This is a genomic window from Flavicella sediminum (assembly GCF_006381105.1).
GTDB lineage: Bacteria > Bacteroidota > Bacteroidia > Flavobacteriales > Flavobacteriaceae > Flavicella > Flavicella sediminum.
On the sequence record NZ_VDET01000002.1, the window covers coordinates 1,112,917 to 1,170,587 of the forward strand.

Below are 57,671 nucleotides of genomic sequence, written 5' to 3' on the forward strand. Positions count from 1 at the left end.
ATTTTTAGGCTTTCTTTGATAGGCCGTTTTCTGACTGAAAAGTTCTTTTTTAATCTCTGAAAGTTCATGAAACGTTTCAAATTCTGGTACGGTTTCTATATCAAGAAACAGTACATTTTCTTTAGCTACTGACAAGTTCATATCCAATTTTTCTTTTAAATATAAGCATATTTAGGAAAAGTATTCAAACAAAAAAACCGCTTAAATTTCTTTAAACGGTTTTTCTTGATAGTTCATTTATTTATTCAACAACATCTGAAGAGCTTTGGTGCGCTTCGTAATATTCTTGTAATAAATTCATGGTACCTGTTGTTAAATCTTTTGTTTCTAACAACAATCCAAAATACAAAGTTGTATTCTTTGGACTTGATTCTTCGGTACGAGTTCTTTCTATTTGCTTTTGAATTTTTTCAGATAAGATATCAAAGATTTCTTTGTCATTTAAAACATCACCTATTTTGTCAAATGATTTTGATTCGAAAGCCATTCTAGTGTTTTCAAACAAAGCTTCTAAAACTTCTTCAACTTGCTTCAATTCTTTGATCTGACTGATCTTTAGTTTTTTGTGATTGTTGTTTACATGCTTGTTTGTAGCACGAACAATAAACTCTAAAGACTGTGTCATGTCCTGTAAGTAACTTAAAATATTGATATAGAAATTACTTGCCACCACACTTGAATCATCTAAATTTTTGATAAAGTAGAAAATATTATCTCTCAATTCATCTACCTCTTCAGATAATTTTTCAATACTTTTTTTATTCTTTTTCAACAATGCAAGGTCTTGTTTTGCCAAACCTTTAATTGCATTGCTATAAATTTTATTTCCTCTTTTTACTACAGAAGCAATATTCGCAGCACTTTCTTGAATAACACCTTGTACAGAAGTGCTCTCAGCTAAATTCAATTGATCTTCCGCTTTTACCTGTCTCGCTTTTTTATTGTGAGCCATATAGTTTCTTAAAATCAAACCAAAAGCAATTACCAATAATAACGGGAACATCAGCTCTAAGTTTAAGTTTAATAAATACGCTACAAAAGCTGCTGCTGTAAAGGCACTAAACGCAGTGAAAAACCATCCACCAATTACATTTAACACTCCGGCTACACGATAAACAGCACTATCAGAACCCCAAGCTCTATCTGCCAAAGAAGTACCCATAGCCACCATAAATGTAACATAGGTTGTAGATAATGGTAATTTATAAGATGTTGCAATAGAAATTAATACTGCAGCAACCATCAAGTTTACCGCTGCTCTTACTGTATCAAAAGCCGGTAATTCATGTACTTTTTCTTTAGACAAAACAACTACTGGACGTTCAAATTGTTTGTCTATTTTCTTTTGTGCAGCATCTGGCAATACATATGAAGCTACTTGCCCAACACCAATTGCAAATCTTACAAATCCTCTTGACAAGAAATTTGGTTGAAAACGCTCTTTAGTCGCACCTTGACTAGATAAATCTAAAGATGTTTTTACCACATTTTTAGCTTTGCTAGAGAACCATAAAGTCAATACCATGATCAATCCGGCACCTAACAACAACCAGTTGTTTGTAGGAACTTTCTTTGCTAAAATTTCCATAGAAAACTCATTTGGCAAAGCCCCAGAAGCAATAAAAGCTTCATAAGAATTGTAAGCTGCCATAGGCACACCGATAAAGTTTACCAAGTCATTTCCAGAGAAGGCCAAAGCCAAAGCAAAAGTACCAACAACAATAATAATTTTATAAATATTAATTTTTGCAGCAGTAATCAAAACATATGATAAAACTGACCAAAATATAGAACTTACCACTACAATCCCTAAAACTTGTGTTTCTAAAAAGTCTTTCATAGTACCTCCTCCAAGAATATCAAAAGATTCTTTTGCATAGGAAGTTCCTTTCAATCCTTTCATAAAAATAAAATAAGTAATTGCTGTCAAAGCAAAACCTCCAAACAAAGCACCTACCCAGTTTGCTTTCTTTTCAAAATCATAAGAAAGTAAAACTCGAGACACCCATTGAACGAGCGCTCCAACAGAAAACGCAACGACGACCGAGAGAAGAATACCTAAAATAATTTCAGTTGCTTTGTCGGTATTGATATAATTCACAACATCAGAAATACTTCCATTGTCAGCTCCAATTTTTATCAAAGCCATGGCAACAGCAGCACCTAACAATTCAAAAACAATAGAAACTGTTGTTGAAGTTGGCATTCCCAAAGTATTAAAAAAGTCTAATAGTAATATATCTGTAATCATTACCGCCATAAAGATGATCATGATTTCATTGAAATAGAACTCACCAGGATTAAAGATTCCTTTTCTAGCAACTTCCATCATTCCACTTGAAAAAATGGCTCCAATAGCAACCCCAAGACTGGCAACAATCATAATTGTTTTAAATGATATTGCTTTAGATCCAATGGCAGAATTCAAAAAATTCACCGCATCATTACTAACACCCACAACTAAATCTGCAACAGCTAGAATAGCCAAAGCAATGATCATTAATAAGTATATATTATCCATAATTAAAATTTAAATTTCTGTTTTAAAGTTTTACAAACACTCCAATTTAAGAGCCTGCAAATATCATTATAATCGCGCCTTGCAATGTTACGAAAACATTACCATTTATAAATGTATCTCTACTTGAAATCTAACACCCACTGTATTTGCTTCTCCAACGACATTGATATAACTCAAGTCTGACTGAACTTTTAACTTATGACCTGCAATATATCTAGAAACACCAAGCGTATATTCATTTCTATCTTCTGTTTTAGCAGGCCCTAATAAGGAAATATTTGTATACCTCCCTGCAATTTCCCAATTAGATTTCATAAGATATCCCGCCGACAAGTTCAAACCGCTACCTACTCTAACATTGGTTTCATCTTTTGCATTTCTATCAGCATATTCACCCATAAAAGAAAAACCTTTGTATTTAAACATGGCATCCACAAACAAGGTATTTACATCTGTCGCTATTGTTTGCAAAACATCAGCATCATCATCAGCATCTAAACCTAAAAAATAACTTCCTTGGTTTCCTTTTTCTCTAACAGCATCATCAATAAAGTTATACCCTGCGCTTAGCATTAATTTTGGTGTTTTTTCTCTTTTCAAATCACCTCCACTATAATCACCTTTGCTTTCAAACAAACCGAAAGGCAACAATTCTAATCTTCCGGTATACTGGTGCCCTCCATTGTTATCAATCGTTACATTTCTTGCTTCTCCTTGAGAAATAGCAAATTTTTCACGAACCACAAATTTATCTGTTAAGTTAAAATGATGTCTTAACTGAAAACCAAACTCACGATCAATGGTAAATTCTTTATTCAACCTAGAGCGGTCTACTAATTGTAAATTTGCTGAAGAAATGACACGTTCAATATTTCCTGGTAATTTGGTTTGCCCGTACCATAATTCAAAATTCCCTGAAAAATTCCACATCACAACCGCATCTAAAACCAAACGATCTGAACCTTTGGTTGCAGAACTAGAACCACTTAAATCGTTATTAGAAAGTCCTAATTCTAATTTATATTTTAATTTAGGTGAATAAGCAAATCCATCAAATTTTAAACGAAACCTTCTCAATAAAGCGCTAGATTCAAAGTCTTTAAGACTTTTATTTTCATCTAAGCTAAAAGTACTTAACAGTTGCATTCTTGCCCCCATTTTTATAGCCCATGAATCGTCAGCTCCTGTGTAATTTAAAATTCCTTCTCCGAATTTTCTTTTTTGAATTGAATTTTCTACTGTTTGAGCAGACGCAAAAGCTGCACATAGGAATAGTACAACTATAACTAGTTTTTTCATGATGATAGTATTATTAATTTTTGTCGCTGCAAAGAACCAACCCTAATGTTACCCTAATGTTAACTCAAGGTTATTAGAAAGACAAAAAAAGGGTTGCTTGAAACAAGCAACCCTATGAAAATCATGTTAATAAAGTCGACAAAAACTAATAAACTACATGAAAATCCCAGTGTTTTATAAACACACACAAATATGCAAAGCTTTAGTTACTTCAGTGTAACGCTAACATTAAGGAATTATTAAGTTCCCGTTTACATTAAACTTTCCAAAGCAAAAAAAACTGCCCAGTCAACGACCAGGCAGTTTTTAAAATTGTAATCTTTAGAGTTCTTAAAGCTCAGCAGATTTCCAAGACCATCCTGAAACATCAACTGTTGCAGCAGCATCATAAGCAGCTGAAGTATCAGCATCAGCTCCATCAATTTGAACATTAGACAAAGCACCATTATCTTTCATATCAATGTTTTTAGCATATCCTGACAAAGACAAACCTGTAATAGTTGCTCCAGATTCTTTTTTGAATTGCAAAGCAGTTCCATCAACAGTAGACACAGCTGTTAAGTTGATAAACTTAGGATTGTTATTTGCTTTATCTCCTTCTAAAGCTGTAGAGAAACCAGAAACAGTGTGAGAAATATAAGAGTTTTCAACAGTACCATTCCATCCTTCAGTCCAGTCGATAGAATCATCTTCGTTGTTTTCTAAGTAAATATTTTTTACAGAAACCGTTCCTCCAAAGAATTCTACACCATCATCCGCTCCGTTAATTACTGCAATGTTTTCTACTTTAGTGGCAGAACCTACTGCGTAAAAAGAAATTCCGTTGTATTGAGACTCTGTATTAATTTGAGCTCCCGTTCCTCTAAGTACTAAATTCTTAATAGAACCTGAGTTATCTGTATCGTTAGAACCACCGTAGATAAATCCACCTACTTCAGCCTCAGCACCGACTCCTGCACTTGTTGTAGCATATCCACAAATTGTCAAACCTCCCCAGTCTCCACCGTTAGCGGCAACAGAAGACATAACAACTGGCTCAGAAGTTGTTCCTTGAACATCAATTTGAGCTCCTTGTAAAATTGCGATATACACATCTGCACCACCCGCTACTGCAGTAATTTTAGTTCCTGCAGGAATTGTTAATTTAGCACCAGACTTAACAATATAAGAAGATGTTAATAAGTAAGATTTAGAAGCATCTAAAGTAACATCAGCAGTTACATTTCCTGTTAACAATACTTCAGAAGTTAATTCTGCATCAATCCAAGACCAAGTTGTAGGATCTACAGTTGGAGCAGCAGCATAAGAAGCAGTATCATCCGCATCTACACCTTCAATTTGTACGTTAGACAAAGCTCCAGCATCTTTCATATCAATATTTTTATCATAACCTGCCAAAGACAGACCAGTGATGGTAGCTCCAGATTCTTTTTTGAATTGTAAAGCAGTTCCTCCTACTGTAGACACAGCAGTTAAGTTGATTATTTTAGGATTGTTATTTACTTTATCTCCTTCAACTACCGTAGAAAAACCAGCTTTTGTATGTTTTACATAGGCATTTTCAACAGTACCATTCCAACCTTCAGTCCAGTCGATAGCATCGTCTTCATTGTTTTCTAAGTAAACATTTTTAGCAGAAACAGATCCTCCAAAAAATTCAACACCATCATCAGCTCCATTAATTACAGCGATATTTTCTACTTCAGTTCCAGAACCAACAGCGTAAAAAGAAATACCATTGTATTGAGATTCTGTATTAATTTGAGCTCCCGTTCCAACAATTACCAAGTTTTTAATAGAACCTGAACTATCCGTATCATTAGATCCTCCGTATTTAAAACCACCTACTTCCGCTTCTGCATTGATTCCAGCAGATGTCGTTGCTTCTCCACAAAGTGTTAAACCTCCCCAGTCACCTGCCTCTCCATTTGCAGAAGACATAATTACAGGATTTGCAACAGAACCTTGAATATCAATTTCACCCCCTTTTAATACCGCTAAATAAACATCTGCACCACTTGCATCTGCTGTAATTTGCGTTCCTGCAGGAATTGTTAACTTCAATCCTTCTGGTACAATAAATGAACCTGTTAATTTATAATTTACTCTAGAATCTAAGGTATAGCTTTCTTCTAGCAAACCATTTAAAAATCCATCTTCAATATCTCCTCCTTCTGTTCCAGATGTTAACGGATCAGAAGTACAACTTCCTAAAACTAACGATGCCAACATTGAAAAAGCTGCCACTGATTTTAAAACTATTTTTTTCATCTTTTAACTTATTTAATTTTTGTTTTTTGTGTTTCTTAATTATGATGCAAATATGAAACACAAAAGGAAAAGTAAACTTACCTTAAGGTTAAGTGTATGTTATAAAACACAAGGAAAATGTGCGATATGTTAGCTAAATGTTACGAATAAAAAAGCCCCAAACCTTTCGGTTTGGGGCTTCTTATGTTTTATAAAATCCTTAGAAGGTATAGTTCAAACTCAAAGAAATCTGACTTCCTTTTTTATAAGAACTTACGGTTTCCGTTGTTTCAATTCCTGTACTTAAAGGTTGTACTTTTTGAGATTGTTCAATGGCTGGGTTCAATAAATTTTTACCCGACAGTTTTAAAACTAACTTTTCAGAAAGCTCTTTACTTACGACCATATCCAATGTCCAAAATCCATTTTCAATAATTTCATCATTGTACTGTGTCAAACTATTCGCCTGATCTTCCGGAGCTCCTAAAAAGGCCACTTTATCTGAAGAATAGTTAACAGCTGCTGTTGCATTAAATTCATTTTCTTCTTTTGTATTGAAACTTATAGCCGTATTCAAAATAAAATCCGATGCCCCTTGTAAATCACTTTCTGTTTTTCCTTTGTACTGATAATCGCTTAACAAATCTTGTTTAAACCACATTTTCGTCGCATTGAAATTTACATTCAATTTGTTAGAATCTGTATCTACCAAATCTACTCTACCTTCAAATTCCAATCCAAAAATATCAGCTTTTTCACCTGTATTTGCATAGGTAAAGTTCCCTGATGATCCTCTTGCCTGGGCTAAATTTATAGGATTTTTTATTTGTTTGTAAAAAGTGGTGAACGAAACTAAATCACCAGACTCTGGAAACATTTCCCATTTCAAATCTAAATTAAAGTTATCTGATTTTTGCAAATCTGGATTTCCTTTTGTTACACGACCAGTTGGAGAAACATATTCAAAAGGTGCTAATTCTTTAAACTCAGGCAAAGTTGTTGTTAAACTAGCCGCTAAACGTAAAAAGTTGGTTTCATTCAAGGCATATTTTACATTAACACTTGGCAAAATATTGTTGTAAGTATTTTCAATTGCCCCTGTTCTTCCTACATAGTTGGCAACATCCCATTCAACATTTATTTTATCCATCTCATATCGAACACCTACATTTCCTGAAAAAGCTCCAAAAGCAAAATCGAAATTAGTATATGCCCCCAATACATCTAAATTGGCAATGTAAATATCTGGCACTCTATTTCTTAAAATTAAATTTCCGTTGTTAAAATTGTATTGTGTAAAAGCACTAGACAAATCATCTATAGAAGCAACTTGAAAATCTTTTGCTTTTACCCCAACAAATAAAGAGCTAAATGTTCTTTCTTTGTGACGAAAATTTAAACCTCCACGTAATTTAAATGCTCCGTCTTCATCTAATTTAGAAAAAGTAATTTGATCTTCAACATAACCGTTGTATTCAAAATCCTCTACTTTTTGTCCTGATTTACGTTGTTGAAAATCTCCAACATGCGCAAACTGAACTGTGTTCCCGTCTTTAAAATCGATTGGTGTAACATCATCAGGCATACTGGTTGTTTCCATGTTTACCTCATTTCTAATTCTATTTGGTTCTTCAGACAAAACAAAATTAACTCCGGCTGCCCATTTCAATTTATTCGTCTCTGTTAAATTGTAATCACCCATTAACTGGTTGACCCACATCATGGTTTGCTTTACATTTTGATCGCGAACAAAGGCACCGTATTCTGATGGATCTTGATCAAAAACATAACCTTCACCATTCCTACCTGCTTCGTACAAATTATCTGAAGTTTTATTTACAAACAACGAGTTGTATTTAATTTTAGCATTATCATTCAAGCGGTAGCTTGCATTCAACAAACCTGTTGTATTAATATTTACACCGTATCTTTCAACATCAGTAAAAGAATTATTTTCAATATTTGATCTAAAACTTTTAAACAATCCTTTTCTATGCTCAAAAGATTTAGAGTGTGATAAAGTTGCAAAAACTTTTAAGTCTTTTTCAAAAAGCTCAAATTTCTTTCCTCCTGTTAATGAAACACCATAATTTGCAAAAGCATTGATTGTTCCTGGATTCCATGACTGTCCTGTAATGGCTTCTTTTAAACTTTGCGTTTTTGAGTGAAATCCTAAAGTTACATCTGCATAACTCTGACTTACTCTAAATTTATCAGACACTTTTACCACATTGGTATTAAAACCAGTACTTAAACCTGCAGTAATTTTATCTTTAGAATATTCTTTTGAAGAAATATCCACATTACCTGAAGCTTGATCGGCATAATTTGAAGTACTATAGGTTTTACTAATTCCAACATTTTGAATAATATTTGTTGAAAACAAGTTCAGATTAATATTCTTATTCGCAACGTCATCCGAAGGAATTGGAAGTCCATTCATAGTTGTTGACAGGTATCTATCTCCTAAACCACGAATAAATACTGCTGATGAACTTTCACTTTTTGTCACCCCAGCAATTTTTGTTGTGGCACCTGCTGCATTAGAAACTCCTACTTTAGCCAAACGCTGTGCACCAATACTTTCTTTTATAACAACTGCGTTTTTTTGCTGCCCTAACAAAGCCTTTTCCGTTACCCTAGACACCGTTGCTTTGACAACTACTTCATCCAAACCTACACCTTCATCGGCACCCAAAGCTTGATTTACCGTTATATTTTGCCCAGCAACAACTTCAACCGGAACTTCAACCGTTTGATAACCTACAAAACTAAAAACAACCACCCAACTACCTTCTTCTAAATTCAATGTATAATTTCCATCAAAATCAGTCGTAACACCAATAGTGGTTCCTTTTACAAATACATTTGCAAAGGGAAGAGATTCGTTATTCATTTCTTTATCTGTAACCAAACCTTGTACTGTTCCTCTCTCTTGTGCAGAAACAAAATTTACTACAGCAAATACTAAAACAATTAATAATTTTCTCATTATATTTATATCTTATTTTAAGCTGCAAAAGTCTATAGATATCGTGAGGATTTGTTTACGCTTAGATTAATGTTACATGAATTTAATGTTAAGAAAACCTCTTTAGGTTAAATGATTGTTAAGTGATGAGTTTGCCAACTAATTATCTCTATTTTTGCTCAAAAGGTTAGAAATACCATGGAAAAACACGAAATTAAAATTCTATTAGTAGACGATGAACCAGACATTTTAGAAATTGTTGGTTACAATCTGAAAAACGAAGGTTATACGATTTACACTGCTAATAACGGAATTAAAGCCATTGAAAAAGCAGCGAAACATAAACCTCATCTTATTTTACTAGACATTATGATGCCCGAAATGGATGGTATTGAGGCTTGTGAAAAAATAAGAAACACCGAAGGTCTTGAAAATACCGTTATCGCTTTTTTAACTGCCAGAGGAGAAGACTACTCACAAGTAGCTGGATTTGATGCAGGAGCCGATGATTATATTACCAAGCCTGTAAAACCAAAAATCCTTGTTAGCAAGGTAAAATCTTTATTAAGAAGAATAAAAAAAGACGATGAATCTTCAGACACTACGACTTTAGGGAATATTGTAATTGATAGAGAAGCGTATCTTATTGTTAAGGATGGAGAGAAAATTGTTTTGCCTCGTAAAGAGTTTGAACTGTTTTCACTTTTAGCTTCTAAACCTGATAAAGTTTTTAAAAGAGAAGTTATTTTAGACAGAGTTTGGGGAAATGAAGTTGTCGTTGGAGGAAGAACTATTGACGTTCATATTCGAAAACTACGTGAAAAATTTGGAGATGATAATTTTAAAACCGTAAAAGGAGTTGGGTACAAATTCGTCATCAATGAGAATTAAAAAAACCTATGTTTTTGCTTTCACCACCTCACTTATATTTAGTTTATTTGTGTCAGGTGGTTTTTTGTCTCTTTTGTATTTTAAATACAATATTGTAGATATTGAAACAGGAGTTGAAGTGTGTTTGGCAACATTTATCTTATTTTTTATACTGCTGCAATTACAAGTTAAAAGCTTTATTTACAACAGGGTTCGAAAAATATATGAAGACATTTCTTTGCTAGATGTCAATAATCTTGACAAAAATTTAATGACGACGGATATTGATGCCATATCAAAAGAAGTCCAAAAATTTGCGGAAGACAAGCAATTAGAAATTGAATCGTTAAATGAGCGCGAAAACTATAGGCGTGAATTTCTTGGCAATGTTTCTCACGAATTAAAAACCCCTTTGTTTACCGTGCAAGGTTACTTGTTAACTTTAATTGAAGGTGCGGCAGAAGACAAAGCAATTAGAGATCGCTACTTAGAAAGAGCAAATATTGGAGTAGAAAGACTGACTTCTATTGTCAAAGATTTAGACATGATTTCTAAATTAGAAACCAATGATTTAAATATAAAAATAGAACCCTTTAATATCCTAGAAGTAGTACAAAACGTTTTCGACCTTTTTGAAATGAAAGTCAAAAAGAAAAACATGACCTTGCGTTTTGACAAACTTTATGAATTTCCTGAATTTGTGATGGGAGATCCTGCCAAAATAGAACAGGTGCTTATCAATTTAATTGTAAATTCTATTAAATACGGAAAATTGGGTGGCACCATCATGGTGAGTATCGAATCTTTAGAGAAAAATAAAGTCACCATAAAAGTTACCGATAACGGAGAAGGAATTAAAAAAGAAAATATCGGACGTATTTTTGAGCGCTTTTACAGAGTGGACAAAAGTAGATCAAGAGACCAGGGAGGTTCTGGTTTGGGACTTGCCATCGTAAAACATATTATTGAGGCACACAAACAAACCATCTCTTTAGAAAGCGAGTATGGAAAAGGTTCTGTCTTTTCTTTTACCTTAAAAAGAGCTTCTTAAAAAGCCTTATGTAAAGAGCTGTAACAAGTCCTTTTCAAGAATTGAACAAGTCCTATTAGAAAAACCTAAAAATGAGTTTACTCTGGCTAAACAAGCTAGAGTAAATTCCTTTTGACAACAATAATCGGCTATTTGTAGCTCCTGCATTCTTTTTGCCAAATACACTTGCTCTGTTTGTCCTGGGGTTGGAATAAAAAAGGCCTTCTTTTCTAATTTTTGCAAATCCATAATAGAACTATAACCAGACCTGCAAATTACCAATTCACTTTGATGCATCAATTTTTCTAGATTTTCTGACAATAAGAAGTTATAAACTTTCATATTCTTCGGAGCATTTATTTTATTTCCTGAAGAAACCACTCCACGAACAAAGGCTATTTTTCCTTCAAAACGTTCTAATTCTGAAAGCAATTTGTTTTCTAATAAAGTACGTTGTGGCTCTGGCCCAGAAAGCAGCACCAATAAGTCATAAGCAATAGGAACCTCAAGTTTATTCAATCTTGAAAGTGGGCCAATGTATTTAACAGAAATTTTTACATCTTTAGAGCTTTGAGAAAGCCGCCCCCCTAAATTCATTTTCCCAGAAGTATCAGGAACCCAACATTCATCAAACTGAGCAATTATTCTTTGATGAACAAAGGACGTTATCTTTGTAGTTAGCCCAGACAATACGGACAATTGATGTGTTATATAAACGCTTGGAATTTTTGAATGACAAACACCAAATCGGTTGTCAGAAATAATTCCTACAAACTCAGAAGGATTTATATTTGCTTCAATAAATTTTCTTTCTTTTGCCACTGCTTTTCTGATGAAAAAAAAAGAAAATAGTAATTTAAATTTTAAGGCGTAGGCTTTTTTAGCATATACAATTCCATAAGAAGGCAATTCTATATAGTCTAGTGTTGGAAATTCTTTCCTAAAAAAAACCAGTGCATCGCCATCACTAGCAATCACTGGTTCTAAATTATTCGCTATTAAAAATTTCACGATGGGAATACATCTAGAAACATGTCCCAAACCCCAATTTAAAGGAGCTACCAGAACTTTATTTCTTACGGTTTCCCTCATAAAATTATCTCAAATCAAATCCGATATCTGTTCTAAAGTTCATGTCCTCAAACTTTACTTTGGCAATATTGGCATAGGATTTTTTTAAGGCTTCCTCCATATTATCGCCAAGAGAAGTAAAAGCCATTACTCTACCTCCATTGGTAACAACATTTCCATCTTTATGCGTAGTTCCTGCATGAAATACAGTAGAACCTTCTACATTTTCTAAACCTGTTATTACTTTTCCCTTTTCATAAGCCTCAGGATAACCACCTGCAACAACCATAACGGTAGTCGCGGTTTGCTCTGTTAACTCAAATGATTTTTCATTCAGTGTTTGGTTTGCAACGCCTTCAAATAAATCTAACAAATCAGACTTAATTCTAGGAATTACAACCTCCGTTTCAGGATCTCCCATTCGTACATTGTATTCAATTACAAATGGATTTCCATCAATATTCATTAAACCAATAAAGATAAATCCACGGTAATCAATACCATCTTTTTGCAATCCTTCTACAGTAGGAATTACCACTCTTTCTTCTACTTTGGCTAAGAAATCTTCATCAGCAAATGGTACTGGAGAAATAGCTCCCATTCCCCCTGTATTTAATCCTTTGTCTCCTTCTCCAATTCTTTTATAATCTTTCGCCGAAGGCAATACTTTGTAATTTTTACCATCTGTTAATACAAAAACAGACAATTCAATACCATCTAAAAATTCTTCAATCACAACTTTTGATGAAGCTTCTCCGAATTTTTTGTTAGAAAGCATATCTTCTAGTTCCGCTTTTGCTTCTTCTAGTGATTCTAAAATTAACACACCTTTACCAGCAGCTAATCCATCTGCTTTTAAAACATAGGGCGCTTTTAAGGTTTCTAAAAAAGCTTTTCCTTCTGCTAAGGTTTCTACGGTAAAAGCATCATAAGCAGCTGTTGGCACGCCATGGCTTTTCATAAATTTTTTAGAAAACTCTTTACTTCCTTCTAATTCTGCTCCATCCTTTTTAGGACCTACAACAGGAATATTTTTTAATTCGGCATCTTGCAAAAAGAAATCGTGTACTCCAGCAACTAAAGGTGCTTCAGGTCCTACTATTACCATTGTAATATTGTTTTCAAGAACCGCTGCTTTTACCGCTGCAAAATCTACAGGATCAATCGCTAAGTTTGTTGCAATTTCTGAAGTTCCAGCATTTCCTGGTGCAATAAATAATTTTGTCAATTTATCACTTTGAGACAATTTTAATGCAAATGCATGCTCTCTACCTCCAGAGCCTAAAATAAGAATATTCATGGTATTTAATTTGTTTCCCTAATGGGGTTTATTTTCCTTTTCCTTTTACAACGACAATAACTGTATAAAGGATAATTTTTATATCCGTCCACAAAGATAAGTTATCTATATAAACTAAATCATATCTAGCGCGTAATTTCATTTGCTCTAGGGTATCGGCATAGCCATACCTTATTTGCCCTAGCGATGTAATTCCGGGTCTTAACACCTGTAATTCTTTATACCTTGGAATATGTCCGATGATCAAATCTAAAAAATATTGACGTTCCGGTCGTGGACCTACAACACTCATTTCTCCTTTTAACACATTGAAAAATTGTGGAAATTCGTCAATTCTATATTTTCTTAAAAATTTTCCGAACTTGGTAATTCTTAGGGTTTCTTCATTCGACAGCAAAGGATCATTGACCGGAGCCACGCCTTTCATGCTTCTAAATTTATAAATCATGAACAGACGTCCATTTTTACCTACACGTTCTTGCCTGTAAAACGGTTTCTCTCCAGTTGTAAGAAAAATAATCAATGCAATAAAGGGCGTTACCCACACCAAAATTAATAGCATGACTAGTAAAGAAAAAACAATATCAAATAACCTCTTTATCATCTTTATTCATTCGCAATTTTAGCCTGAAATTTTTGGGCAAGTTTCTGCATTTTTACATTTAAAATCTCCATTTCTTGTGCTTCTTTTGCTACATATACAAGCATCATATTGTAATTTGCAGTGATACCGTCTAAAAACAAATATTTATTCAGCCGATAAGACTCTCTCATCAAGCGTTTAATTTTACTTCTATAAACGGCTTTGTTTACCTTTCTTTTAGGCACAGAAACACCCGCTAAAATCTTTGGATTTTCGCTTATTTCTTTTTTTACAAATATCAAACGAAAAGGATAAGAAGAAACGGCTTCTCCTTGTTCAAATATTTCTTCGATACTTTTTTTACTCTTTAGCTTTTCTTGCTTTCCGTAGGTAAACTTCATTGCTGCAAAAGTAAAAATAATAGTTGGATTTCTGTTTTACTTATGCAACAACGTTTATCTAAAAAATATATTTCATTGAAGCGGTGAAATTTCTTCCAGGAGCACTTATTCCTGAAGCAAATTCTTTATAATGTTCGTCGAAGATATTGTCGACTTTTATTTGAAGGTCTATGTTTCTATTCAATTCATAGTACAAAGAATAATTTAAAGTCTGCCAACGCGGGGTACCCGCATATTTTTCATCATCCGTACTTGCTGATTCATCAATTACAGGAGTTTGTTCAACATTATCAATTCCTTCACTTAAATTGTAATCCTCAATATTTTTTGTTGCATTGAAAATATAATTCAATCCGGTTCTTAATTTATTCACTTTATAAACAAAAGACAAACTACCAAATAGCGGAGGAATAGATGATAAAGGTTCATGAGAGTCATAGGTTTTTCCTTTTGTAAAAGTTAAATCACCGCTTGTTTCCCAGTGTTCATTAATTTCACCATGAAAACTAAAGGTTCCTCCTTTTACAAAAGCATTCCCTCTATTCACATTGGCAAAAACACTTACCTCTTCGCCTTCAAAAGTAATTGTTGTTGCTCCTTCTTTTTGTTGATCGATATCAAAGGGTGCTCTAATTATATAATTGTAAAGTAGCGTGTAGTACACATTAAAACCTACGCTAAACAAGCGGTGGTTAAAATATTGTTTGATTCCAAATTCAGAATTATAGGCATATTCCGGTTTTAAATTTACATTTGGAACAGTAACTGCCCCGCTTTTTTCTCTAATTTTTCCAATATCATCAATATTAGGCGATCTAAAACCTGAAGAAAGTACCATGCTTATTTTAGTGGCTTTTTTAGGTTTATAAATATGACCTATTGTAGCGGTAACTGCGGAATTTTTTAAGGCCAAATTGACATCTGGCAAAGTAACATCTGTTTCAGGACTTACACCCCAAAAAGCATTTAATTGGGTATTTGTAAAACGAAGTCCCGTGTTTAAAGTATGTTTTTCGTCCAAATCTTGTCGGTAGCCCACGTACATAGCTTGGGTAAAATAATCACTTCCGCCATCAGGATACCTAGTTAGAACATCAAAATAATCTGCTACTCCGGTAATGCTATTTGTTTCTGTATTGACACTTAATTGCTCTCCTTTAGAAGTAGAATTGACTTTGTTGTAAACAACTTCAAAACCATACGAAAGTGTTTTATTTTTCTTTTCTGTTAAAGCGACAGAAAAATCGGCATTGATGCTAAATACATTTACATTTTCAAAGCGGGAAGTCCGATCTAGAGAACCTAATTTTCGATTCACTCTTGATTCATCAATATCTTGAAAGGCGAGTGTTACAGTACCTTTATCTATCCAACGACTAATTTCTTCAAATTCTAATTGTGTTGAAAAAAGCATTCTTGTTTGTGGTCCATAATACCATTCTGCAAACTTCAAGTCACCACCCGAACGTTCTGTTAAACGATCAAACCTAGGAATATTTGAAGATTCTGAATATTGAAAATTAAACATCAACTCGGTATCATTTGAGACTGGCAGGTATACTTTTTGCAGAAAATCAAATTGAGAATAGCCTGTATTTTTCTGAAGGTTTGGATCTGAATTTACAAGAGACTCATTGTTGTTATAAGTTGGAGTATTGTTAGAATAATTAAAAACTTTCCCCCAATCGTCATAACCATGAGAACGATTTTTTCCCATTTTTAAATCGCCAAACTTACTATAAGAAAGGTTGGTGTAAAAAGCCCATTTGCTAAAGCTCATTTCCGTATCAAACTGTGTTGTTATTTCGTTATTAACAGAGCTTACTCTAGAAAAAATAGAAGAATTTGATTCCTTATATTCAGATGTTTTTAATTTTTTGGTGTAATAATGAATCACACCACCTAAGGCATCAGAACCATAAATAACGGATGACGGACCAAAAACAACCTCTACCCTATCTAAAATAGATGGCGAAACTGTAATTGCATTTTGAAGGTGTCCTTTTCTATAAATGGCATTGTTCATTCGAACCCCATCAACAACTAACAAAACTCTGTTAGACTCTAATCCTCTCAACACCGGGCTACCCCCACCGAATTGCGTTTTTTGAATTTTAATCCCAGGGCTTTTCGCTAATAAATCTGCAGTAGTTTGGGGTGATATTCTCTTAATATCTTTAGAAGTAAGGACAACTGTTTGTTCCGCAATACGATTGTTATTTTCTTTGACTCTTGAAACAGAGAGCACTACTTCCTCTAATCTTTCTGTGATTTTTTCTAAAACAAACTTAAAATCCGTTTTATAAAAACTTAGGACTTGCTCCTTTTCTTTGATGTATAAATAGTGATAAAAGAAAACGAATTCTTCACGATCAAAAGCTGAAAGATCAACTTGACCATTTATATCGGTATACACCACTAGAGACTTGTCCTTGTTAGAAACAGAAACCCCTTTTATAGGCAGTCCTGAATCGCTTCCAAGCACAGTCAATTTTTGTGCGCTTAACGAGGCACAAACCAGCATAAAAAAAATCAGATATTTCTCCATTAACTAAACAATTCCTTCAATATATATTGTGATTTTGGCTTTTTAAAACCGGATAGGTGCAATTCAAAATATTCAATTAAAACCTCTAAAAGCTTTTGTCGTTGAACAACACTTAAGCTAATACTTTCTATAGTATCAAAATTTATGCCTAACAATTTCTTAAAGATAATTAAATCATCACCACCTACAAAACTACCAAAAGGCATTGAGTTTGAAAAACAACCATCCACCAGACTAAAGTAAGAATAATGGCTATTTTTATCATCTGGATAAAAGCCTAAAAATTTGGTTAAAGACACTAAAAAAAGTAAATGAAAATTAGCTACTTTATCATGCAAATCGAGCCATTTTAAAGAATTGGATAAAAATGAAAATAACTCCGAATTGCCTTCTTCTTCTCGAATTGAATTGCTCAGCATTTCAGCAATAAAATAGACCATAGATTGCTTTGTGAAATCGACAAATATGTTTTCATATACATACCATGTTTTCACTTCTTTTATAGAATTTAAGTTCCCTTTATCGTTATGACTAACCACCAACTCTAACTGACTTAAAGGTTGAAAATACACAGAACGTAATTTGCCTTTTTTACTTTTAAGAATACCTCGTAGCATATACGAGTTAAGACCCGCCTCCTCTGTATAGCATTTTACTATAAGGCTAGAGTCGCCATATTTTAAGCTATTTAGTACAATTGCTTTTGTGACTAATTGCATTAATTAATGATGGCTATTTTAGTGGTTGATGTCTGGTTCCCTTCGGCATTGAACAAAAGTACAATATACACACCTGAAGCGACTGGTGTACCTGACAGATTTTTTTTATCCCAAACAATTTTACCACCAAATTGCGATTGTCCTTCAATGGTATTTGATTCAAAAACTAAATTTCCACTTACATCCAAAATTTTTACATTTGTTCCATTTGGAATATTAGCGCCATCTTTTCCTACAATAGAAACTTTATCATGGTGTTTCAAAGCTGGGTTTGGATAGCCATAAACTTTGGTCAATTCTTCACCATAAGCAGCAATTTCACTGTTGTAAGCGACCATTCCTTTATCTGTTAAGAAAAATACTTTTCCTGTTGAATCGTCTATTTTTATTTTCTTAATAAAGTTTGAAGGCAATGGTGAATTACTTGTATTAAATGAAGCCAATGTTTCTCTACCTGTTGAATTTGTTTGGAGTACACCTCCAGTAGCTGTTCCAAACCATTTGTTGTTGGCTCCATCTACTAAAATAGAATTAATTCTAGAGTCTCCTAATAATTTTTCATTTGCCCCTTTTTCAGTTATAATTATAGGTTCCGGTCCTTCGAATTCTGTAAAAACATTGTCCCCTTCGGTAAACCTCACCAAACCATTATTTGTACCTATCCAAATATTATTTGTTTGATCTACGGCAATCGAATTAACTCTTTTAGAAGGCAAGGCACCTTGCGCCTCTGTTTCTCCAATTTTAGCTATTTTTAAATCTTCTCCTTCTTTTCCATTTGTAACCAAAACACCTTCCCCTTTGGTTGCCATCCAAATATTGTCATTTTTATCAACAACAATATCATAGGTTCGGGTTTCTCCTGCTCCAGATTCTAAAATACTTGAAAAATTTATTTTTTGAACGGCGCTATTGTCAACAACTCTATTTAAAAGTTCATTATTTTTCCCCCAAGGAGTTGCCAACCATAAATCGCCAGCGCTATCAAATTTAGAGCTAGTTACTAAAGTAACCGATCCAGAGCCAGCAAAACTAGTTAAACCTCCACTTGCAGTATTCAAAACATCAACAATTTCATCATCTTCTACGATAAGCAAGCCATTCCAAAATGAACCAATATAGACTCTATTGGAATTTGTAGGATCTATCAATATGTCTACTAAATCTCGAGCCGTTGAAGGAATATGAACCCAATTATCTCCGTCAAAATGTGTTACGCCAAGTTTTCTGTTTTGAATATTAAAATTACTATCGTCGTAGCCGCCATAAACCAACCAAAGGTGATCATCATTGATTTCTAGCGAAAATATATCATTGGAATTAGGTCCCTTAGGGTGAATTTCAATAAACGTATCTAAGGCAGTAAAATCAGTCAATAACAATCCTTTTTCCTTTGTTCCTAAATAAATTATCTCCCCCTCAACATATACAGAATTTATATCACTGGATGTAAGATCAACATTATGTAAACTATTATAACTAGAGTTAAAAATGGTTGCACTATTTTCTGTTCCCACAATTAAATGGACTTGATCAGTATTGAAATGAACAATATCTTCGGAAGCTGTAAGTTTTAATTCAAGGCTGGTTCTATCAACAATTTTGTTGATTTTATTACCAATCGAAACAAGTACTTCATTGTTAAAGACTTCCAATTGCTCGAAGTTTCCTGAAAAGTTCAAGTTCCAATTTTGAAAATCATTTAAATTAGTTGTAATATCCGCTATATACACACCTTGATCTGAAGCTGCATAAATATACCCCCCTTCAACCAACAAGTCGTTTATAAAAACGTCTGTAGAATTGTCTCCAATAAATAATGTGTCTACAAACTCATTCTTTATCAAATCAAAGACAACAATTCCGAATTGCATTGATAAATAAATTTTGTTATCAAATTCTGAAATTGAATTTATACTTTTAAATGTAGAGACGTTTGATATAGAAATATCAACATATTTTTTTACAGTTCCGTCGTTTAACAAAAGTTCAAACACTCCATCTTCATAAGCAATAACAAAAACAGAATTATTTACACTGTAGTGCATTGCAGAAGTTGTACCTCCATACAAACCATTTACTGATGATAGTTTAGCAACTTCCTCTGTTGATGTATTATAGGTAAAAGCTGAATTATCCACGATTACTCGAATAATATCACCGCTTTTATGAAATTCTTTTACATTTACATATGAAAAAAAATCTTCCCATTTTTCACTGAAATTGGTTTGGGCTTTAAGGTTTATTAATGTAAAAAACAGTAATAAAAATATCGTGATGTTATTTCTCATAAAATACTTCTTATCTAAACTTAGAAACAAAAGCCCAAAGATAAGAATTTTATAAGCTATTCAATTAACCAACCTATTTAAAACCCAATAGCACTTTTATTGTTCTTGGAGCTCCTAAAACTTTTTTACGCGAACTATTTTGGCTGAATTTGCCCTAAAATACTATTCAATAGTGTGGATTGTCATAAATCGTTTGGTTACTCTTTCTCCCATCTCATACAAAACAATATCAGGATTTTCCTTCAACAATAACTTTTTGTCAAATTGATGATTGTAAATAAAAACAACCTCACTAAAAGTAGCTCTAAAATAATTTATTAAAAAATCGGAATAAGAATCTCTTAACACGACAATTTTTAAATTATTTAATGCTCCTTCATTTAAATACCTAAACTCATAATTGTTTTTTTCTAAGCGATGATAAAAGGGAACTTCCAAGTTTTTTTCTGCTTTACGACCTAATTCATTTTTTAAACTAATTTTTGGAGCTATTTCTTCCATCTCTTTATTCAAAATTTTTCCTATATCTCCAATTCTTTTGGAGTTATAAGTAATTGTGTCAATACTTTCTTTTGTTAATAACAGCATGTTATGATTATTAACTTTAATTTGCTCCATGATTTTCAAATACCCTTCAAACGCACCTATTTCATTCCAATGTGTGTCTGTTTTAAAATACAACTGTTGTTGCTTTTTAGCTTTCAAAGTACTTCTTAAGTCAATTAAATTTGGGTATGCCTCTACAATTTGATCCAATTTTGTTTTTTGCTTATGTATTTTATAGGGTAAATACTCGGTATAAATACTATGCTTACCTGGAACAACACTCACATAAAATTGAATCTTATTTTGAACACTCCAGTTTTCGGCAGCTTCAAGATTATTTTTAATGGTATACACTTCATCCTTTGTAAACACAACTTCTCCTTTTACCTGAGAAAAGGCTTGATGATAATTATTTCCTAGAAATAGCCAGCCTTCTTTTCCAAATAATACTTTATGTACCGAAGGCGTTTCATTAAAAATATTACTTACGTATTCATTATAAAAATTATAGAGTAAAAATCGGGTTCCAAAATTATCTGTATAAAAACTTTTCAGGTCAATTATAGAACGCTTTACGTCTCTTAAGGAGCCCATTTTTAACGAAACTAACTTCCTGTTTTCATTCTGCTTGTATTTCTTTTCAACATCCGTAAACATTAAAATTGTTGGTACCAATAACATGAAAATAAAACAAAATATAAGTGCAATTTTCCCTTTCATAGAATTAAAATTTAAAATAAATAAAGGGGTTATAAGCTCCTATTGCGATATACACATAACACACAAACAACAAAACCATTAAAACCATAATCCTAAGTATAGACAAGGTAAGTACATTACTTATTTGACTCTTTATCATGGTTTTTAATTTATCATACAAAGGAAAAGAAAACAAAATAGACAAGGCAAAAGCAACTATGGTTTCCATTCTCAAAGAAAAATTTAAAATATCAAGATCCATAATTGGCGTGTAAACGAACAATTGCTTTATATAAATAAATGCATGCTCCATAGTAGCGGCTCTAAAAAAGACCAAACCAATCATAACCACACCCAATACGTATACATGTTTTGCAACTCTTGGCATTTTCTTAAGCCACCCTCCTTTTTCAATCAATAAAAAAAGTCCGTGCCAAAGCCCCCAAATTACATAATTCCAAGCCGCTCCATGCCATAAGCCTGTTACGGCAAAAACAATCAGTAAATTCAGTAAAACTCTTTGTTTACTTTTTCTGTTTCCTCCTAAAGATATATAAACATAATCTCTAAACCAAGTAGACATGGTGATATGCCAACGTCTCCAAAACTCTTTTATAGAACTAGAAATATATGGGTAATTAAAGTTCTCTGGAAAATCGAAGCCAAACATTTTTCCTAAACCAATAGCCATATCGGCATAACCTGAAACATCAAAATAAACATACAGCGTATATGCAATAATTCCAAGCCAATTAAACAAGGTTCCATAACCTAAAGTCGACTCAAAAGCAAGATCGGAGATAACAACTAAATTATTCGCAATAAACAACTTTTTGAAAAGACCTTTTACAAACCTTTCAATACCATAAGCAAACCTTGAAACGTTTAAAACTTTATTCTTTAGCTGATGCTGAATCTCTTCATACCGAACAATTGGCCCTGCCACTAACTGAGGAAATAAAGACACATAGGTAACAAAATCAATGAAATTAGTACATGCCTTAACTTTACCACGATAAACATCAATAGTATAAGACATTGTTTGGAAGGTAAAAAAACTAATTCCCAAAGGCATAACAATACTCAATGGATTTATTACGACTGAAGAATACACAACTCCAAATAAATCATTTAGATTTTCAATAATAAAATTGGCATATTTAAAATAAATTAAAATTCCTAAATTGAAAAAAACCGAAAAATACAAGCCTAATTTCTTGTATCCTTTTGAAATGAAAATTCCACTACTATAATCAACTAATGAAGAGAGCACCAATAAAACAACCATTTTTCTTTCTCCCCAAGCATAAAATGCCAAACTAAAAACTAAAAGGACAATATTCTTTAATTTCTTTGGGGCCAAGTAAAACACTAAAATGGCTAGCGGCAAAAACAGAAATAGAAAAATAGGATCGCTAAACAGCATAGTTGATAAATTGTTTGGCAAATATATCTATTAACATTGTATTTATAAAAAGTATTATTTTAGCCTCAATTTACAAATAGCCTCCATAAATGAATGTTGAAATAGAAAGAAAATTTTTAGTAAAAACAAATGCCTTTATTAAGGAAAGTTATCAGAAAAATCATATTGAACAAGGCTTTTTAAATTCCAACAAAAACAGAGTTGTTAGAGTCCGAATAAAAGATGAAACTTCTTATTTAACCATAAAAGGCTTGACTTCAAAATCGGGTACCACACGTTTTGAATGGGAAAAAGAAATTGCATTAGAAGATGGAAAACAATTGCTAGAAATTTGTGAACAGACCATTATTCAAAAAATCCGCTATTTGGTAAAACATAAAAAACATGTGTATGAAATTGATGTATTTCTAGGAGAGAACGAGGGTTTAATTGTGGCTGAAATTGAATTAAGTTCGGAAGATGAACACTTTGAAAAGCCAGAGTGGTTAGGAGCTGAAGTAACTGGAATAACTAAATACTACAACTCTCAACTAAGTGTGCAACCTTTTAAAAATTGGTCCTAAAAAAACTTGGACTCCCTGAAACAGAGAGCCCAAGATATAAATAAATCCTACCCCTAAGATTTACATTTTTTTCTTATTCTTTTCTAAGATAGTTCATCTTATTTAATTCTGCAACAATTATTTAAAAAATATGAACCTATGTTTAGGTTTTTATTCACACCCAGAATAGCAGCTAAAAAAATCTAAGATGTTTTTAAAGGGAAAATTAATTTTACAATTGTCCCTTGTTTATCCTTATTTTCAAGGTCGTTGATACTAATAAACACATCACTACTATCATACAATAATTTGATTCTTTTTTCTGTTGCAGTCGCTCCAAAAAATTTCTTTTTTGTCAATAATTTCTTTTTTTGTTTCCTTGAATTTTTGATACCAATTCCATTATCTTCAATGGTCATATGAATATAGGCACCTTGCTTTAACAACTTCAGCTCTATTCGTTTCTTACCTTTTTTGTCTACAAGTCCGTGCCAAATAGAATTTTCTATAAAGGGCTGCAAAAAAAGTGGAGGAACCGAAATTGAATTTAAATTTAACTGAGGATCAATACTTTTAACAAACTCAAAGCCTCCAGAAATCCGTACTTTTTCTAAACCTATATACACCTCTAACAATTCCAATTCTTCAGCCAAAGTTATTTCAGACCTTTCCGAATTGGCTAATATTTGTCGAATTAATTTTGAAAACGAGGTGATGTATTCTGATGCCTCATCAATATTATTTTTTAAAACGAAATTGTTAATTGAGTTAAGAGAATTAAACAAAAAATGTGGATTCATTTGACTTTGCAAAGCTGTCATTTTTAACTCAGCAGCTTCTTTTTGTTTTAAGAGGTACTGTACTTTAAAAACTGATTTTTTTTCTACAATTTGAACAAAAATACGCCCCATTATAAAGGTAAAAACAAAAGCATCTATCAAAGCACCTACATAAGTAAAAATCATTGGCTCTATGCCTAGCGCAATCATTTCTTCATTACCAATAAGCACTCTAGAAAACGTACTCACATTTCCCAAAAGCAAAAAAGTTACCGAACCAAAAATAAAATAACCAACATTTCGCCCTTTGACCTTGGCCAGCGCAAAATAAGAAATGATTGAAAACAGTGCGATCAAAACAGAAAACACAAAAACAATCAGGCGGTAAACATGAGCACCAAAAAGAAAATGAACCAAGGGTATTAACACAACAAAAACAAGTAATACTTTTATTTCCAAAACAAAGTAAACATCCCAAGCAGGTAGTTTTCGTTTTGTTGAAATTAAAATCCTTGCAAACTGAACATAAAAAACAAAAGACAGGTAAAGAATTGAATAATTACAATAGGTATAAAAATCAACCAAAAAATAAGGGACTATTGGTTTTAAAAAATATAAGAAGATACACAACAAATACAAACTGTAAAACAGAAACAATTTGTTTTTGTTTTGTAAAAAAACCGTGAAATTAATTAAGAATAAAACGAGTAATGCTCCTCGAATCCAAGAAAACACTTCTGCATGGAAGTCGTTAAACATTTTATTTTGTCAGCTGAAGCCTTTCCAGCAGCTCAGCCTTTTTATTTCTACTCACACTTGCCGTCAACCCATTGGTTAGTACCAACTCACCTCCCATTCGTTTCATGTATTCTTTTACATGGTCTAAATTTACCAAAAACGAATTATGCACTCTAAAAAAAGAATTGTATTCAAATTTTTTTTCAACTTCTTTTAAGGTTTTAGAAACCAAAATAGTTTTATCACATTTTAAATAAATGGTTGTGTAGCTTTTATCAGATTGCAACATTACCACATCATCTTTGTCTAATAAATAAATTTTTCCATCTGCCGTAATATTTATCTTTTCACAAGTTTTTCCAATGGACTGCATTACGGTTTCTAACTTATGTCCAATATTTTCTTTGTCTAATTTTATTCGAACTTTTTCTACCGCTTCAATAAGTTCAATTTTATCTATCGGCTTCAACAAATAATCTACGGCACTGGCCTTAATTGCTTTTAAAGCAAACTCGTCATGCGCCGTAGTAAAAATGACAGAAAAATCTCTAAAACCTGCTTTTTCTAAAAAAGAAAAACCATCCATTTCGGGCATTTGAATATCCAAAAACACCACATGTGGGCAAAAATCTCTAACAATATCTAATGCTTTTTTAGGGCTTGAACTTGACACTATTTCAACATCCGAAACATACCTTTTCAACTTCCACTCTAACACTTCTAAGGCATCAACTTCGTCATCAACTAATAATATTTTCAACATGAATTCTTCTTTTATATTTTACTAAAATAACCTTTTTCTACAAACCCGCTTAAACCAATGCAAAACAATAAATCGCAATAAAATGACTGATACTTCCAAACAATACTAAAAAATGAAATATTGCATGGTTATACGCTAGTTTGGGTAGGGCAAAAAACAAAGCACCCAAGGAATAAAATATTCCTCCTAGCAACAAAAATCTCAGACCTTCACTCGAAAAATTTTCCAACAAAGATCGTAAGGCAAAAATAACCATCCAACCCATAGCAACATAGGTAATCACAGAAATGGTTTTATATTTTCCAATAAAAAATATTTTATAAAAAACACCTATAATGGCCAATACCCAAGAAAACCCAAATATAAGCCAGCCTATTTTTCCCTGCAGTACTACTAGTGCTACAGGAGCATAAGTTCCGGCAATTAAAACATAGATAGCCGCATGATCAAAAATATTTAAATAGTATCGTATTTTTCTGTTTTTTGCACTGTGGTATAAGGTAGATGCCACATACAAAATAATCATGCTAAGTCCGTAAATTATAAAACTCAACATTACTAACGGATCTTCGTATTGAAGCGCCTTGCTGATTAAAAACGGAAACGCTATTAAACTCAACAAAACCCCCAGCCCATGCGAAATAACATTCCACCTTTCTTCTTTTTCCGGATAATATTTCACCTTAAATTCCATTCTTTTAAGATACGAAAAAAGTGGTAAAACTTCTAGTTTTTTTGGTGAAGTACTAAATCTTTATACAACAGTTCATGCGTTGAATCTCGAAGCTGAGAAAAGGCATTTTTATCTAAGTTTTCCGTTTCAATTTGTGGGTGAATTTTCACTCTTAAAAAACCTGGAGATCCACTGAAAAAAGTATAGGAAAATCTTTTTTTACAATCGTAAAACGACAAAGGTATGATGGGTATTTTATGTGCCAAGGCCAATTTAAAAGCCCCTCCCTTAAACTCTTCCAAAACAATTGATTCATCTTCTGGAACCAATCCCTCAGGAAATATACAAATACTCAGGCCTGTCGCCAATCTTCTTTGCGCTTCTTTAAACACTTTTTGTCGACTCCTAAAATCTCCTCGATCAACCAAAATACAGGTCCGTTTATAAAAAAAACCGAACACAGGTATTTTAGCCAACTCAGCTTTCCCTACAAAAACAAAAGGATTTTTAACCACCACCAGCATCAACATAATATCAATCATTGATGTGTGATTTGCCACAAACATAAAACTCTTGTCTTTCGGAATTTTTTGAAGAATTTCTTTCTTGACTTTAAACCCCATGCCAATTAAAATCAGTTTTGCCCAAACCTTTGCTACTTTAAAAAAAACAGGATACCAAGATTCCTTTGCGGTTACAATGAGCAGTACAGGAGCCCCAATGACAATAACCCCTGTAAAAAGAAGGTAAAACCAAATTCGCCAAAGCAGTCTTAAAATGTTTCTGAAAAGTGTAATCATCCATTCAAAAATAGTCTATTTGCCAAACATAAGAACCCTTCCTAATCACAATTAAAAATTTCGGGTAAAATTTGTCCCCCTAAATTAAAAATCTAGATACTTTGCTTACTTTTGTCTACAAATAAAATTAAATGTCAAGAATACTTACAGGAGTACAAAGTACAGGTACACCACACCTTGGAAACTTATTAGGAGCAATTATCCCGGCTATTGAAATGGCGAACAATCCAGAAAATGAATCGTTTTTATTCATTGCTGATATGCATTCGCTTACTCAAATTAAAGATGGAACCACTTTAAGAAACAACACCTATAGCACTGCTGCTGCCTGGCTTGCTTTCGGACTTGATATTAACAAAACTGTATTTTACCGTCAGAGTGATGTTCCTGAAACAACAGAATTAACTTGGTATTTAAGTTGTTTCTTTCCATTTCAACGACTGACACTTGCCCATTCTTTTAAAGACAAATCAGATCGTTTGGAAGATGTAAATTCTGGTTTATTTGCATACCCGATGTTAATGGCGGCTGATATTTTATTATACGATGCTGAAATTGTTCCTGTTGGTAAAGACCAACTACAACATTTAGAAATTACACGTGATGTTGCCAGTAGATTCAACCATCAAATGGGAGAAACGTTTGTTTTACCTGAGGCGAAAATTCAAAAAGGTACCATGTATGTTCCTGGAACAAACGGTGGAAAAATGAGTAAATCGCAAGGTAATATCATTGATATATTTTTAGATGATAAAAAATTGCGCAAGCAAATCATGAAAATTCAAACGGATAGTACTCCGATGGAGGATCCTAAAAACCCGGATACTTGTAATTTATTTGCCTTGTATAAATTATTAGGTTCTGAAGAACAAATTGCAGATTTAAGAGCAAAATATGAAGCTGGAAATTTTGGATACGGACATGCAAAACAAGCTTATTATGAACTTGTGATAGAAAAATTTGCAGTGCAAAGAGAACGCTACAATTACTATATGGCCAACTTAAATGAAATAGACGATGCGCTAGCAATTGGTGCTGAAAAAGCTAGAAAAGTAGCTGCTGATGTTTTAAAAAGAACACGTAGCAAACTAGGATATTAAAAACACTGTTCAAACAAACTTTAAAAACCCCACGCTTGTGGGGTTTTTGTTTTTATATATTGCGCTAGATTCTTCGATATTGCCTATTAAAACTGCGTTAAGGATAGAACAATTTGTTTGAGCTCTTTTAAGATTGGTCACAATTTTAAAAAGCGAGTTGTGATAGCCTGCCCCATAGGGGAACGCCCAAAAATTACCCTTGCGTATAGGTATGTACACTTGTATTGGCAACAGGCAAATAATTTACGCCAAACCAGCAGACTAGCAAAACCACAAATGCCAACGCCAAAATGGTCAAAGCTTGTTTTGTTTTTTGTACATGAAAATATCGGTAGTGGATATAAATCAAATAGCCCATCCAAGTTAAAAATGCCCAAACTTCTTTCGGATCCCAAGTCCAATAATGCCCCCAAGCTTCTTTTGCCCACAAAGCACCAAATAGCAAACCTAAGGTCAAAAATGCAAAACCGATATACACCAAATTATCAGCTAGTTTTAAAGTTTCCATTGAAAAATTTCCTTGGTAATTGTCTACCCACCCCTTAATAGCCACAATACTTGAGGCGGCCAAAACGGCATAAGAAAATAAATACACCAATACATGCGGTACAAACCAAGGGCTTTGCAAAGCAGGCATCAGGGTTTTTGAGTAGGTTTCAGGATTCAAATAATTGACAACTAAAAACATGCCTGCCATAGCAATACTATAGGCCAAAAACCATTTGTAGCGCCATCTTATATACGTAACAAAACCAATTAGTGGTAAAAATGTAGCATACCACAAACGTGTTTCTCCTAAAGTTCTCATGGGAGGTCTATCCAGCTCTACCCAAAGTTTTGCCACAAAAGCAATTAATATGCACCAACCCAATAAAATGAACACATGAGCAAATTTTAAAAGCTTTCCTTTTTTATAAGAAAGCAATAATACGATGAATCCAACCAACCAAAAAAGGCCAACAATTCCGCTATATAAAGGAAAATCTATCCAAGTCATTTTAGTCTTTTTTAGTTATTTTATTTCCAACCCAAAACATATAAATTGCGCCAGCTATCATCATAAATATTCCTGTATAAATAATGGGCAGCCAGGGGTCTCTAACCAATTCTATAACACTTAATTCTGACCATTTTCCTTTCCGATCGTCGTAACTTAATTGGTAGATATTCCAACCTTCAAATTTAAACGATTTATTTACCTCTAGAATGGTGCTAATACGTTCGCCTTCGTTGGTTAAAATATCAATATCGGAGCTAAATTTTTTCGCTTCGGGAATGGTCATCACTATAGAATAATCTTCACTTATTTTTAAAGATTCGTAAGGGTATCGAAAACTTCCACTACTAATCCATCCCTTTGCAATAGAATCTGTTGCCGTATTTTTTACCGTTACCGATGCAGATGGCGGTGAACCTACTTCATTAACAAAGTAATAACCTTCACCTAGTTTGCCTGAAGTTGCTAAATATTCATTGATGGTTACTTGATAATTCTTAAAAAAATAGGTTTCTCCTTTTTCTACCAAATACAAGTTTTTTCCATTGTTATGGGCAATACTTCCCGACTTATTATCGACCAAAGCCAATTTTGGATTGTATTCTTCAATCATAAAATCTTTCAAATAAAAAGCAAAAGGCAGTTCTATTTGGTTGTTGTTGCTATCTGTGGCAATCCAACTTGGTTTTCCTTCATACACATCAACGGTCAATCTTTGTAAGTCTCCGCTACCCAAAACACCTGCTATCAAAGCCAAAAACAAGCCCAAATGATTTAATACAAAACCAAAGTTAGACCAACTAAATTGCAAAATCCGTTTGATGGTGATCAAACCTAAACAGGTTAAAAATTGAAACAAAATTAATAAGAATGCCCAATTACTTGTCATTCTATTCAGTCCAAAATTTTGAATGAAATTGTTCTCTGAAGGCACTTGCGGAATAATTCCCATAACCATAACCAATAAAGTAACCAGAGCAATGCTAGAAATGGAAGCGGGTACTTTTGTAAGCCAACGAATTAGCTGAATGTGCGAAAACCATTTATATGCCACTAACAAGCTTACAGAATACCCCACAATAAAACACATATTGTACGGATAAGAAACTGAAAATTCATTTCCAGAAGCTACAAAAAGTTCTAAAAACAGACCTGTAACAATTAATCCAAAACCTATAAAAAAAGATTCAACGTAACCCCAAGGATGCTCCCATGAATTACGTTGAATTTTTTGAGTAGTATCACTCATAATTATTTTTATTTTCTAATAACCTGCTTCTCTTTTAGCAGCTGCCTCTTTCCATTTAGGCAATAATTCTTTTTTAAATTTAGCTTTTTCAGCTTTTAATTTGGCAATATCTAAACCGATATATTTTTGTGCAGCTTCTTTTGTTTCTATGGCAGGATAGGATACCTCTCCAGCAAAGCCAAGTTCCATTAGCAATTTGGCCAATTTAATTCTTGTTTCCTGAGTAATATCAATTCCTTTTCCAATGACTCTTCCTAACTCTACAGGAGCATGGAAAGATCCTCCGTGTGATGCCGCAGCATAATCCCAACGCCATTGTCCTAAACGAATTCCATGTAAAATATCTTTCATTTGTTTTTCAGAAGCGCCTAAATCCCAACATTTTTTTGCTTCTACATGCGCACGGACCAACAATCTTTCTAACTGATCTCTATTTTCAATAATACGATCTTGGTTTTGGTAAACATTTTGCGTCAACACATCTTTTTCTTCACGGTGACAAACTTGACATGAATTGGCCACATTGTTTAAAGGTGACTGAATATGATGGTCTGTAAATTTCTGGCCACCTTCCGTTTTATATGGCATATGGCAATCGGCACAAGAAACACCTCTTTGTCCATGAATTCCCATTTTGAACACCTCATAGCCTGGATGTTGTGCTTTTAACATGGATGCTTTACTCAATTTATGTACCCAATCTACATGGCCAATATTATCGTAATAGGCTTCCATGTCTTCTACAGTCTGTCCATCATCCCAAGGAAAAACTAAATAAGGCGTTCCTTCTTTTCCTGGTATATTTTTGTCAAAATAGTATTCTACATGGCATTGCGCACATACCAAAGAACGCATATCATTATGACTGGCTTTTTTAATGTCTTTTCCTTGTCTTTCAAAAGCTTCAATCAAAGCAGGTCTGGTAACTTTTAAGTTCATGGTTTTAGAATCATGACAATCGGCACAGCCAATAGGATTCACTATTTCTGCTCCCAATTTTCCCCATTTCCCTTTGTAAAACTCTTCCACTCCTTGTTCATTCATAATTCTTGGAACATCAGGAGATTTACATGTCCAACAAGTAGAAGGCATAGGTCCATCCTTGTCGCCTGTTGGTCCTCCCGTACGTAAACTATTATGAATATCTTCAACAGCATAAACATGTCCACGACCTTGATTGTAATCTTTAGAGAATCCATAACCGGCCCAAAGAACCACCAACCTAGGATCTACCTCCAACATATCAATCATGGCATTTCCGTTGTATTTTGAATTAAATGTCGAATCGGCCGTTTTATAATACGACTGAAATTCTCGAGGAAAATTTTCTCCCCAAACTTCATTTCTAGGTTCTAATTCTTTAATTTTATTTACAGGTGTATAGGCAAATTTGGCTTCCATTTTGCGTTCTGTAATTGAGGAAACTAGCAGTCCTAATAAAAAGACTACGACCAAAGATGCAAAAAACAGCACCCAATTCATCCAAGGTTTTCTTTTATTGCTCATAATTATTCTTCTTTTTTATCTAAATCGTTAACATATTTCTCTAACCAATCGGGCACCGTTTCTTGGTGTTCACTTGGCACTTTACCATAATATTTTACTGAGGAAAGACTGTGTACTTTGCCATGCGGGACTTCCTTATGACATTCCCAGCATTTCCGTTCTGTTCTGTTGCTAAAATGATTTTCAACTTGGCCACTCAACTTCGCATCCATGACTTGATCTTGGTGACAACGAATACAATTATTATGGACCACCTCTATTCCAGCTTCTTTCATTTTTATTACTTCAGGTTCTCCTTTGGTTGTAAAAACATACCCATGGTACAGGCCATCTTTGGCTTTAAAAAAATATTTATTGAAAACATTGTCGTGCGGCACATGGCAATCGTTGCATGAAGCTACTTCTCTATGAGAACTATTTAACCAAGTTGTGTATTGAGGTGTCATTACATGACAATTGGCACATGTTTTTGGATCATCTGACAAATAGGAAATCGCTTTGGATTCTATCAAAGCATAAAATGTAAGTCCTGTCATTGCTCCTAACAGAATTATTACGGGAACCCTCCATGCTTTCGGAGGAATAAAAAATCTAAATAGCCTGTTCATTTGTGTCTGTTTAACATAAAAAAAGATTTCAATGTCTTTTATTTTTACATTACAAAAATTAGGCTTTTTAAGCTTTCTGTTAATGACAAAAATCATGTTTCATAAAAAAAGAAGGAAAATATTATACTATTTTAAAAACCTCCAAAAAAAACAAAATAAACCTGTCTTAATCAAAAAACACAACAACAACTACAGGTTTATTTTTAAGAACAATTTCATCGTTAATAGTAACACAAATTTGAACTAAATAAGAATCATATGTCTTTTTTTTCATTTTTTACCCTCTTAACAAATACAACTTTAAAAAAAACAAAACAAACGATAAACAACTTAAAAACAAAAACTTACAGCTACAATAAAGCTAAAAACAAACTAGACAAGTTTGATTTTAAAAAAATTGGGTTAGAAAAAACAGAAATCTACTACCTCCCTTTCGTTTCCAATTTAGTAGTATCTTTAAGAACCTTTATGATGAATTTTTCTGGAAAATTACAAATCTAAGTTCCGCTATCTGGCCAACTTTTGACAGGATAGTTATGCGCTTAAAATAATCGATATTTGAAAACAAATAACAATTATACAGAATCAGATTCCTTTAGGAAACTATTGAAGAACGGTGATAAGGCAAGCTATGAAACTTTATTCTTGCTATATTATGACAAGCTTTTACACATAGCAAAAGGCTATATTGGCAACTTGGAAGATGCCGAAGGTATCGTTCAAAATGTATTTTTAAAAGTATGGGACAAACGAAGTAAGTTTGACCGTGTAAAAAACACAAACAATTACCTATACACCATTACAAAAAACGCTTGTTTAGATGTTTTAAAACATCAAAAAGTAAAAAACACTTTTTCCGAAAATTACAGCGCCATCAATGAAGCTTTTATCCATGATGAAATTGCCTCAACACTTATTGAAAGTGAATTGGAAAAAAGAATAAGTGCCGCCATTGAACTACTACCAGAAAAAAGAAAAAATGTCTTTATTAAAAGTAGAATTGACGGAATGAAACATGCCGAAATTGCTTTATCCTTAAATATTTCTATTAGAACTGTAGACAACCATATTTCCAATGCATTGCGACATATGAGACTGCATTTAAAGGAATTTCTAACTTTACTTTAAAAAAAAATATTTTTTTTAGGTGTGATTAAGATTTGAGTCGTCTAGTAACTATAGACCATTTCATAATGACACAAAAAATAGTAAAATACATTCAAGGCACTGCTTCTATTACAGAACAAAAAGAAGTTGAAAATTGGATACATGCCTCGAAAGAAAATACGCAAAAATTTCACCGATTAAAAGCAGAATGCATCACCGCCTCGTTTGATCAAACACAAGCGACAACCAATACCTATAAAGAGTTAAATACCTTCAAAAAAAACATTCACCAAAGACAAGCACAACTTTGGAAAACCCCACTTAAATACGCTGCCTTACTTGTTTGCCTTATCGCTAGCTCTATTTATCTAGCGAACAACACTAACTTATTTGAACAAGATCCAGTAGCACCAAAAATTTCGAAAAATAGCATTACCATCAAACTTAACAACGGAAATATTCGTGTAGTTAAAGAGAACGAAAATATAGACGTTAAAGACTCCAAAGGAAACAAAGTTGGTGTTCAAAAAGGAAATAAAATTTGTTATAAAAAAAATAGTACAAAGCAAAAATTAATTTACAATACACTAACTGTTCCTTATGGAAAACAATTTGATGTTGTTTTATCAGACAATACCCATGTGTATTTAAATGCCGGAACTACCTTAAAATACCCCGTAAATTTTATAAAAGGAAAAAAAAGAAACGTGTTTTTAAGCGGAGAAGCTTTATTTGACGTGAGTAAAGATTCACTACACCCTTTTGTGGTTCATATTGATGATTTAAATATTCGTGTGTTGGGAACCAAGTTTAATGTAAGTGCATATCCTGAAGATCTTTCTGCCAAAACCGTTTTAGTTGAAGGTGCTGTTGCTCTTTATCAAGAAAAAAAATACCAAGCTCAAAAAGCAACGATGTTAACTCCAGGTCGTTTGGCTTCCCTAAACAAATTGGATAAAAACATTTCTTTAGAAAAAGTAGATGTTTCTATTTATACCGCATGGACAAAAGGAAACATTCTTTTTCGTCATGAGCCTTTTAAAAACATTCTTAAAAAATTGGAAAGACAATTTGATGTGACCATTGTTAACAACAATGAAAAACTAAATGATGTACTATTTACAGCCAGTTTTGATAACGAAAGTCTAGACTATATTCTAAAAACATTTCATACAAATTTTGGTATCAACTATACCTTAAACCAAAAACAAATAACTATTAACCCTTAAAACCAAAAAAAACATGACTTGAAACTAACCGAAAAAACCAATCCATTTTCAATGACACCTACTGGACTAAACCCAATAAAAAAAACCGGAAAATGCTGCAACATTTCCCGATTTAAGGTGTGATTAGATTTACTAACCACGTAAGAATAATAAAAGTAATGAAAAAACTAATTACTCTAAGGAAAACTATACGCTTTCCTTTTAATTATGATTTAAAAATGAAGTTTACAGCGCTCTTTTTAATTGCATCCTTTTTCCAAATAAATGCCAATTCAACGTATACTGAAGACGTCAAAATTACGCTCAGTTTACAAAACGTAAGTTTAGAAAGGGTATTGAACAGAATCGAAACAATTACAGATTATAAATTCGTTTATAAAGACATCGATATTGAATACAAAAAACAAGTGAGTATAAAAGTCGATAAAAAATCATTAGACAAAGTACTCGATAAATTGTTTACAGGAACCCAAATTAACTATACGGTTTCCGATAAGCATATAATTTTAAAAGCTGAGAAAAAACACACCAAAACACAGCTTGCTACTCCAAGTACAGTAGCTCAAAAAAAGTTCTTAGTCAGCGGTTCTGTTACCGACTCAAACGGACTTCCATTGCCGGGCACTACCATTTTAGAGAAAGGAACATCAACTGGGGTTACCTCTGATTTTGATGGTTTTTTTTCCATCAATGTTTCAAGTGAAAAAGCAATTTTGGAAGCTTCCTATATTGGATTTTTAACACAAGACATACCTGTCAACGGGCAAGCTACGCTAAACATTAAAATGAAAGAAAACTTAGCGGAACTAGATGAAGTTATTGTTGTTGGTTATGGAATTCAAAAAAAGGAAACCGTTGTAGGATCTGTTACCCAAGCTAAAGGAGAAGAGCTTCTTCAAGCAGGTAGTGTTGCGACTGTTTCTGAAGCCCTTGCAGGAATTATGCCTGGTGTTTCTACCATGCAAGCTGCGGGTCAGCCTGGCTCTACGGCCTCCAATATCTTAATTCGAGGTCAGTCTACTTGGACAGATAACAATCCGCTTTTTTTAGTAGATGGTGTAGAACGTGATTTCAACGATTTAGATCCAAATGAAATTGCTTCTATTTCTGTTTTAAAAGATGCCTCCGCTACCGCCGTTTTTGGTGTAAAAGGAGCCAATGGTGTTATTTTGGTTACTACAAAAAGAGGAAAACCTGGAGATACAAAAGTACGGTTTACATCGAGTTGGGGTTTAAAAAAACCAACCATGAACACCGATTACTATATGGATTATGCCACTACACTTGAGCATTACAACATGGCTGCCATGAATGATAGAATGTATGGTAGCATTCATCCACAAAGTGAAATTGATGCCTGGAGAGACCCAAATCGCGACAAGCGTTTTTATTCTTATACCACTTGGATCAATGAATTGTTAACCACAGGAACCAGCTCACAATACAACGTAAATGTATCTGGTGGTAACGATTTTGTAAGCTATTTTGCTTCATTAGGATATCAATATGATGGGGATATATTCAATATTGAAAAACAAAAAGATTTCGATCCTAGAACCTATCAGAAAAAATACAATTGGCGTACGAATTTAGATTTCAATTTTAGCAAAACAACAAAATTTAAAGTCGGTTTGGCTGGTAATTTTAAAAATTGGAACGGGAATAGTATTACCAATGGAACCAACGGAGGTATTGCAACTGGTAATGGAGATGCTTTTACCAGAATTTGGCAAACGCCATTAATTGGAACAGCTCCTATTTTAGAAGGTGGTCTTTTAGGTACTGAAGCAGGTGCCACTGTAAATCCTAACTTTTACAGAATGGAAAAAGAAGGGCAATGGAAAAGAAGATCAAACACCATGTATACCGATTTTACGCTAACGCAAGACATTACAAAACATGTCAAAGCCGCTGCAAAACTTTCCTACAATTACAATCAATCTTATAACAGTAGTATCAGAAGAAGTTTACTTTACTACTATCCTAACCAAGATAAAACAGGTTTTATACAAGAAGGTAATCCGGATGCCATTCAAGAACCTTTAAGGGTAAATGGTGAATCAATTTCTGGTTCCGGAAGTAGTTTGTACTATGAATTTCGTTTAAACTACAATCAAACTTTTGGACATCATGATGTGGGTGCTATGGCACTTTTTAACAGAAGAAAAGCGCAAAATGGTGTTAACTTTCCACGTTTTGAAGAAAGCTGGGTAGGAAGAGCTACCTATGCTTACAAACAAAAATATTTAGCTGAATTTAATGGAGCCTATAATGGGAACGAAAACTGGGCGCCCGGTTTGCGTTTTGGATTTTTTCCTTCTATGGCTGCCGGTTGGGTTGTTTCAAGGGAAGAATTTATGAAGAAAAATTTAGACTTTGTAAGCTTCTTAAAATTGCGATATTCTTATGGAGAAATTGGGTCGGATAAGGGAATAGGAAACACACGTTTTCTTTACCAATCTACCTACGATAAAAATGGTTCTAATAATGCTTCTTTTTATTATGGAGATCCTGTACAAAATTATGGGCCTTTGTATATTGAAGGAAAACCCGCAACACCTGATAATACTTGGGAAAAAGCAATCAAGCAAGATTTGGCTGTAGAATTTGGATTCCTAAATAACAAACTTAAAGGAGCTATAGAATTCTTTGATGAAAAAAGGAATGACATTATTATGGAAAGAAGAACCGTTGCTCCATGGTACGGAAATACCGCGCCAAGAGCAAACATAGGAAGAACTAAAAATCATGGTATTGATGTAGAATTGAAATACAATTCTAGAATTGGTGAAGACATAAAATATTTTGTAAAAGCAAATATGTCTATTAGTGAAAGTAGGGTAATTGAAAGAGACGACCCAACTTCAACAGCACCTCAACAACGTTTAGCTGGAAAACCTATTGGTTGGGCAAGCGGACATCTTCATGATGGCTTATACCAATCTTGGGACGATGTGTACAACAGCACAATTTCTTCTTATTCAAGTGATTTGATTCCGGGGTCTTTAAATTTTATTGATTATAATGGAGATGGAATCATTGATCAATTTGACAAAGTTCCAATCAACGACCCTTCGTATGCGGCTAAATCGTATGCTTTCAGTTTAGGTTTTACTTATAAAAACTTTTCAGTACATGCTTTATTTAACGGAATGTTTGACATTTCTAAAAACCTTTCTAGTTTGTATTTGTTTGAATATTCTGCGGCTGCGACTTCTAGTTGGCAATTGCTAAATAATGAACAATTGAACGCGTGGTCTCCAACAAACCCGAATGGTACACATCCTGCTTTACATACCGTAAGCAACACTCACGATCAACAAGCAAGTACCTATACCAATAGATCTAGTACATTTTTAAGATTCAAAACTATGGAAATTAAATACAACTTAGATAAAAAATTATTGGACAAAATTGGTTTGTTCGATTCTTTTGAAATCTATGTGAATGGAAACAACTTGGCTACTTGGTCTGATTTGCCTGATGAATTTGACCCAGAACAGCGTCACTTAAATGTATATCCACTTACACAACGATTCAATTTAGGAGTGCGATTGTCCTTCTAAAATAAATACTATTCAAAAAAATTAAAATCTAATAAGATGAAAAAATACTATAAACTTCTTCTATTTGCATGGGGCGTTTCCATAACTGCCAGTTCATGTGAAGATTATTTAGATGTGAGTCCTGAGTTAGGAATTAGTAAAGAGCAAGTTTTTACCGACTATTATTCTACTCGTGGAACCTTAGACAGAGCAAATCGATTGATCCAAAATTATGTGTATTCTGATACCGACTGGGCAAGTGAATTGGGTGTTATGTCTGATGAATGTCAAGTATCACAAACCAAATTCCCTCCACATACCGTGTTTAATTCTGGGAATTGGATGAACTCTAGTTATAGAGAACTAGGCGGAATGCTGAACCGCAGTGGAGGGGCTGAATTTCATAACAACGACTTCCAAACAGAACCCGCTTCCAAAGCTTTTTTAGCTATTAGAACTGTAAATACGGTTTTAGAAAATATTGATCTTTTGACGGAGTATCCTACAGAAACAGGCTATACTCCTCAGCAATTGAAAGATCAATTGATAGGACAAAGCTATTTTTTAAGAGGATTTCATTATTTTCAAATCATACGACGTTATGGTGGTTTTCCTATTTTAAATAAAGCGTACGATACCAATAAAGATTTTGACGAAGTAAGACCTAGCTATTTGCAATCTACAGATTCTTTAGTAGCCGATTTGGACAAAGCAATTCAATACCTACCTGAAAAATGGAACGACCAAAACTTAGGAAGAGTTACAAAAACTTCTGCCAAAGGGTTAAAAGCAATGGCATTGTTATACGCTGCCAGTCCCTTAATGAATCCACAGTTAAATCCGTATGGTTCTAACACAAAAACCTACAACAATGAATATGCACAAAAAGCGGCTATAGCAGGAGCTCAAGCAATTAACGATTTTCCAAATGGAGGCTATTCTATGTACAGCATGGAGGAGTACAAAGAAAATTGGCATAGCAAAGCATCCGGTTTTCCTAAAGAAGCCCTGATACAAGCTCCTTTATCTAAAGATACAGATCCTAACGGAAGTGGTATTGTAGGAAGAGGATGGTTTTTACCTCAATTCAAAGGAGGATGGGCAATTGAAGGAAATCCTACACAAAATGCTGTTGATTGGTTTGAAACCAATGATGGCTATGATGTAAACGATCCGGAAGCAGCAACCCTAGGAAATTTTGATCCTGCAGACCCATACAGCAACCGTGATCCAAGATTAAAAGCTTTAATTTCTGTTCATGGTGAAGATATGTTTGAAGGCCTACCAAACCCTAAAGGAGCTGTTCGTACGCTTGATGCAAAACCAGGCGGATGGCACTATAAATTTGAAACCAGTAAAAATAAAATGTTTACCGGCTATTACCATAGTGGAAAGCACAGTTGGCCAGGGAATGATAAATGGAATAGATCTAGAGGATGGTACAGAGTTTTCCCTCATTTAAGAGTTGCTCAATTATACCTAGATTTTGCAGAAGCTGCCAATGAAGCTTATGGCCCCAATGGTGCGGTTCCTGGAACTGGATTAACTGCTGTACAAGCTATAAATGTGGTTCGAAACAGAGCAAACATGCCAAATGTTTTGGCCAAATATACTGTAGACAAAGACAGCTTCAGAAAAAGAATTTACAACGAAAGAGCCGTAGAACTTTACCATGAATTTCATAGATGGCATGACTTAAGAAGATGGAAGTTGGCCAAAGAAGTATTGGGTGAAGGAAATATTTATGGTGCTGATTTAAGAGAGGAAAACGGAAACTTGATTTTTGATAAAAAGATCATTCCAGGTGCGCAAAGAATATTTGAAGACCGCCATTACTGGTATCCTTTTCCTACAAATGTCATGAACATTATGTCCAAGTTTGAACAAAATCCTGGGTGGTAAATTAAAAATTTAGAAACATGAAATATTATATATTATTACTATTTACTGCCATAGTGAGTATTACATCTGCTCAAAAGGTAAGTGATACAATAAAAGACTCCAATAAAGTTATACTTCCTTTTGGCGAAGTAAGTAAAAACAAACATGTAGGTGCTGTAGATGTTATCAAAGGTGAAGATCTTTTGCATTCTTCGGACTATAACGTGGAATCCGTTTTAAACGGACTTGCTCCTGGACTAATTGTTTTTGAAGGCAATGGAGCTCCTGGTTTTGATACTACCTATCTGAAAATTAGAGGACAATCAAGAGGTGGAGCCTCTGACCACCCTTTAATTGTAATTGATGGTATTGCCAATAGATCGCTATCAAGTATTGCCTTAGACGAAATAGAAAGTATTCAAATTTTAAAAGATATAACCGCAAAAATGCTGTATGGCAGCAAAGCTGCAAATGGGGTTATTATGGTAAGCACCAAACGAGGATACGACGGCAAACACAAACTGACTTTTTTCCATGAATATGGAATCAAAACTGCTGCTAGCTTGCCTAGCTACGTAAATTCTGCTGATTATGCGAGTTTGTACAACCAAGCATTGATTAATGATGGTAAAGATCCTTTTTATTCTGATGAACAAATAAACAATTACAGAAACAACCCTTCTGTTTTAAATCCTGATGTTGATTTTTATGACGAATTCTTGAAAAAAAGTGCGTCATTTCAACGATTCAATGCACAATTAATTGGAGGTTCAGACAAAACTAAATTTTTCTTAAACTTAGGTTATGTAGGAGAAAACGGACTAGAAAACTTGGGTAAAAATCAAAAATTCAATCGACTGAATGTTCGTGGGAACTTAGATTTTAAAGTAAACGAGGTGACTTCTATGTTTTTAGATATTGCTGGAAGAATGGATATTTGGGACAGAGCAAATATTAGCAATGAGGACTTCTTTAAATCTTTATCAACACATCGTCCAAATGATTATCCTCTTTGGTTTGGAGAAGTAGGTGACACAGACAATTTAGGTTTCAGTCCAAGATTAGGGACCAACCTTGTTGGAGAATTAGCTAGATCTGGCTATGTAAATACTAAAAACTACTATGCGCAAACTAATATTGGATTCAATTTTGATCTTGATAAATATGCCAAAGGCTTAAAAGCAGGTGCCTACTTAACTTTTGATATGTACAATAACATCAATATTGGGAAAGCTTTGCAATACTCTAGAATACGAATTAACAATGGAGATATCAACGACACAACTAGAGAAGGTGTTGATCAGTTAGCCAGTCAAGAAGGAAGACGTGGTGATGATGTTTACCAAAATGTAGGATTGGTTGCAAATATCGATTATGAAAAATCTTGGGATGACAATGATTTACAAATCAATTTGGCCGCTATTCAGCAAACCTTAACAAGAAAATCAACATTAGCGGGTCCTACAACACAACAAGATGATAAAAACATGAACTTCGGACTGCGTGTAAATTATACTTTAAAAGACAAGTATACCTTTGAAGGAACTTCTTCTTATATGGGTTCTGATAAATTTACACCTGAAAACCGTTGGGGCTTATTTGGAGCTGGTGGTTTTGGATGGATTCTTTCCAAAGAAGACTTTTTAAAAGACAATAGCCATATAAATTACCTAAAACTAAAAGGATCTTTTGGTGTAATGGGCTATGATCGTTCTTTTGATTATTTACTATACAATGATTTTTATGTTGCCAATGGAAACTTTAGAACCGGACCAAAAAGTGCCAATATTGAATACGGATGGAGAGCGGGTCAAATAGGTAATAAAAACATCACCTTTGAAAAATCAAGAGAGTTAAATTTTGGTATAGAAGCTAGTTTGTTTAAAAATAAGCTAGACCTAGAAATCAATTATTTTAACGAATATAGATACGATATTCCTGTTGTTTTAAACAATGCTGTGCCTGACTTTACCGGACAATTAAAACCGATTGGAAACTTTAATGAAATTTCGAATAAGGGTATGGATTTATTTGTAAAATACCACGATAAAGTTGGTGATTTAAGTTATTCTGTAGGTGCTAATTTTATTTATTCAAAAGCAACAAATGAAGTGTTTGATGAAGTAAATGAATACGCACACACAAACAGAACAGGACAAGTAACGGATGCTATTTGGGGATGGGAAGCTGATGGTTTGTATGCCGACCAAACAGCTATTACAAATCATGGTGTCAGCTCTTCTTACGGAGATATAATTCCTGGAGATGTAAAACTGGTTAATTATATCAATGATAAAAACGACAATATCATCGATCAATTTGACCAAAAAGTAATTGGAAACAGCTTTCCTAGGATAAATTATTCTTTGAATATCAATCTTGAATACAAAGGTTTGGGCTTATTTGTACTTGGACAAGGAGTTGCTGGTTTAGACAAAATGCTGAATAATTCTTATTACTGGAATACAGGACAAAATAAATATTCTGTAAAAGCCGTTGGTTCTGCTGTTCCAGGAGCTGTTGCCGGAGCGACTTCTCCTCGATTAACCACTTTAAATCAATCGCATAGTTACAGAAATTCAAGCTACTGGATGACCAATGGTGCTTTCTTTAAACTAAGAACCGCCGAGTTAAGTTATACTTTTCCTGGTTATATAAGTAAAAACTTCGGTGCAGAGAATTTCAAATTATTTGTTCGAGGAAATGACTTGTTCACTATTTCTAAAATTAAAGACGCTGATCCGGAAAATTTAAACTCTGGAATAAGTACTTATCCAATGTATAAAACAGTTTCCTTAGGTTTAAAACTAACCTACTAAACATAAAAATACGATGATGCAAAAGCGATATAAAAATGAAAAATCAGGTCCTGAAACACTGACCGTTTTCAAAAAAAGATATACCATGAAAAATATTTTATTCACCTTAGGAATTTTGATTCTTTTTTCTTCTTGCGATGATTATTTTGAAACAAAATTGACGAATGAAAGAACCTCTGAACAATTGTTGGAAAACCCAAATTATGTTCGTGGTTTGTTAACCTATGCCTACCGTTCAATTCCAACTTCATACGACACTTTTGGTGCCGATTTTTTGGACAGTTCGACAGACAATGCCTTATCCAATAATTTGTCGGGTAGCATGAACAAAATGGTAGAAATTGAGGGCTACTGGACCGCCGTTTCTAATCCCATTAACTCTTGGCAATCTAGATACGATGATTTAAAACATGTAAACCTTTTTATTGAGCTTGGCCTTGATGAAAACATGCTTTATTTTAAATCTGATTTGGTTAGAAATGAAGCCTACCAAAATAGACTCAAAGGAGAGGCTTATTTTTTAAGAGCTTGGATTCATTTTGATCTTTTACGCAGGTATGGTGGTGTCGATTCAAATGGAGAACTCCTAGGAATTCCTCTAATTACCTCAGCACTTGATATAAATGTAGACGATTTAAACTTATCTAGAAATTCTTATGCCGACTGTGTTCAACAAATTATTGAGGATATTGATACTGCATTAGCTGCTGGCTTGTTAGATAAATACGAAGGAAATGGCGATGATTTTGGAATAAATAATCTGGGAAGACCGACAACTATTGCCTGCAAGGCTTTAAAATCTAGAGTTGTTTTGTATGCAGCTAGTCCGGCCTTTGCAACTGCTTCCTTTACTGAAGCGGCAGAAGCAGCTTATGAGGTAATCGAGATGATAGGTACCACGCTTCCTACTGATGTTTATGATGTGCAAAATATTTCAGCAAAATTTTATAACAATGATCAAAATGATGAATTGATTATGCGCAGAGGAAGCGGAAATCAAAATGGAAACAATGGATTAGAGCGCAATCATTTCCCTCCTGGTGATGGGCTTAAAGGAGCAGGTAGATGCAATCCATCGCAAAATTTAGTTGATGCTTTTCCAATGGCCAACGGATATCCTATTACAGATCCTGCCAGTGGTTATAATGAAAATGACATGTATGTAAATAGAGATCCTCGTTTCTACATGACTGTTATTCATAACAATCAATCGTTTAAAAACCAAACGGTAGAAACTTTTGAAGGCGGAAACAATATGCCAAGTGAAAGCAATAACGTAACCATTGAGCAAGCTACTAGAACGGGGTATTATTTACGTAAATGGATCAGCTCTAAATCAAATTTGGTAGTAGGAAATGTTGTGAATGACCAGCATTACCATGCTTTATTTAGAAAGGTTGAAGTCTTTTTAAATTTTGCAGAAGCTGCCAATGAAGCTTTCGGACCTGATGATGCTTCATTAGGTATGTCGGCAAGACAAGCCATAGCTGAAGTTAGAAAAAGAGCAGGAATTGATCCAGCTGATTTGTATTTGGCAACAATTAATTCTAAAGAAGCAATGAGAGCTTTGATAAAAAATGAACGTAGAATAGAATTGTGTTTTGAGGGACATCGCTTTTTTGACTTAAGAAGATGGGAAGATAATTTAAATACACCTATTGCAGGAGTTACGATTACCAAAAACAACGATGGCAGTTTTAATTATGAACGAAAAAATGTGGTAACACCGAGCTACAAAGCTTATATGAATTATGGGCCACTACCATTTAATGAATTATTAAAAACAGAGAATATTACTCAAAACCAAGGGTGGTAATAAGCGCAACTAAAATTTTAAGATTATGATAAAAAAAATAGCATTTGTATGTTTTATGGGAACCTTGCTTTTATTACAAGGCTGCTATGACGACTATAAAATAGATTACGAATATTCAACTACTTATTTTGCAAGACAATTTCCACTAAGAACTCTTGTAGATGAAGAAGGAAAAGATTTAAGTTTTGAAATTGGCGCTGTACTTGGTGGAAAATACAGCAATAAAACCAATGAAAAAGTTGAATTTATCATTCAGGATACCTTGCTAAATAGCTATCCTGAATTGACCCAATTACCTGAAGATTATTATACGCTTGCCAGTAAAAACATTACCATTCCAAGTGGAAAATTTAAGGGTAGTGTAAAGGTAACTTTGGATAAGGACAAGTTTTTAAACGATCCGTTAGCAGTGGGTAAAAATTATGCATTGCCCATTCAAATGGTAAACAGTACAACCGATTCTATTTTAGAAAACAAACATTTTTCTATTATCGTGCTTCGTTACTACAATAAGTACCATGGTTGGTATTACCTAAAGGGAGTCGATTCAAAAGTAGATGGTACAGGTACCGTTTTAGAAAGCATTTCTTATTCTGAAAAAGATTTGACAGAAAATCAAGATATGATGTTAGAAACTTTTGCAAAAGACAGCTTGCTGGTTCGTTATGATTGGGATCAAAGAATTTCAAAACCAAAGTATGACATGGTTCTTGGAGTTAATGGCTCAGCAGTCACCATTGAACAAAATGAAAAGACCACAGGTATTACAGAAAATAACGGAACGGGTAACTATGACCCAAATACAAGAAATTTTACCTTAGAATACAATTACAAAGACACAGCTGGTGATTTACACGCAGTAAAAGATACTTTGTATTATAGAAACACCGAATTGATCCTAGAGGATTGGAACTAAAATAAAAAACCGTCTTTTAAAAACATTAAAAGACGGTTATAGACTACATTGTATTTCTTCTATTTCGGGTAAAACACCGAATTTAGAAAAACCTTAGTTTTTAGTTAATATGTAGTGCTTAGAACCCTAAATTGGTCTTTAGGGTTCTTTTTTTTATCTGAAACATAGACCTTTATTTAAGGTGCTGGATTTGGTTGTAAACGATGTATTGCATCAATTTCTTCTAAAATTTCATTAGATAATTTTACATTTATTGTGGCTATATTTTCTTTTAATTGCTGCATAGTGGTAGCTCCTATAATTGAAGCCGTAACAAAGGGCTGACTTTCAATAAATGCCAAGGACAACTCAACTAAACTTACCCCATGCTTTTTTGCTAATTCAGCGTACTTCTCCGCTAAAAACAGCGCTTGTTCATTGCTATACCTATTGTAAGCAGGAAAAAGCTTTAAACGCGATTTTTCAGGTAATTTTCCATTGAAATATTTTCCAGACAATACGCCAAAACCTAAAGGAGAATAAGCCAAAAGTCCAATATTTTCTCTCATAGCTACCTCAGCATTTCCTATTTCAAAAGACCTATTTAACAAAGAGTACGGATTCTGAATGGTTTTTACCCTTGTTAAATTGTTTGTGGTACTTTCTTGTAAATGTCGCATGGTTCCCCAAGGAGTTTCATTAGAAATTCCATAATGTCTAATTTTTCCAGCTTTTACCAAAACATCCAAAGTTTCCACTACAGTTCCTATAGTATCTTGCCATTGCTCTTCGCTATTATGTTGGTAAGCCAATTTTCCAAAATAATTTGCATTTCTATCAGGCCAATGAATTTGATACAAATCTATATAATCTGTTTGCAAACGCTTTAAGTTATCTTCTACCGCATTCAGAATTAAATTTTTCGAAAAAGCTTGTGGCTTTCTTATATAGGACAAGCCAGGATTTGGTCCTGTTACTTTTGTAGCCACAACAAAATCAGCTCTTTTTTGATCTTTCAACCAAGTACCAATAAATCGTTCAGAATTACCCTGAGTTTCTTGTCTACCAGGTACACTATACATTTCTGCCGTGTCTATAAAATTAACTCCTTTTGAAGCTGCATAGTTTAATTGTTCATGGGCTTCAACTTCTGAATTTTGTTCACCAAAAGTCATGGTACCTAAACATATTTTACTAACTTTTATATCTGTATTTGGAATTTTCGTGTACTTCATGGAATGCAAAAAAAATTTGAAAATCAAAAATACAAAAAAGCATTTGAAACTCTTCAAATGCTTTTTTTATAATTTTTTCAATTTCTTGAACTGAGAAATTGTAACAACAAATCAGAATTATTTAAATTTTTTATCTTTCTTTTTTTTACCCTTTTTGTCTTTTTTCTTGTCGCTCTTAGCTTTACTTTCTTTTGAAGATCTTACAATACGCTCGCACTTATTAAAATCGTATTGCCCACTTGTTTTTATCAACCCATTGGCCGGAATGGAACTTGGAAAACCGAAAGCCTTTACATTCGTAATCTTAATTCCTGTTGTACTCCCATCTTTTATAGAATGCAAAGAAGGTCCTCTATAACTTTCAAAATCTAGTCCTATTTCTACGGCTAGTCCTTTATTCGGATCCGTAGCATCTGCTCCTTTATCTATTCTTAATTCACAAGGAATGTATTTAAAATTCTTAGCTTTTATTTGTGCATTCTGACCAAAAATTGCGGTTACATTCTCTACGGTAGATTCGCCCGAAAAAGAACCCGGTGTAATTCCGAAAGCGGCCACATCTAAACCAGCAGCTTCTTCTCTGCTAAAATTATTTATAAAACCATCTCCTACATAACCTGCATCCTGACAAGCTTCCACATGAATATTTTTGATAAAAACTCTTCCTTGGTGGATGGTATGTGGCGACATAGAAAAAGCGGAGTGGCCATCTTTACATGAAATATGATCTAAATACACCAAATCAATTTTTGGTTGTTTGTCAATTGTTAAAGGCAAACCAATACCTCCTACCGTATACACAGCCTTAGAACCAACAGGCCTGAACAATTGGTTGATATTTAATCCCGACTCTAAGCGAACAATAATACCACCTGTACCGCTTAAATTTCTATAAACAATATTATTTCCTGCCTGCATTTGCACCAAACCGTACCCAAAAGCACCATTTAAATTATCTATATTTTCAACAATTCCTTTGGAGGGTACACCGTACACTTTATTTATAAGATTTGACCTAGAAGAGGATTTCTTCTTGGCTTTTTTTGCCGCTTTTTTTCCATCTATATTTTCTTCTTTATCACTTGAAAACACATTTACTGTGGTGAATTCTGGAGATAAAGCAATAGATGATGGTTGCGTATATTGGTCTATAATTATAAAGTTTGCCAATTTAAAATTCGAGGCATTTCCAATTCTAATAACGGCACTTTTTTTGGTGTTTGAACTTTTATTTTCATATTTAAATTTGATAACAAAGCGATCATCGGAACCTCCTGATTTTCTATTGTCTGTTCCTAAACCTTGAAAACTAAAATTTGTTAAAGGTATTTCAGAACCACTTTGTGCTGAAAAGATAGTCCCCGTTCCATCCAATTCAAATACGGCTCCAGCAGCCACTTTTATATGCACATTACTTTTAAAAGAAAGTCCCCCGTTTATTTTATAGGTACCTGAATTGATCTTTATGACTCCACCCTTCTTCGTTAATTTATCGATACTCTTTTGAAGGGTATGATTAATCGCTTCTCCTTTTGAATAATTTACATCCGTGGCTTCTATTTCAACAAAACCAGAACCTTCATTCGGGTTGAAATAAAAGGAATCCTTTTGTTGTTTTTGACCAAAACAACTGATAGTTACTAACAGTAAGACAAATAATTTATTCATGGTTTGTAGGTGTTTTTATATAGTTGTAAAAATACATAGCCAACAGTTTCACCATGTAGTTCTATGTCAATTAGATGTGCATAAAAATTTATGAAACGAAGAAATTATGTCCATCAGAGTCTCGTACTTTTGTCTGTGTCCTATTTGAGCCAAATAGTTAAACGAAGAAAGACATTTGAAAATTTCAAATGTCTTTCTTTGTAAACGGACACTATAAGTAGGCTTATTAAGCTTTATTAAAGCGCTTATTTTTTTCAGCAGTATTTACTTAGGACTCATTTTCCGCTGAAGGCACAAAAAATGCCTTACTGAAAATCAGTAAAGCATTTAATAATATGTATCGTTGGATTATGCTCTTAAAGCAGCAATACCAGGTAATTCTTTACCTTCCATGTATTCTAACAATGCACCACCACCTGTAGACACGTAAGATACATCATCTCCAAAACCTAAATTATTAATGGCTGCAGCAGAATCACCACCTCCAATTAATGAGAAAGCTCCATTTGCTGTAGCATCTTTCACCGCTTTCGCAACTTCAATAGTTCCTGTAGCGTATAATGGAATTTCAGAAACTCCCATTGGTCCGTTCCAAATTACGGTTTTAGATTCTTTGATAATATTTGAGAATAATTCAATAGTTTGAGGTCCGATATCGAACCCTTCCCAACCATCAGGAATTTGTCCTCTTAACACAACTTGTGTATTTGCGTCATTAGAGAAAGCATCTCCTAAGAAATTATCAATAGGGAAAATTAATTTTACCCCTTTCGCTTTCGCTTTTTCTTCTAATTCTAAAACGTATTCTAACAAATCATTTTGACAAAGTGAATTTCCAATCTTTCCTCCTTCTGCTTTAGCAAAAGTATAAGACATTCCACCACCAATAATGATATTATCAGCAACGTCTAATAATTTTTCAATAATTAAAATTTTATCAGAAACCTTAGCACCACCCATAATAGCCGTTACTGGTTTGTCTCCACCTTTTAAAACTTTATCAGCATTTACCAATTCCGCTTCAATTACAAAACCTGCTAATTTATCTTGAAAATACTTTGCTACAATTGTTGTTGAAGCATGTGCTCTATGTGCTGTTCCAAAAGCATCATTTACATAAACATCGCCTAATTTAGACAATTGTTCAGAAAAGGCTTCGTCACCCGCTGTTTCTTCTTTAAAGAAACGTAAGTTTTCTAATAATAATACTTCTCCTGCTTTCAATTCAGCAACAGCAGCTTCCGCTTCAGCGCCAACAGTTGCCGCTACAAATTTCACTTCAATTCCTAAAACCTCCGTAGCTTTTGCGACAATATGTCTTAATGAAAATTTATCCTCTACTCCTTTTGGACGACCTAAATGCGACATCAATACTGCCGATCCACCATCTTCTAATATTTTAATGATTGTAGGCTTTGCTGCCTTTAATCTTGTAATATCAGTTACGTTAAAATCTGCATCTAATGGCACGTTAAAGTCAACTCTTACTAAGGCTTTTTTACCTTTAAAATTAAAATCTTTAATGGTTTTCATCTCTTGTTTTATTAAAATTTGTAAGCAAATATAGTCCAAATCATACAGACGATTATTCTTTTCGCTCAAAAGCTACTACAACGTTTTTGTAAAATAGCTGTTGCTGTTATTTAGCACCGTATTTAAGTGTAATTTCTACAGCACCATTTCCTCCTCTTACTCCCCAATGAGCGGCTTGATTTCCGACCAAAACTTTTACCGATTTTACTTGTAATGGCGAAACATTGGAAATATCGTTAACCACCACACCATCTACCACTAACAAAGCATGTATGTCGGCAAACAAAGAATTTTCTCCTCTAGCATTTAAAATAATTCGAATGGAGCCCGAATCATTATTTAATTTTGCACCCGGGTAAACAGTCTGAATAATTTGATAAATATCAGCAGCTTGATCAAAATTATTATTTTCTTCAATTAAATTTTCCAAACAATGATCGAGCACCTTTTTACTTAGATGATTCCCATTCAACACTTTGTTATATGCAAACTGTTTTCGCTTTACATCGTATACTAAATTTATTTCAACCGCTTCCTCTCCTTCAATTTCCATTTTTTCCATAAAAAAACCACCGGCCTTTGCTTTCAGTTTGTCTTTTGATTTGCATTGAATTTCAAATTTACCCTCTGCATCTGTATAAACTTTTTCTTTCGATCCTTTCGAAGTAATTTCCACACCTTTTACTGGATACTTTTTAAAGGCTACAACGGTTCCTTTTACAATTTTGATTTGTGAAAATAATTGGAACACTGTTAAAAAGAAGCTCAGCGCTAATAGTTTCGTTTTCATAGTTTTATTTTTTTTAAAGCTACAAAAGTTTTTTAAAATTTTATCCAAATAAAAATCACCGAATAAACTATACAGAATACGCTATATTTGCGCATGCTTTTTACAGATATTATAGGACAAACACATATCAAAAATCACCTGAAAACCTCAGCTGACAATGGTCGAATTCCGCATGCCCAATTGTTTATTGGTAAAGAAGGAAGTGGAACCTTGGCTACGGCTATTGCCTATGCCCAATATGTTTTATGCAGCAATAATTCAGATCCTGAATCTTGTGCTTTAAAATGCGAAAAACTAGCCCATCCCGATTTGCATTTTGCATTTCCTGTGGCTACAAATGACAAAGTAAAAAAGCATCCGGTAAGTAATTTGTTCTTAGAAGACTGGAGAAATTTTGTCAAAGAACAACCTTATGGTAATTTGTTCAATTGGTTTCAACAGATCAATGTAGAAAACAAACAAGGTCAAATTGGTGTTGATGAGGCCGAACAAATTGTAAAATCCTTACAACTAAAATCCTATGAAGGCGGCTACAAAATAATGATTATTTGGCATGCTGAAAAAATGCATACCTCCGCTGCCAACAAGCTTTTAAAATTAATAGAAGAACCTCCTGCAAAAACTATTTTTATCCTTATTGCCGAAGATCAAGAGCAAATAATCAATACCATTTTATCTCGCTGTCAAGTATTGCATTTTCCTGTTTTAAGTGAAAGTGATATTGCAGATACTTTGGTGGAAAGAGAAAATTCTTTTCATGCTGAAGCTTCAAAAATTGCACATCAAGCGGAAGGGAATTACAACAAAGCTTTGCATCTTTTAAAACATGATTCTAACGATTTAGTGTTTGAAAATTGGTTTATTCTTTGGGTAAGAACCGCATTTAAAGCGAAAGGAAATGCTGCCGTTGTACAAAATTTAATTGAGTGGAGTGATACCATTGCCAAATCAGGTAGAGAAACGCAAAAACGTTTTTTACAGTATTGTTTACAGTTTTTTAGACAAGCATTATTGGCCAATTATAGTGCTAGTAGTTTGGTGTTTTTAGAAACTCAAGACCCTGGATTTAAAATGGAAAAATTTGCACCATTTATTCATAGCAGTAATATTTTAGAAATAGAAAAAGAGCTAGGTGATGCACTTTATCATATTGAAAGAAATGGAAATGCTAAAATTATTCTACTTGACTTATCCATAAAGTTGACTAAATTGTTGCATCTAAAAGAAGCTTAAATTCATTCTCTAAAAAATTTAGCTTCTAAAACTCAAAGCCAAATTTTGATGGAGAAAACAAACAACAAACCCGCACACATTCCCTATATTTCTAAAGAAATTTCTGAAGAAACCCTTGTAGAAAAAACGGCCTCTTTTTACAATTTTAGCAATACAAGACGCTCTATACGCGAATTTTCTACAACACCCATTGCGAAAGAAGTAATTGAAAACCTTATAAAAACGGCTTCAACAGCACCTTCTGGTGCGCATAAGCAACCATGGATTTTCTGTGCCATTTCTAACAAAGCCTTAAAAAGTAAAATTAGAATTGCTGCTGAAAAAGAAGAAAAAGAAAATTACGATTCTAGAATGAGTGAGCGTTGGAAAAAAGATTTAGAACCCTTAGCTACCAATCATGAAAAATCTTTCCTTGAAGAGGCTCCTTGGCTCATTGTTGTTTTTAAAAAAACCTACGAATTGCATGCCAACGGAGAAAAAAGTAACAATTACTATGTAAATGAATCGGTAGGTATTGCTTGTGGAACTTTGCTTGCGGCAATTCATGCGGCCGGACTCGTTTCTTTAACCCATACACCAAGTCCTATGAATTTTTTATCAAAGCTTTTAAAAAGACCAGCAAACGAAAAACCATTTTTACTAATTCCCATAGGTTTTGCCAAGCAACCCACACAAATTCCGAACTTAACTAGAAAACCTTTAGCAGAAGTTTCGGTATTTTATGAAGCCTAATTTTTAAAAATTGACTCTAAAAACCACGTTGGGTGTAAAACCAATAGAAAGCCTGTCCACCGCCACCAAATTTTCCTTTTCTTCTGGCCTAGCTCCTTGAGTTCCTGGTGTAACTCTCGTAATTTTTATCTCGTAAGCACGATCTAAAATATTTTTAGTATTTAGAATATTTAAAAGCGACAAGCCTATTTTACCTTCCGTTTTTCCATCTTTAGAAAATTTAAATTTATAGGTGGTAGAAAAATCGAATTTTTGAAAAGTAGGCAATCTTTTTGCGTTGATATCTCCAAATAAAATGGCTTTTTTATCCGGGTTATTTTGGTTATTTACTAATTTTATTCCTTGTGTATAAACACTCCCTGAACGGACTTTCCACCCCAAAGAAAACTGAAATTTATTATGTGAATAGGTATGTGACCAAACCAAAGAATGTGGAATGTCATAAGTACCCGTAAAGCTGTTTCCGCTATTTAATTTAGCATAGGTAAAATCGGAAGAAGAAAGCGTATAGCTAATCCAAGAACGGTAATTTCCAAAGCGTTTTTTTAATAGGAAATCCATACCCAATATTTTATTGGTTCCTCCTAAATAACTTGGTGCTACGGTAATTAAATCTTCCGTTAGGAGCGTCAGCCCAGAAATGTTTTTTTGGTAAAAATCCACATCTAAATTCCAACCCTTCTTTTGATACAGCAACCCTACAGAAATTTGTTTGCTATTTAATACAGGAATCTCGTCATTGTCCGACAACACCCAAATATCATTTTCAAAGCCCAAACCAATATTTCTAAATTCTATTAATTGACTTACCACTTGGTTTTTTATTTCTCCGGAGGCTTTTAACTGAAAATTCGTTGTTAATTGATTGGACACAAAAACTCGTGGTTCCAAATAAAACCGACCAACTTTAGAAAAATAATTCGATCGAAGCCCTGTACTAACAAACCATTTGTTCTTTTTGTAGACATGCTCAGCATAAAAAGCATGTGTTTTATTTTGCAAAGGATCTTCTACAAAAACTACGTTATTTGGCTCCTGCAAAGAATTATCATATACATACTGCACTTTGTTTTTTGTAAACTGATACCCTCCAGAAATTGTTGAATATTCGTTTACTTTAAAATCTAAATTGTAATGTATGCCAAAATCCTCAACCGTATTGTATTTCCCAAAATCTTCATTTGTCGATTCACTTTCATTTTGCCTGTTGATAATTCTATTTCCTGTATAATCTAGTGTATACGAAGAGTTAGAAATATCCAATTCTTGTGTCAAGCGTTTGGACCAATTTTTGGTCCATTTTAAATCAAAACCTCTATTTTTAATACCAATATTATCGCTAACTTCTTCATGAAATTTTTCGTTTTCAGCCGCATAAGTCAGTTGATTGTTGTTGTACAAATTGCTAAACACCAATTTGTCATTTTTAGAAATTTTGGCAATTAACTTTAAATTGTAATCGTTAAAATAAAAGGTATTATTTGTTTCTGTTAGATTGACATCTTCTTCCCCCTCTAAAATTCTTGTATTTTGAAAAACACTCTCAGAAAATTTTTGGTAGGTAATAGAATTCCACACATCTGTTAAAGACCTTCTTGCGGAAAAAACCAATCCTATTTTATTATGAAACAAGGGTGTTTTTACAAAAGCATCGGCATGGGTCATATTGACACCAAAACCCACTTTAGATTTGGAAATTTCTTCACCAGAACTAATATCCAAAACCCCACCTATCCGATCGCCATATTTGGCTTTGGTACCACTTCTGTACAAGGCAATTTTTTGGGTAACATAAGGGTTAAAAGAAGAGATCAATCCGAAAAAATGACCCGTTTGATACATTTTTATTCCATCAAATAAAATCAAATTCTGATCGGGAGTTGAGCCTCTTACATGAATTCCTGTAGCCGTACCATTTGGACTTTGAATACCTGGTAATAATTGCAAACTTTGCAATACATCTGGCTCAATTAAACCTGGTAGAATAGCCAATTTTCTAGGCGATACCTGTATGGCTCCATCATTTTTTTTCACCATTCCTTGGGTTAAATAATCACTAATCAACACCTCATCTAACTCTTCGTTTGCTTCTTTTAAAGAAATAAACGAACAGCTAGTATTTTGTAATTTAAATACAGGGGCTTTTTGACTTTGATAACCTAAATAATCAATTTGTGCAATCCAGTCGGAATGCAATTCTTTTAACTCAAAAAAACCTTTGTCGTCTGTGGAAGTCCCAATAGATTTTCCTAGGATCCAAACCGTGGCTTGCTGAATGGGTTCTCGGGTAAGTTCATCAACAAGAAAACCACAAATAGTAATATCTGTGGCTGGTTCTTGTTCTTTAATAACAATGTATCGTTGATTTATTTTTTCGAAAAGTAATTGAGTTTCCTTTTTTAGAAAGGCCAGTTTCTCCTCCAAATTTGTTTCTTCAAGAAACGGCAAACACTGCAAAGCAGCAATTAAATTGGGATCAAATGAAAAGCGAACCTCGTACTCTTTTTCTAATTGTTTTAAAATTTTTGACAGTGCAATTTTCTCTACATCGCCTGTTTGGTTGGGCTTTTGAGCATAAACTAGAGAAACACTAAATAAAAGAAAAAAGCAGTACTTTTTAAACATTATTTTTTGCTCAGCAAAATAGTGTTTTTTTCTGTTACCTCAAACTTAAAGCCTAAAGGAGCGCATACTGTTTGCAAGGCCAATTCTTTATTTTTATTAGAAAAACTTCCAGTAAAAACTCTATCGGTATTTATTAAATCTACTTCAAATTGAATTTGAAACTGCTTTTCTAATTCTTCCAAAACAATAACAAGTGGCGCGTTTGTAAAAGTAGATTCTCCGGCAATCCAAGTCGGTGCTGTTGTTTCAAAAATTAATTTTTCTGAAGCCTTGTCTGCAACTTTTCTATAGCCTTTTCCTGGAGTTAAAATTTCAGAATCTGTTGTGTTTACCACACTTACTTTTCCTTCAAAACATTTTACTTCAAAATAGGCTTTTGCTTCTTTTACATTAAATTGAGTTCCTAAAACGCTCACATCTCCAGACCCTGTGTTTACGGTAAATTTTGATCCTTTTTTTACTTTAAAATAGGCTTCTCCTTCTAAAAATAAATTTCTTTTTCCTGCTTTCCATTCATCCTTATCGAAGCTCAATATCGATTTTGCATTTAATTCTACTTTTGATCCATCAGGTAAAACAACGGCTAGTTGCTCTCCAAATCCGGTTGTATATTCTGTATCTGAATTCATAAAAAAGAAAAGTCCAAAAAGAATGGCAACAGAAGCTGCAACAGCTGAAACCCAATTCGGAATCAAGCTTTTTACTTTGGCTTTTGGTTTTGCCTGTGTTTTTTCTAGAATGTTTTTATAAACTCTTTCTTGTTGAAAAGAAGGAGCTTCAAACAAGTCCATTTTTTTTATAATTTTTTGATATTCTTTAAAAGCAGGTGTTTTTTCAAAAGCCAGACGATCTTCTTCTGTCAACTCTTTAGATAACCATTTGGCTAAGAAAGTATCTTCTGTGTATTTTTGCTCCATAATTATACTGTTTAACTATATAACAGGTATTTATATAAAAACCCTACCTACTTTGATATTTATTTTTTTAATGTAGAAGCATACCTTTATTTTTTCTTTAAAACCCACTCTATTCTAAAATAAAGAAAGCTTTTAAACAAAAAAAGTAATTGCTTACAATTGTAAATTCTTAAAATTTAGTTCCTATTTTTTCTCTCATTTTTACCAAAGCACCATGCATTCTTTTTTCCACCGCTTTGACAGAAATATTTAACATTTCGGAAATTTCTTTGTAGGTTTTTTTATCAATTCTATTCAAAAGAAATACTTCTCGTTGTCCTTCTGTTAAATTTGAAATGGCATTTTGAAGCTTGTCCATAAATTCTTTTTCTTCCATTAAAAAATCTGGACTTTCATTTGTGGCATCATTTACGGGGATTTGATTGTATTTCAAAACCACTTTTTTATGCGCTACTTCGTTTAAAAACAAATTATTAGTAACCGTGTACAAAAAGGATTTTGCTTTTTCAAAAATCACTTTTGCACAATTGTTCCACATTTTAATAAAGGCTTCCTGTACTAAATCTTCTGCCTGAGCTTGATTTCCACATTTGTAATAAATAAAATTATACAAGGATTTTGAATGATTGGTATAAATACTTTCAAAAACTTGGGCTTCACAAACGGATTTATTTTCTGACATAAAAAGGCACGAATTTAACTTCTTCAAAAATAAGAGAAAAATATGGATCTCTCCTTCTAAGAATTCAACATCAATTGTAACTATTTGTTAATAGTCTTTATCTTCTGGATATTTTGCCATAAAACTTTCTGCTTTGGCAACCATTTTTGTACTTCCACAAAAAATTGGCACACGTTGGTGCAATTCTGTTGGGTCAATATCCATTATTCTTTTGTAGCCATCGGTTGCTTTTCCTTTGGCCTGTTCTGCCAAAAATGCAATTGGATTACACTCATACAACAATCTTAATTTTCCTTTCGGTGCCTTTGCACTGGTAGGGTACATATATATACCTCCTTTGATCATATTTCTATGAAAATCGGAAACTAAGGAACCAATATATCTTGAGGTATACGGTCTGTTTTCCGATTCTTCCTGACAATATTTAATATAATCTTTTACACCTTGTGGAAAGTGTACATAATTTCCTTCATTGATAGAATAAATAGCTCCATCTTCAGGGAATTCCATATTTGGATGCGATAAATAAAATACACCCAAAGCAGGGTTTAATGTAAATCCGTTTACCCCATGCCCTGTGGTATACACCAACATGGTTGATGTTCCATAAATAATATAACCTGCAGCTACTTGTTCATTTCCTTTTTGTAAAAAATCTTCTGATTGTACTGGTGTACCTGACGG

At 33.6% G+C, this 57,671-nt stretch carries 43 protein-coding genes (2 of these 43 only partly in view); 13 read left to right on the top strand and 30 right to left on the bottom strand.

The genetic code is table 11. From position 1 onward, the window contains the following. From FGM02_RS04925 to FGM02_RS04945, 5 genes are all read right to left on the bottom strand, one after another. Nucleotides 1–141: the start of a 3'-5' exonuclease gene (locus FGM02_RS04925; RefSeq protein ID WP_139957200.1), read on the bottom strand. The gene continues 597 nt to the left of window position 1, outside the view; only the first 141 of its 738 coding nucleotides appear in the window; its start codon is at nucleotides 139–141; its stop codon lies beyond the left edge, outside the window. Nucleotides 142–241: 100 nt separating this feature from the next. Next, the gene (locus FGM02_RS04930; protein WP_139957201.1) at nucleotides 242–2,521 is read right to left on the bottom strand and encodes an inorganic phosphate transporter; all 2,280 of its coding nucleotides are present in this window, start codon (nucleotides 2,519–2,521) and stop codon (nucleotides 242–244) included. 105 nt (nucleotides 2,522–2,626) lie between these two features. After that, nucleotides 2,627–3,820, bottom strand: coding sequence for a porin (locus tag FGM02_RS04935; RefSeq protein WP_139957202.1), 1,194 nt, complete (start codon nucleotides 3,818–3,820; stop codon nucleotides 2,627–2,629). 330 nt (nucleotides 3,821–4,150) lie between these two features. After that, nucleotides 4,151–6,091: a hypothetical protein gene (locus FGM02_RS04940; RefSeq protein WP_139957203.1), complete on the bottom strand. Its 1,941-nt coding sequence runs from the start codon at nucleotides 6,089–6,091 to the stop codon at nucleotides 4,151–4,153. A gap of 199 nt (nucleotides 6,092–6,290) precedes the next feature. Continuing rightward, nucleotides 6,291–9,062, bottom strand: a complete 2,772-nt coding sequence (locus FGM02_RS04945; protein ID WP_139957204.1) for a TonB-dependent receptor — start codon at nucleotides 9,060–9,062, stop codon at nucleotides 6,291–6,293. A 177-nt stretch (nucleotides 9,063–9,239) separates the two neighbouring features. Here FGM02_RS04945 and FGM02_RS04950 point away from each other — a divergent pair, with 177 nt between their 5' ends. Both FGM02_RS04950 and FGM02_RS04955 read left to right on the top strand, forming a co-directional pair. Further along, complete coding sequence (locus FGM02_RS04950) at nucleotides 9,240–9,932, top strand: response regulator transcription factor (protein ID WP_139957205.1); 693 nt, start codon at nucleotides 9,240–9,242, stop codon at nucleotides 9,930–9,932. Beyond that, nucleotides 9,922–10,962, top strand: a complete 1,041-nt coding sequence (locus FGM02_RS04955; protein WP_139957206.1) for a sensor histidine kinase — start codon at nucleotides 9,922–9,924, stop codon at nucleotides 10,960–10,962. The genes FGM02_RS04950 and FGM02_RS04955 overlap by 11 nt, the downstream gene beginning before the upstream one ends. A 6-nt stretch (nucleotides 10,963–10,968) precedes the next feature. On the opposite strand, the gene FGM02_RS04960 is transcribed toward FGM02_RS04955, so the two are convergent. The 9 genes from FGM02_RS04960 to FGM02_RS05000 all read right to left on the bottom strand — a co-directional run bounded on the left by FGM02_RS04960 (nucleotide 10,969) and on the right by FGM02_RS05000 (nucleotide 22,471). Next, nucleotides 10,969–12,033, bottom strand: a complete 1,065-nt coding sequence (locus tag FGM02_RS04960) for a glycosyltransferase (protein WP_139957207.1) — start codon at nucleotides 12,031–12,033, stop codon at nucleotides 10,969–10,971. Between the two features lie 4 nt (nucleotides 12,034–12,037). Beyond that, nucleotides 12,038–13,312, bottom strand: a complete 1,275-nt coding sequence (gene purD / locus FGM02_RS04965) for a phosphoribosylamine--glycine ligase (RefSeq protein WP_139957208.1) — start codon at nucleotides 13,310–13,312, stop codon at nucleotides 12,038–12,040. A 28-nt stretch (nucleotides 13,313–13,340) separates the two neighbouring features. Next, nucleotides 13,341–13,916: a sugar transferase gene (locus FGM02_RS04970; protein WP_139957209.1), complete on the bottom strand. Its 576-nt coding sequence runs from the start codon at nucleotides 13,914–13,916 to the stop codon at nucleotides 13,341–13,343. A 2-nt stretch (nucleotides 13,917–13,918) separates the two neighbouring features. After that, nucleotides 13,919–14,296, bottom strand: a complete 378-nt coding sequence (locus FGM02_RS04975) for a ribonuclease P protein component (protein WP_139957210.1) — start codon at nucleotides 14,294–14,296, stop codon at nucleotides 13,919–13,921. Between the two features lie 58 nt (nucleotides 14,297–14,354). Continuing rightward, the gene (locus FGM02_RS04980) at nucleotides 14,355–16,844 is read right to left on the bottom strand and encodes a TonB-dependent receptor plug domain-containing protein (RefSeq protein ID WP_139957211.1); all 2,490 of its coding nucleotides are present in this window, start codon (nucleotides 16,842–16,844) and stop codon (nucleotides 14,355–14,357) included. After that, nucleotides 16,844–17,563 carry a DNA repair protein RecO gene (recO, locus tag FGM02_RS04985; protein ID WP_139957212.1) on the bottom strand — a complete coding sequence of 240 codons (720 nt, stop codon included), beginning with the start codon at nucleotides 17,561–17,563 and terminating at the stop codon, nucleotides 16,844–16,846. Before recO ends, FGM02_RS04980 begins: the two co-directional genes overlap by 1 nt. Continuing rightward, nucleotides 17,563–19,854 (bottom strand): type IX secretion system anionic LPS delivery protein PorZ, encoded by a 2,292-nt coding sequence (gene porZ / locus FGM02_RS04990; RefSeq protein ID WP_139957213.1) that lies wholly within the window; start codon nucleotides 19,852–19,854, stop codon nucleotides 17,563–17,565. The genes recO and porZ overlap by 1 nt, the downstream gene beginning before the upstream one ends. Before the next feature lie 162 nt (nucleotides 19,855–20,016). Then, nucleotides 20,017–21,120 carry an alginate O-acetyltransferase AlgX-related protein gene (locus FGM02_RS04995; protein ID WP_139957214.1) on the bottom strand — a complete coding sequence of 368 codons (1,104 nt, stop codon included), beginning with the start codon at nucleotides 21,118–21,120 and terminating at the stop codon, nucleotides 20,017–20,019. A 4-nt stretch (nucleotides 21,121–21,124) separates the two neighbouring features. Further along, nucleotides 21,125–22,471 (bottom strand): MBOAT family O-acyltransferase, encoded by a 1,347-nt coding sequence (locus tag FGM02_RS05000; RefSeq protein WP_243739376.1) that lies wholly within the window; start codon nucleotides 22,469–22,471, stop codon nucleotides 21,125–21,127. 143 nt (nucleotides 22,472–22,614) lie between these two features. Here FGM02_RS05000 and FGM02_RS05005 point away from each other — a divergent pair, with 143 nt between their 5' ends. Further along, nucleotides 22,615–23,088, top strand: coding sequence for a CYTH domain-containing protein (locus FGM02_RS05005; RefSeq protein ID WP_139957215.1), 474 nt, complete (start codon nucleotides 22,615–22,617; stop codon nucleotides 23,086–23,088). A gap of 182 nt (nucleotides 23,089–23,270) precedes the next feature. Here FGM02_RS05005 and FGM02_RS05010 read toward each other — a convergent pair whose 3' ends face one another. Genes FGM02_RS05010 through FGM02_RS05025 form a run of 4 tightly spaced genes read right to left on the bottom strand, consistent with a single transcriptional unit; the run spans nucleotide 23,271 to nucleotide 26,820 of the window. Continuing rightward, a complete protein-coding gene (locus FGM02_RS05010) occupies nucleotides 23,271–24,605 on the bottom strand; it encodes a sensor histidine kinase (protein ID WP_139957216.1) in 1,335 nt (444 codons plus the stop codon). 1 nt (nucleotide 24,606) lies between these two features. Next, complete coding sequence (locus FGM02_RS05015; RefSeq protein ID WP_139957217.1) at nucleotides 24,607–25,347, bottom strand: LytR/AlgR family response regulator transcription factor; 741 nt, start codon at nucleotides 25,345–25,347, stop codon at nucleotides 24,607–24,609. Nucleotides 25,348–25,396: 49 nt separating this feature from the next. Continuing rightward, the gene (gene trhA, locus FGM02_RS05020; protein ID WP_139957218.1) at nucleotides 25,397–26,041 is read right to left on the bottom strand and encodes a PAQR family membrane homeostasis protein TrhA; all 645 of its coding nucleotides are present in this window, start codon (nucleotides 26,039–26,041) and stop codon (nucleotides 25,397–25,399) included. A gap of 32 nt (nucleotides 26,042–26,073) precedes the next feature. After that, a complete protein-coding gene (locus tag FGM02_RS05025) occupies nucleotides 26,074–26,820 on the bottom strand; it encodes a lysophospholipid acyltransferase family protein (RefSeq protein WP_166461134.1) in 747 nt (248 codons plus the stop codon). A gap of 131 nt (nucleotides 26,821–26,951) precedes the next feature. On the opposite strand from FGM02_RS05025, the gene trpS reads away from it, so the two are divergent. Further along, nucleotides 26,952–27,920 (top strand): tryptophan--tRNA ligase, encoded by a 969-nt coding sequence (gene trpS, locus FGM02_RS05030; protein WP_139957219.1) that lies wholly within the window; start codon nucleotides 26,952–26,954, stop codon nucleotides 27,918–27,920. A 193-nt stretch (nucleotides 27,921–28,113) separates the two neighbouring features. Here the strand turns inward: trpS and FGM02_RS05035 are convergent, their stop codons facing one another. Genes FGM02_RS05035 through nrfH form a run of 4 tightly spaced genes read right to left on the bottom strand, consistent with a single transcriptional unit; the run spans nucleotide 28,114 to nucleotide 32,280 of the window. Then, nucleotides 28,114–28,917: a cytochrome c biogenesis protein gene (locus tag FGM02_RS05035; protein WP_139957220.1), complete on the bottom strand. Its 804-nt coding sequence runs from the start codon at nucleotides 28,915–28,917 to the stop codon at nucleotides 28,114–28,116. Between the two features lies 1 nt (nucleotide 28,918). Continuing rightward, complete coding sequence (locus tag FGM02_RS05040; RefSeq protein WP_139957221.1) at nucleotides 28,919–30,166, bottom strand: cytochrome c biogenesis protein ResB; 1,248 nt, start codon at nucleotides 30,164–30,166, stop codon at nucleotides 28,919–28,921. A gap of 15 nt (nucleotides 30,167–30,181) precedes the next feature. Further along, on the bottom strand, nucleotides 30,182–31,672 hold the full coding sequence (gene nrfA, locus FGM02_RS05045) for an ammonia-forming cytochrome c nitrite reductase (protein ID WP_139957222.1): 1,491 nt from the start codon (nucleotides 31,670–31,672) through the stop codon (nucleotides 30,182–30,184). Between the two features lie 2 nt (nucleotides 31,673–31,674). Further along, a complete protein-coding gene (gene nrfH, locus FGM02_RS05050; protein WP_139957223.1) occupies nucleotides 31,675–32,280 on the bottom strand; it encodes a cytochrome c nitrite reductase small subunit in 606 nt (201 codons plus the stop codon). A gap of 558 nt (nucleotides 32,281–32,838) precedes the next feature. Here nrfH and FGM02_RS05055 point away from each other — a divergent pair. The 7 genes from FGM02_RS05055 to FGM02_RS05085 all read left to right on the top strand — a co-directional run bounded on the left by FGM02_RS05055 (nucleotide 32,839) and on the right by FGM02_RS05085 (nucleotide 45,593). Beyond that, nucleotides 32,839–33,408, top strand: coding sequence for an RNA polymerase sigma-70 factor (locus FGM02_RS05055; protein ID WP_139957224.1), 570 nt, complete (start codon nucleotides 32,839–32,841; stop codon nucleotides 33,406–33,408). A 65-nt stretch (nucleotides 33,409–33,473) separates the two neighbouring features. After that, complete coding sequence (locus tag FGM02_RS05060) at nucleotides 33,474–34,616, top strand: FecR family protein (protein WP_139957225.1); 1,143 nt, start codon at nucleotides 33,474–33,476, stop codon at nucleotides 34,614–34,616. A gap of 218 nt (nucleotides 34,617–34,834) precedes the next feature. Next, nucleotides 34,835–38,182, top strand: coding sequence for a TonB-dependent receptor (locus tag FGM02_RS05065; RefSeq protein ID WP_166461135.1), 3,348 nt, complete (start codon nucleotides 34,835–34,837; stop codon nucleotides 38,180–38,182). Between the two features lie 36 nt (nucleotides 38,183–38,218). Beyond that, nucleotides 38,219–40,063 carry a RagB/SusD family nutrient uptake outer membrane protein gene (locus FGM02_RS05070; protein WP_139957227.1) on the top strand — a complete coding sequence of 615 codons (1,845 nt, stop codon included), beginning with the start codon at nucleotides 38,219–38,221 and terminating at the stop codon, nucleotides 40,061–40,063. A gap of 17 nt (nucleotides 40,064–40,080) precedes the next feature. Beyond that, the gene (locus FGM02_RS05075; RefSeq protein WP_139957228.1) at nucleotides 40,081–42,861 is read left to right on the top strand and encodes a SusC/RagA family TonB-linked outer membrane protein; all 2,781 of its coding nucleotides are present in this window, start codon (nucleotides 40,081–40,083) and stop codon (nucleotides 42,859–42,861) included. 13 nt (nucleotides 42,862–42,874) lie between these two features. Continuing rightward, nucleotides 42,875–44,677, top strand: a complete 1,803-nt coding sequence (locus tag FGM02_RS05080; RefSeq protein ID WP_139957229.1) for a RagB/SusD family nutrient uptake outer membrane protein — start codon at nucleotides 42,875–42,877, stop codon at nucleotides 44,675–44,677. 25 nt (nucleotides 44,678–44,702) lie between these two features. Then, nucleotides 44,703–45,593, top strand: coding sequence for a DUF1735 domain-containing protein (locus FGM02_RS05085; RefSeq protein WP_139957230.1), 891 nt, complete (start codon nucleotides 44,703–44,705; stop codon nucleotides 45,591–45,593). Between the two features lie 176 nt (nucleotides 45,594–45,769). On the opposite strand, the gene FGM02_RS05090 is transcribed toward FGM02_RS05085, so the two are convergent. The 4 genes from FGM02_RS05090 to FGM02_RS05105 all read right to left on the bottom strand — a co-directional run bounded on the left by FGM02_RS05090 (nucleotide 45,770) and on the right by FGM02_RS05105 (nucleotide 50,798). Further along, nucleotides 45,770–46,807: an NADP(H)-dependent aldo-keto reductase gene (locus tag FGM02_RS05090; protein ID WP_139957231.1), complete on the bottom strand. Its 1,038-nt coding sequence runs from the start codon at nucleotides 46,805–46,807 to the stop codon at nucleotides 45,770–45,772. Nucleotides 46,808–46,924: 117 nt separating this feature from the next. Next, nucleotides 46,925–48,475, bottom strand: a complete 1,551-nt coding sequence (locus FGM02_RS05095) for a hypothetical protein (protein WP_139957232.1) — start codon at nucleotides 48,473–48,475, stop codon at nucleotides 46,925–46,927. Between the two features lie 348 nt (nucleotides 48,476–48,823). Continuing rightward, nucleotides 48,824–50,008 carry a phosphoglycerate kinase gene (locus FGM02_RS05100; RefSeq protein ID WP_139957233.1) on the bottom strand — a complete coding sequence of 395 codons (1,185 nt, stop codon included), beginning with the start codon at nucleotides 50,006–50,008 and terminating at the stop codon, nucleotides 48,824–48,826. A 106-nt stretch (nucleotides 50,009–50,114) separates the two neighbouring features. After that, the gene (locus FGM02_RS05105) at nucleotides 50,115–50,798 is read right to left on the bottom strand and encodes a TonB-dependent receptor (protein ID WP_139957234.1); all 684 of its coding nucleotides are present in this window, start codon (nucleotides 50,796–50,798) and stop codon (nucleotides 50,115–50,117) included. A 93-nt stretch (nucleotides 50,799–50,891) separates the two neighbouring features. Here FGM02_RS05105 and FGM02_RS05110 point away from each other — a divergent pair, with 93 nt between their 5' ends. Further along, complete coding sequence (locus FGM02_RS05110) at nucleotides 50,892–52,031, top strand: DNA polymerase III subunit (protein WP_139957235.1); 1,140 nt, start codon at nucleotides 50,892–50,894, stop codon at nucleotides 52,029–52,031. A 48-nt stretch (nucleotides 52,032–52,079) separates the two neighbouring features. Continuing rightward, entirely contained in the window at nucleotides 52,080–52,763 is a 684-nt protein-coding gene (locus FGM02_RS05115) for a nitroreductase family protein (RefSeq protein WP_139957236.1), read from the top strand. Nucleotides 52,764–52,766: 3 nt separating this feature from the next. Here FGM02_RS05115 and FGM02_RS05120 read toward each other — a convergent pair whose 3' ends face one another. The 4 genes from FGM02_RS05120 to fbp all read right to left on the bottom strand — a co-directional run. After that, the gene (locus tag FGM02_RS05120) at nucleotides 52,767–55,388 is read right to left on the bottom strand and encodes a TonB-dependent receptor (protein WP_139957237.1); all 2,622 of its coding nucleotides are present in this window, start codon (nucleotides 55,386–55,388) and stop codon (nucleotides 52,767–52,769) included. Further along, nucleotides 55,388–56,305 carry a FecR family protein gene (locus FGM02_RS05125; RefSeq protein ID WP_139957238.1) on the bottom strand — a complete coding sequence of 306 codons (918 nt, stop codon included), beginning with the start codon at nucleotides 56,303–56,305 and terminating at the stop codon, nucleotides 55,388–55,390. The genes FGM02_RS05120 and FGM02_RS05125 overlap by 1 nt, the downstream gene beginning before the upstream one ends. Before the next feature lie 169 nt (nucleotides 56,306–56,474). Beyond that, nucleotides 56,475–56,987: an RNA polymerase sigma factor gene (locus FGM02_RS05130; protein ID WP_139957239.1), complete on the bottom strand. Its 513-nt coding sequence runs from the start codon at nucleotides 56,985–56,987 to the stop codon at nucleotides 56,475–56,477. Between the two features lie 87 nt (nucleotides 56,988–57,074). Continuing rightward, nucleotides 57,075–57,671, bottom strand: the 3' portion of a protein-coding gene (gene fbp / locus FGM02_RS05135) for a class 1 fructose-bisphosphatase (RefSeq protein ID WP_139957240.1). The gene runs 426 nt beyond the window's last position; 597 of the gene's 1,023 nt are visible here — the last part of the coding sequence; its start codon lies beyond the right edge, outside the window — the gene reads right to left on this strand; it ends in the stop codon at nucleotides 57,075–57,077.

Coding starts and splice junctions, on each gene's coding strand:
- FGM02_RS04930 (WP_139957201.1), bottom strand. CDS start 2,521: ATGGATAATATATACTTATTAATGATCATTGCTTTGGCTATTCTAGCT.
- FGM02_RS04935 (WP_139957202.1), bottom strand. CDS start 3,820: ATGAAAAAACTAGTTATAGTTGTACTATTCCTATGTGCAGCTTTTGCG.
- FGM02_RS04940 (WP_139957203.1), bottom strand. CDS start 6,091: ATGAAAAAAATAGTTTTAAAATCAGTGGCAGCTTTTTCAATGTTGGCA.
- FGM02_RS04945 (WP_139957204.1), bottom strand. CDS start 9,062: ATGAGAAAATTATTAATTGTTTTAGTATTTGCTGTAGTAAATTTTGTT.
- FGM02_RS04950 (WP_139957205.1), top strand. CDS start 9,240: ATGGAAAAACACGAAATTAAAATTCTATTAGTAGACGATGAACCAGAC.
- FGM02_RS04955 (WP_139957206.1), top strand. CDS start 9,922: ATGAGAATTAAAAAAACCTATGTTTTTGCTTTCACCACCTCACTTATA.
- FGM02_RS04960 (WP_139957207.1), bottom strand. CDS start 12,033: ATGAGGGAAACCGTAAGAAATAAAGTTCTGGTAGCTCCTTTAAATTGG.
- purD (WP_139957208.1), bottom strand. CDS start 13,312: ATGAATATTCTTATTTTAGGCTCTGGAGGTAGAGAGCATGCATTTGCA.
- FGM02_RS04970 (WP_139957209.1), bottom strand. CDS start 13,916: ATGATAAAGAGGTTATTTGATATTGTTTTTTCTTTACTAGTCATGCTA.
- FGM02_RS04975 (WP_139957210.1), bottom strand. CDS start 14,296: ATGAAGTTTACCTACGGAAAGCAAGAAAAGCTAAAGAGTAAAAAAAGT.
- FGM02_RS04980 (WP_139957211.1), bottom strand. CDS start 16,844: ATGGAGAAATATCTGATTTTTTTTATGCTGGTTTGTGCCTCGTTAAGC.
- recO (WP_139957212.1), bottom strand. CDS start 17,563: ATGCAATTAGTCACAAAAGCAATTGTACTAAATAGCTTAAAATATGGC.
- porZ (WP_139957213.1), bottom strand. CDS start 19,854: ATGAGAAATAACATCACGATATTTTTATTACTGTTTTTTACATTAATA.
- FGM02_RS04995 (WP_139957214.1), bottom strand. CDS start 21,120: ATGAAAGGGAAAATTGCACTTATATTTTGTTTTATTTTCATGTTATTG.
- FGM02_RS05005 (WP_139957215.1), top strand. CDS start 22,615: ATGAATGTTGAAATAGAAAGAAAATTTTTAGTAAAAACAAATGCCTTT.
- FGM02_RS05010 (WP_139957216.1), bottom strand. CDS start 24,605: ATGTTTAACGACTTCCATGCAGAAGTGTTTTCTTGGATTCGAGGAGCA.
- FGM02_RS05015 (WP_139957217.1), bottom strand. CDS start 25,347: ATGTTGAAAATATTATTAGTTGATGACGAAGTTGATGCCTTAGAAGTG.
- trhA (WP_139957218.1), bottom strand. CDS start 26,041: ATGGAATTTAAGGTGAAATATTATCCGGAAAAAGAAGAAAGGTGGAAT.
- FGM02_RS05025 (WP_166461134.1), bottom strand. CDS start 26,820: ATGATTACACTTTTCAGAAACATTTTAAGACTGCTTTGGCGAATTTGG.
- trpS (WP_139957219.1), top strand. CDS start 26,952: ATGTCAAGAATACTTACAGGAGTACAAAGTACAGGTACACCACACCTT.
- FGM02_RS05035 (WP_139957220.1), bottom strand. CDS start 28,917: ATGACTTGGATAGATTTTCCTTTATATAGCGGAATTGTTGGCCTTTTT.
- FGM02_RS05040 (WP_139957221.1), bottom strand. CDS start 30,166: ATGAGTGATACTACTCAAAAAATTCAACGTAATTCATGGGAGCATCCT.
- nrfA (WP_139957222.1), bottom strand. CDS start 31,672: ATGAGCAATAAAAGAAAACCTTGGATGAATTGGGTGCTGTTTTTTGCA.
- nrfH (WP_139957223.1), bottom strand. CDS start 32,280: ATGAACAGGCTATTTAGATTTTTTATTCCTCCGAAAGCATGGAGGGTT.
- FGM02_RS05060 (WP_139957225.1), top strand. CDS start 33,474: ATGACACAAAAAATAGTAAAATACATTCAAGGCACTGCTTCTATTACA.
- FGM02_RS05065 (WP_166461135.1), top strand. CDS start 34,835: ATGAAGTTTACAGCGCTCTTTTTAATTGCATCCTTTTTCCAAATAAAT.
- FGM02_RS05070 (WP_139957227.1), top strand. CDS start 38,219: ATGAAAAAATACTATAAACTTCTTCTATTTGCATGGGGCGTTTCCATA.
- FGM02_RS05075 (WP_139957228.1), top strand. CDS start 40,081: ATGAAATATTATATATTATTACTATTTACTGCCATAGTGAGTATTACA.
- FGM02_RS05080 (WP_139957229.1), top strand. CDS start 42,875: ATGATGCAAAAGCGATATAAAAATGAAAAATCAGGTCCTGAAACACTG.
- FGM02_RS05085 (WP_139957230.1), top strand. CDS start 44,703: ATGATAAAAAAAATAGCATTTGTATGTTTTATGGGAACCTTGCTTTTA.
- FGM02_RS05090 (WP_139957231.1), bottom strand. CDS start 46,807: ATGAAGTACACGAAAATTCCAAATACAGATATAAAAGTTAGTAAAATA.
- FGM02_RS05095 (WP_139957232.1), bottom strand. CDS start 48,475: ATGAATAAATTATTTGTCTTACTGTTAGTAACTATCAGTTGTTTTGGT.
- FGM02_RS05100 (WP_139957233.1), bottom strand. CDS start 50,008: ATGAAAACCATTAAAGATTTTAATTTTAAAGGTAAAAAAGCCTTAGTA.
- FGM02_RS05105 (WP_139957234.1), bottom strand. CDS start 50,798: ATGAAAACGAAACTATTAGCGCTGAGCTTCTTTTTAACAGTGTTCCAA.
- FGM02_RS05110 (WP_139957235.1), top strand. CDS start 50,892: ATGCTTTTTACAGATATTATAGGACAAACACATATCAAAAATCACCTG.
- FGM02_RS05115 (WP_139957236.1), top strand. CDS start 52,080: ATGGAGAAAACAAACAACAAACCCGCACACATTCCCTATATTTCTAAA.
- FGM02_RS05120 (WP_139957237.1), bottom strand. CDS start 55,388: ATGTTTAAAAAGTACTGCTTTTTTCTTTTATTTAGTGTTTCTCTAGTT.
- FGM02_RS05125 (WP_139957238.1), bottom strand. CDS start 56,305: ATGGAGCAAAAATACACAGAAGATACTTTCTTAGCCAAATGGTTATCT.
- FGM02_RS05130 (WP_139957239.1), bottom strand. CDS start 56,987: ATGTCAGAAAATAAATCCGTTTGTGAAGCCCAAGTTTTTGAAAGTATT.